This is a genomic window from Saccharospirillum sp. ABV4_185, assembly GCF_056159245.1.
Map to the genome: position 1 here is coordinate 2,571,563 of NZ_JBSWUW010000001.1, position 56,440 is coordinate 2,628,002.

55 protein-coding genes (2 of these 55 cut by a window edge) are annotated in these 56,440 nt (G+C 56.4%); 35 read left to right on the forward strand and 20 right to left on the reverse strand.

All coding sequences use genetic code 11. The features are described 5' to 3' along the window. A protein-coding gene (locus tag ACXAE6_RS12170; RefSeq protein ID WP_475148251.1) for an AzlC family ABC transporter permease crosses the window boundary here: on the forward strand, window positions 1–451 show its 3' portion. 257 nt of this gene lie to the left of the window's left edge; only the last 451 of its 708 coding nucleotides appear in the window; the start codon falls outside the window, past its left edge; the stop codon is at window positions 449–451. After that, window positions 448–768 carry an AzlD family protein gene (locus ACXAE6_RS12175; RefSeq protein WP_475148256.1) on the forward strand — a complete coding sequence of 107 codons (321 nt, stop codon included), beginning with the start codon at window positions 448–450 and terminating at the stop codon, window positions 766–768. Before ACXAE6_RS12170 ends, ACXAE6_RS12175 begins: the two co-directional genes overlap by 4 nt. 6 nt (window positions 769–774) lie before the next feature. Here the strand turns inward: ACXAE6_RS12175 and ACXAE6_RS12180 are convergent, their stop codons facing one another. Then, the gene (locus tag ACXAE6_RS12180) at window positions 775–1,191 is read right to left on the reverse strand and encodes a MarR family winged helix-turn-helix transcriptional regulator (protein WP_475148260.1); all 417 of its coding nucleotides are present in this window, start codon (window positions 1,189–1,191) and stop codon (window positions 775–777) included. An 86-nt stretch (window positions 1,192–1,277) separates the two neighbouring features. On the opposite strand from ACXAE6_RS12180, the gene ACXAE6_RS12185 reads away from it, so the two are divergent. Beyond that, the gene (locus ACXAE6_RS12185; RefSeq protein ID WP_475148263.1) at window positions 1,278–1,658 is read left to right on the forward strand and encodes a VOC family protein; all 381 of its coding nucleotides are present in this window, start codon (window positions 1,278–1,280) and stop codon (window positions 1,656–1,658) included. Here ACXAE6_RS12185 and ACXAE6_RS12190 read toward each other — a convergent pair. The 4 genes from ACXAE6_RS12190 to gatC all read right to left on the reverse strand — a co-directional run bounded on the left by ACXAE6_RS12190 (window position 1,655) and on the right by gatC (window position 7,150). Further along, window positions 1,655–3,658 carry a methyl-accepting chemotaxis protein gene (locus tag ACXAE6_RS12190; protein WP_475148266.1) on the reverse strand — a complete coding sequence of 668 codons (2,004 nt, stop codon included), beginning with the start codon at window positions 3,656–3,658 and terminating at the stop codon, window positions 1,655–1,657. The two genes, ACXAE6_RS12185 and ACXAE6_RS12190, sit on opposite strands and share 4 nt — an antisense overlap. Before the next feature lie 189 nt (window positions 3,659–3,847). Further along, complete coding sequence (gatB, locus tag ACXAE6_RS12195) at window positions 3,848–5,281, reverse strand: Asp-tRNA(Asn)/Glu-tRNA(Gln) amidotransferase subunit GatB (protein WP_475148270.1); 1,434 nt, start codon at window positions 5,279–5,281, stop codon at window positions 3,848–3,850. 125 nt (window positions 5,282–5,406) lie between these two features. After that, window positions 5,407–6,849 (reverse strand): Asp-tRNA(Asn)/Glu-tRNA(Gln) amidotransferase subunit GatA, encoded by a 1,443-nt coding sequence (gene gatA, locus ACXAE6_RS12200; protein WP_475148273.1) that lies wholly within the window; start codon window positions 6,847–6,849, stop codon window positions 5,407–5,409. A 13-nt stretch (window positions 6,850–6,862) separates the two neighbouring features. Continuing rightward, entirely contained in the window at window positions 6,863–7,150 is a 288-nt protein-coding gene (gene gatC / locus ACXAE6_RS12205) for an Asp-tRNA(Asn)/Glu-tRNA(Gln) amidotransferase subunit GatC (RefSeq protein ID WP_475148276.1), read from the reverse strand. Between the two features lie 254 nt (window positions 7,151–7,404). Here gatC and ACXAE6_RS12210 point away from each other — a divergent pair, with 254 nt between their 5' ends. The 7 genes from ACXAE6_RS12210 to ACXAE6_RS12240 are packed head-to-tail and all read left to right on the forward strand — an operon-like array spanning window position 7,405 to window position 16,752. After that, a complete protein-coding gene (locus ACXAE6_RS12210) occupies window positions 7,405–8,439 on the forward strand; it encodes a rod shape-determining protein (protein WP_108165728.1) in 1,035 nt (344 codons plus the stop codon). Between the two features lie 19 nt (window positions 8,440–8,458). Continuing rightward, entirely contained in the window at window positions 8,459–9,295 is an 837-nt protein-coding gene (mreC, locus tag ACXAE6_RS12215; protein ID WP_475151744.1) for a rod shape-determining protein MreC, read from the forward strand. Continuing rightward, window positions 9,292–9,786: a rod shape-determining protein MreD gene (mreD, locus tag ACXAE6_RS12220; RefSeq protein WP_392802680.1), complete on the forward strand. Its 495-nt coding sequence runs from the start codon at window positions 9,292–9,294 to the stop codon at window positions 9,784–9,786. The genes mreC and mreD overlap by 4 nt, the downstream gene beginning before the upstream one ends. Window positions 9,787–9,812: 26 nt before the next feature. Next, the gene (locus ACXAE6_RS12225; RefSeq protein WP_475148281.1) at window positions 9,813–10,415 is read left to right on the forward strand and encodes a Maf family protein; all 603 of its coding nucleotides are present in this window, start codon (window positions 9,813–9,815) and stop codon (window positions 10,413–10,415) included. Between the two features lie 52 nt (window positions 10,416–10,467). Further along, window positions 10,468–11,928, forward strand: coding sequence for a ribonuclease G (gene rng, locus ACXAE6_RS12230; protein WP_475148286.1), 1,461 nt, complete (start codon window positions 10,468–10,470; stop codon window positions 11,926–11,928). Between the two features lie 33 nt (window positions 11,929–11,961). Further along, a complete protein-coding gene (locus ACXAE6_RS12235; protein ID WP_475148290.1) occupies window positions 11,962–15,900 on the forward strand; it encodes a YhdP family phospholipid transporter in 3,939 nt (1,312 codons plus the stop codon). Window positions 15,901–15,942: 42 nt separating this feature from the next. After that, a complete protein-coding gene (locus tag ACXAE6_RS12240; RefSeq protein WP_475148294.1) occupies window positions 15,943–16,752 on the forward strand; it encodes a carbon-nitrogen hydrolase family protein in 810 nt (269 codons plus the stop codon). On the opposite strand, the gene ACXAE6_RS12245 is transcribed toward ACXAE6_RS12240, so the two are convergent. Together ACXAE6_RS12245 and ACXAE6_RS12250 are read right to left on the reverse strand one after the other, a co-directional pair. Continuing rightward, window positions 16,720–17,535, reverse strand: a complete 816-nt coding sequence (locus tag ACXAE6_RS12245) for an NRDE family protein (RefSeq protein WP_475148297.1) — start codon at window positions 17,533–17,535, stop codon at window positions 16,720–16,722. The genes ACXAE6_RS12240 and ACXAE6_RS12245 overlap by 33 nt on opposite strands. A 117-nt stretch (window positions 17,536–17,652) precedes the next feature. Beyond that, complete coding sequence (locus tag ACXAE6_RS12250) at window positions 17,653–18,456, reverse strand: 2-oxoadipate dioxygenase/decarboxylase family protein (RefSeq protein ID WP_475148299.1); 804 nt, start codon at window positions 18,454–18,456, stop codon at window positions 17,653–17,655. Window positions 18,457–18,608: 152 nt separating this feature from the next. Here ACXAE6_RS12250 and ACXAE6_RS12255 point away from each other — a divergent pair, with 152 nt between their 5' ends. Continuing rightward, on the forward strand, window positions 18,609–19,229 hold the full coding sequence (locus ACXAE6_RS12255) for a LysE family translocator (RefSeq protein ID WP_475148301.1): 621 nt from the start codon (window positions 18,609–18,611) through the stop codon (window positions 19,227–19,229). A gap of 13 nt (window positions 19,230–19,242) precedes the next feature. Here ACXAE6_RS12255 and rarD read toward each other — a convergent pair whose 3' ends face one another. Beyond that, window positions 19,243–20,169, reverse strand: coding sequence for an EamA family transporter RarD (gene rarD, locus ACXAE6_RS12260; RefSeq protein ID WP_475148303.1), 927 nt, complete (start codon window positions 20,167–20,169; stop codon window positions 19,243–19,245). 23 nt (window positions 20,170–20,192) lie between these two features. Next, window positions 20,193–21,584, reverse strand: a complete 1,392-nt coding sequence (locus ACXAE6_RS12265; protein ID WP_475148305.1) for an aminotransferase-like domain-containing protein — start codon at window positions 21,582–21,584, stop codon at window positions 20,193–20,195. Window positions 21,585–21,769: 185 nt separating this feature from the next. Between ACXAE6_RS12265 and ACXAE6_RS12270 the strand changes: the two genes are divergently transcribed. The 7 genes from ACXAE6_RS12270 to ACXAE6_RS12300 all read left to right on the forward strand — a co-directional run bounded on the left by ACXAE6_RS12270 (window position 21,770) and on the right by ACXAE6_RS12300 (window position 27,927). Then, on the forward strand, window positions 21,770–22,468 hold the full coding sequence (locus ACXAE6_RS12270) for an alanyl-tRNA editing protein (RefSeq protein WP_475148308.1): 699 nt from the start codon (window positions 21,770–21,772) through the stop codon (window positions 22,466–22,468). Window positions 22,469–22,524: 56 nt separating this feature from the next. Then, window positions 22,525–23,316 carry a PhzF family phenazine biosynthesis protein gene (locus ACXAE6_RS12275; protein WP_475148312.1) on the forward strand — a complete coding sequence of 264 codons (792 nt, stop codon included), beginning with the start codon at window positions 22,525–22,527 and terminating at the stop codon, window positions 23,314–23,316. Beyond that, entirely contained in the window at window positions 23,304–23,912 is a 609-nt protein-coding gene (locus tag ACXAE6_RS12280; protein ID WP_475148315.1) for a LysE family translocator, read from the forward strand. The genes ACXAE6_RS12275 and ACXAE6_RS12280 overlap by 13 nt, the downstream gene beginning before the upstream one ends. Before the next feature lie 250 nt (window positions 23,913–24,162). Next, complete coding sequence (cysP, locus tag ACXAE6_RS12285) at window positions 24,163–25,170, forward strand: thiosulfate ABC transporter substrate-binding protein CysP (protein ID WP_475148317.1); 1,008 nt, start codon at window positions 24,163–24,165, stop codon at window positions 25,168–25,170. Continuing rightward, complete coding sequence (cysT, locus tag ACXAE6_RS12290; RefSeq protein ID WP_475148320.1) at window positions 25,167–26,021, forward strand: sulfate/thiosulfate ABC transporter permease CysT; 855 nt, start codon at window positions 25,167–25,169, stop codon at window positions 26,019–26,021. Before cysP ends, cysT begins: the two co-directional genes overlap by 4 nt. After that, complete coding sequence (gene cysW / locus ACXAE6_RS12295) at window positions 26,021–26,848, forward strand: sulfate ABC transporter permease subunit CysW (protein WP_475148323.1); 828 nt, start codon at window positions 26,021–26,023, stop codon at window positions 26,846–26,848. Before cysT ends, cysW begins: the two co-directional genes overlap by 1 nt. Further along, entirely contained in the window at window positions 26,845–27,927 is a 1,083-nt protein-coding gene (locus tag ACXAE6_RS12300; RefSeq protein ID WP_475148329.1) for a sulfate/molybdate ABC transporter ATP-binding protein, read from the forward strand. The genes cysW and ACXAE6_RS12300 overlap by 4 nt, the downstream gene beginning before the upstream one ends. A gap of 43 nt (window positions 27,928–27,970) precedes the next feature. Here the strand turns inward: ACXAE6_RS12300 and ACXAE6_RS12305 are convergent, their stop codons facing one another. Beyond that, window positions 27,971–29,716, reverse strand: coding sequence for a sugar phosphorylase (locus tag ACXAE6_RS12305; RefSeq protein ID WP_475148332.1), 1,746 nt, complete (start codon window positions 29,714–29,716; stop codon window positions 27,971–27,973). 253 nt (window positions 29,717–29,969) lie between these two features. Between ACXAE6_RS12305 and galU the strand changes: the two genes are divergently transcribed. The 6 genes from galU (at window position 29,970) to ACXAE6_RS12335 (ending at window position 34,078) form a co-directional block, all read left to right on the forward strand. Further along, window positions 29,970–30,818, forward strand: coding sequence for a UTP--glucose-1-phosphate uridylyltransferase GalU (galU, locus tag ACXAE6_RS12310; RefSeq protein ID WP_475148334.1), 849 nt, complete (start codon window positions 29,970–29,972; stop codon window positions 30,816–30,818). 63 nt (window positions 30,819–30,881) lie between these two features. Continuing rightward, window positions 30,882–31,346, forward strand: coding sequence for a GNAT family N-acetyltransferase (locus ACXAE6_RS12315; protein WP_475148335.1), 465 nt, complete (start codon window positions 30,882–30,884; stop codon window positions 31,344–31,346). Window positions 31,347–31,411: 65 nt separating this feature from the next. Next, window positions 31,412–32,452, forward strand: coding sequence for a serine hydrolase domain-containing protein (locus tag ACXAE6_RS12320; RefSeq protein WP_475148337.1), 1,041 nt, complete (start codon window positions 31,412–31,414; stop codon window positions 32,450–32,452). A 37-nt stretch (window positions 32,453–32,489) separates the two neighbouring features. Beyond that, on the forward strand, window positions 32,490–32,822 hold the full coding sequence (locus ACXAE6_RS12325) for an SMR family transporter (protein WP_475148341.1): 333 nt from the start codon (window positions 32,490–32,492) through the stop codon (window positions 32,820–32,822). 59 nt (window positions 32,823–32,881) lie between these two features. Then, window positions 32,882–33,619 (forward strand): hypothetical protein, encoded by a 738-nt coding sequence (locus ACXAE6_RS12330; protein WP_475148346.1) that lies wholly within the window; start codon window positions 32,882–32,884, stop codon window positions 33,617–33,619. 30 nt (window positions 33,620–33,649) lie between these two features. Beyond that, complete coding sequence (locus ACXAE6_RS12335; protein ID WP_475148351.1) at window positions 33,650–34,078, forward strand: GNAT family N-acetyltransferase; 429 nt, start codon at window positions 33,650–33,652, stop codon at window positions 34,076–34,078. A gap of 28 nt (window positions 34,079–34,106) precedes the next feature. Here ACXAE6_RS12335 and ACXAE6_RS12340 read toward each other — a convergent pair whose 3' ends face one another. Both ACXAE6_RS12340 and ACXAE6_RS12345 read right to left on the reverse strand, forming a co-directional pair. Beyond that, window positions 34,107–34,763, reverse strand: coding sequence for a cytochrome b/b6 domain-containing protein (locus tag ACXAE6_RS12340; protein ID WP_475148355.1), 657 nt, complete (start codon window positions 34,761–34,763; stop codon window positions 34,107–34,109). A gap of 12 nt (window positions 34,764–34,775) precedes the next feature. Next, the gene (locus ACXAE6_RS12345; protein ID WP_475148360.1) at window positions 34,776–35,204 is read right to left on the reverse strand and encodes a cytochrome b562; all 429 of its coding nucleotides are present in this window, start codon (window positions 35,202–35,204) and stop codon (window positions 34,776–34,778) included. Between the two features lie 404 nt (window positions 35,205–35,608). On the opposite strand from ACXAE6_RS12345, the gene ahpC reads away from it, so the two are divergent. Both ahpC and ahpF read left to right on the forward strand, forming a co-directional pair. Next, the gene (gene ahpC, locus ACXAE6_RS12350; protein WP_475148364.1) at window positions 35,609–36,175 is read left to right on the forward strand and encodes an alkyl hydroperoxide reductase subunit C; all 567 of its coding nucleotides are present in this window, start codon (window positions 35,609–35,611) and stop codon (window positions 36,173–36,175) included. Between the two features lie 130 nt (window positions 36,176–36,305). Further along, window positions 36,306–37,901, forward strand: a complete 1,596-nt coding sequence (gene ahpF / locus ACXAE6_RS12355) for an alkyl hydroperoxide reductase subunit F (RefSeq protein WP_475148367.1) — start codon at window positions 36,306–36,308, stop codon at window positions 37,899–37,901. Window positions 37,902–37,982: 81 nt separating this feature from the next. Here the strand turns inward: ahpF and ACXAE6_RS12360 are convergent, their stop codons facing one another. Beyond that, a complete protein-coding gene (locus ACXAE6_RS12360; RefSeq protein ID WP_475148369.1) occupies window positions 37,983–39,194 on the reverse strand; it encodes an MFS transporter in 1,212 nt (403 codons plus the stop codon). Between the two features lie 85 nt (window positions 39,195–39,279). Between ACXAE6_RS12360 and ACXAE6_RS12365 the strand changes: the two genes are divergently transcribed. Then, window positions 39,280–40,191 (forward strand): LysR family transcriptional regulator, encoded by a 912-nt coding sequence (locus tag ACXAE6_RS12365; protein WP_475148373.1) that lies wholly within the window; start codon window positions 39,280–39,282, stop codon window positions 40,189–40,191. A 52-nt stretch (window positions 40,192–40,243) separates the two neighbouring features. Here the strand turns inward: ACXAE6_RS12365 and fabB are convergent, their stop codons facing one another. Continuing rightward, window positions 40,244–41,461 (reverse strand): beta-ketoacyl-ACP synthase I, encoded by a 1,218-nt coding sequence (fabB, locus tag ACXAE6_RS12370; protein WP_475148376.1) that lies wholly within the window; start codon window positions 41,459–41,461, stop codon window positions 40,244–40,246. A 3-nt stretch (window positions 41,462–41,464) separates the two neighbouring features. Next, a complete protein-coding gene (gene fabA / locus ACXAE6_RS12375) occupies window positions 41,465–41,986 on the reverse strand; it encodes a bifunctional 3-hydroxydecanoyl-ACP dehydratase/trans-2-decenoyl-ACP isomerase (RefSeq protein WP_475148379.1) in 522 nt (173 codons plus the stop codon). Between the two features lie 446 nt (window positions 41,987–42,432). Here fabA and ACXAE6_RS12380 point away from each other — a divergent pair, with 446 nt between their 5' ends. Beyond that, window positions 42,433–43,176, forward strand: coding sequence for a hypothetical protein (locus ACXAE6_RS12380; RefSeq protein WP_475148382.1), 744 nt, complete (start codon window positions 42,433–42,435; stop codon window positions 43,174–43,176). 313 nt (window positions 43,177–43,489) lie between these two features. Beyond that, window positions 43,490–44,068 carry a hypothetical protein gene (locus ACXAE6_RS12385; protein WP_475148387.1) on the forward strand — a complete coding sequence of 193 codons (579 nt, stop codon included), beginning with the start codon at window positions 43,490–43,492 and terminating at the stop codon, window positions 44,066–44,068. Window positions 44,069–44,179: 111 nt separating this feature from the next. Here ACXAE6_RS12385 and ACXAE6_RS12390 read toward each other — a convergent pair whose 3' ends face one another. The 3 genes from ACXAE6_RS12390 to ACXAE6_RS12400 form a co-directional block, all read right to left on the reverse strand. Next, on the reverse strand, window positions 44,180–45,847 hold the full coding sequence (locus ACXAE6_RS12390) for a FecR family protein (RefSeq protein ID WP_475148392.1): 1,668 nt from the start codon (window positions 45,845–45,847) through the stop codon (window positions 44,180–44,182). Between the two features lie 71 nt (window positions 45,848–45,918). Further along, the gene (locus ACXAE6_RS12395) at window positions 45,919–46,791 is read right to left on the reverse strand and encodes a FecR family protein (RefSeq protein WP_475148395.1); all 873 of its coding nucleotides are present in this window, start codon (window positions 46,789–46,791) and stop codon (window positions 45,919–45,921) included. A 13-nt stretch (window positions 46,792–46,804) separates the two neighbouring features. Then, entirely contained in the window at window positions 46,805–48,235 is a 1,431-nt protein-coding gene (locus ACXAE6_RS12400) for a tetratricopeptide repeat protein (protein WP_475148397.1), read from the reverse strand. Between the two features lie 260 nt (window positions 48,236–48,495). Here ACXAE6_RS12400 and ACXAE6_RS12405 point away from each other — a divergent pair, with 260 nt between their 5' ends. The 4 genes from ACXAE6_RS12405 (at window position 48,496) to ACXAE6_RS12420 (ending at window position 53,015) form a co-directional block, all read left to right on the forward strand. Beyond that, window positions 48,496–50,151 (forward strand): response regulator, encoded by a 1,656-nt coding sequence (locus ACXAE6_RS12405; protein WP_392802581.1) that lies wholly within the window; start codon window positions 48,496–48,498, stop codon window positions 50,149–50,151. A gap of 11 nt (window positions 50,152–50,162) precedes the next feature. Next, window positions 50,163–50,855, forward strand: a complete 693-nt coding sequence (locus ACXAE6_RS12410) for a sensor histidine kinase (protein WP_475148402.1) — start codon at window positions 50,163–50,165, stop codon at window positions 50,853–50,855. A 91-nt stretch (window positions 50,856–50,946) separates the two neighbouring features. Further along, entirely contained in the window at window positions 50,947–52,266 is a 1,320-nt protein-coding gene (gene guaD, locus ACXAE6_RS12415) for a guanine deaminase (RefSeq protein WP_475148406.1), read from the forward strand. An 89-nt stretch (window positions 52,267–52,355) separates the two neighbouring features. Then, window positions 52,356–53,015: a TetR family transcriptional regulator C-terminal domain-containing protein gene (locus ACXAE6_RS12420; protein ID WP_475148410.1), complete on the forward strand. Its 660-nt coding sequence runs from the start codon at window positions 52,356–52,358 to the stop codon at window positions 53,013–53,015. Between the two features lie 6 nt (window positions 53,016–53,021). Here ACXAE6_RS12420 and yfbR read toward each other — a convergent pair whose 3' ends face one another. Continuing rightward, entirely contained in the window at window positions 53,022–53,636 is a 615-nt protein-coding gene (yfbR, locus tag ACXAE6_RS12425) for a 5'-deoxynucleotidase (RefSeq protein ID WP_475148415.1), read from the reverse strand. Next, window positions 53,633–54,262: a helix-turn-helix transcriptional regulator gene (locus ACXAE6_RS12430; protein ID WP_475148418.1), complete on the reverse strand. Its 630-nt coding sequence runs from the start codon at window positions 54,260–54,262 to the stop codon at window positions 53,633–53,635. The genes yfbR and ACXAE6_RS12430 overlap by 4 nt, the downstream gene beginning before the upstream one ends. Before the next feature lie 154 nt (window positions 54,263–54,416). Between ACXAE6_RS12430 and ACXAE6_RS12435 the strand changes: the two genes are divergently transcribed. Further along, complete coding sequence (locus ACXAE6_RS12435) at window positions 54,417–55,469, forward strand: S66 family peptidase (protein ID WP_475148421.1); 1,053 nt, start codon at window positions 54,417–54,419, stop codon at window positions 55,467–55,469. 57 nt (window positions 55,470–55,526) lie between these two features. Next, a protein-coding gene (locus tag ACXAE6_RS12440) for a 1-acyl-sn-glycerol-3-phosphate acyltransferase (RefSeq protein ID WP_475148427.1) crosses the window boundary here: on the forward strand, window positions 55,527–56,440 show its 5' portion. Its footprint extends 244 nt past the window's final position; the window shows 914 of its 1,158 coding nt (coding positions 1–914); the start codon lies at window positions 55,527–55,529; the stop codon falls past the right edge of the window.

Consider the following 56,440-nt stretch of genomic DNA (forward strand, 5'->3'; position numbering starts at 1 on the left):
CGCCCGTCATCTGCTGATGGGTGCCAGTCTCTACCCCTGGTTGCGCAAGCTGCCGGTCGGCAAACGCTACGCCTCCATTCTGGTGCTCTCGGATGCCAACTGGGCGATGACGCTGAACGAATTTCAGGCCGGTCACAGCCGTAACCTGGGTTTGCTGCTCGGCGGCGGTATCGCACTCTGGTGTACCTGGATGACGGGTACCTTGTTAGGCATGGCCGGTGGCAGCGCCATCGCCCAGCCGGAGGTTTTCGGTCTGGATATGGTGATGGGCTGCTTTATGTTGTCGATGGCACTCGGCGGCCGCAAAAATGCCCGCATGATCACCGCCTGGCTGGTCGGTGGTGGTGCTTCTCTGGCGGCCTATTTGTGGTTGCCCGCCAATACCCATGTGGTGGTCGGAGCGCTGACTGGCGGTCTGGTTGGGGTGTTTTGGCTGGAGGAAAAACGATGATCGGTATCGACGCTTATGGCGGTTATGGTGGGCTGATACTGATTGGCCTGATGGCGCTGGTTACCTTGGTGGCCCGCTTCGGTGGTGTCTGGGTCATGTCCTTTATTCCCATCAACCGCCGCGTTGAAAGCTTTATTAACGCCATGTCCGGCTCGGTGCTGATCGCCATTTTGGTGCCGGTTGCGGTGGAAGGCGATCTGGCGGCGCGCCTGGCGCTGTTGGCAACGGCAGCGGTGATGCTGGCGACCCGGCGCACCATCTTGGCTATTGCCGCTGGCATTATTACTGCCGCCGGTTGGCGCTTTCTGATCGGTTAATCCGTGTCAACGCAAATTGCCTTCGCACTGGCGCAACGCCTGCGCCAGCTGAGTCTTTTCGGCCTCATTAAGACCACTCAACATCTTACCTTCTATGTTATTCACCCGATCGTGCGCCTGATGCAGCAGCGTGCGGCCGCTGTCGGTCAGCTGTGTCTGGATGATGCGGCCGTGATCCGGGTGCGGCTGGCGCGCAATCCAGCCCTGGCGTTCCAGGGTTTTAATCAGTTGGATCATGCTTTGCGGCGTCATAAAGCAGGCGCGCGCCAGTTCTGCGTTGGATAACTGATCCGACTGCGACAGGGCACTCAACGTTGAATACTGCGACGTGGACAGGTTCAGCGGGCGCAATTCGTCGTCCATATTGCGCCGGATGGCCTGTTGCACACCCTTGATCAGATAGGCAATTCGGTTGTCGGCCACGGCCATTTCCTGTGTCTATTGATTAATATAAGGAAGCTGATATTGTATCAGCTTCCTTATATTGTCATAAGTCGGAGGACAGAACAATGACAGCCAGTAGCGATGCCAAAGTCTTAGGCCCCGGTTTTATTTCTTTGCAGGTTAATGATCTCGACGCCGCCACGACGTTTTACACCGAGCAACTGGGGCTGGTGCCCAGCAATGACGGGCCACCTCATGCGGTGGTGTTCCAAGAAGGCGCCATCCCCTTTGCACTGCGCACCGCAGCGGTGGATCTCAGTGACAGCAAGCATCTGGGCTGGGGTCTGGCGCTTTGGTTGGAGTGCAACCAGGTCGACAGCCTGCATCAGCGGCTGGAGCAATATGGCGTTGAGATTCTGCAGTCGCCGTTTGACGGGCCTTTCGGGCGTACCTTCAGCATTCTTGATCCGTTCGGTTATCAACTGACGCTGTACGGTACCAATTAATTGAGTCGGAACTGGCCGATCAACTGACGCTGATCTCCCGCCAGGCGGGTGAGTTTTTCGCTGTTATTGGCGGCTTCGCCGGCGGTCTTGGCCAGATCGTCTGCCATGTCGGAAATGTGCACCACGTTTTGAGTGACTTCGCGGGCCACGGCGCTTTGTTCTTCTGACGCGGTGGCGATCGATTGGCTCATATCATTGATGTCGGCGAGCCGCTGCACCATGGCCGACAGCGATTCGCCGGTGCGCCGCGATTGTTCGGCTGAATCGCGCGATAGCTCGCGGTTACTGGACATAATTTGCACGGCATTTTGGGCGCGTTGACGCAGCCGATCGATCATCTCGCGGATGTCGCCGGCCGATTGCTCGGAACGGTTGGCCAGGCTGCGCACTTCTTCGGCAACGACGGCAAATCCGCGACCCTGTTCGCCAGCGCGGGCGGCTTCGATGGCGGCATTCAGCGCCAACAGATTGGTCTGTTCGGCGATTTCCTGAATCACATCGAGCACCGATTCAATTTGCTGGCTTTCCTCGCTGAGGCTGTTGACCACGGCTTCGGCTTCCTGCTGAGCGCGATCCAGATCCTGACTGTAACGGATGTTGGTTTCCATGCTCGCCATGCTGTCTTCGGCCGCCTGGGTCACCTGTTCCACTTCGCTGCGGGTACGCTCGGCATTGCTGGCGACTTCACTGACGGCGGCTTCCATTTCGGTGATGGCGGTAGCCACGGAGCCGGTTTGTAACTGCTGGCGTTCGACGCTCTGGCGGGTTTGGTCACTGGTGCCAGAGGTGGCGGTAGCCAATGAGGAGATGGTGTCCGATGAACTGCGGATTTCGCGAATCAATTCGCTCAGGCGATCGGCCAAGGCATTGACGCCGGCGCCGATGCGGCCGATTTCGTCGTTCGGCAGTCGCGCCACTCGGTTGGTCAGATCGCCTTCGGACAGACGCTCCAGTGTTTGCAGCGTGCGTTTTAACGGCGCGCGCATGGAGCGCACCACCGATGCACCCACGGCGATCGATAAACCGACGGCAATGAATAGCATCAGCAAGGTCAGTTTCTGGGCGTTGCTGGCGGTGCGTTCGGCGTCATGACGCGCTTGTTGAGTCAGTTCGCGAATACCGCCGATGATGCCATCCAGGGTGCCCAGACTGGTGGTCATATTGGCGTCCATGTCCTGAATCAGGCTGTTGCCCTGGCTGGAGAAACGCACAAAGTGTTTGTGGCTCTGGAACAGACCACCATGACCCTCGGTGGCGCCATGCAGGACTTCAATATAGGGCGCGATCACTTCGGCGTAAGCGGCGTTATCGTCCTGCAGCGAAGCCAGTTTGGCATCCAGTTGCTGCAGGATGATATCCAGTTCGGCTTCGGTGCTGTTGATGCGATCAACCCGCGAAATGGCCAGTGATTGCTGCAGCAGAGACTGCGCCGATTCCGCCTGCTGCATGATGGTTTGCAGATCCCATTGCAGCCCGGATTGACCCAGGGCTTCGGCCTGGCTCGATAACGAACCCAGATCGCCGCTGAAAAAGGCCCAGTCGTTATTGAATAGCTGGGCCTCGATCAGGGCGTCTTCGCGCGCTTTAATGAGGTTGTTTTGCAGGTCGAGGTGACGCTCGGCCTGGGTGAACAGAATGTGCGCCAGGCTTGCTTGTTCAGCCAGTTGTTGCTGCAACGACGGGTAGCGTTCGAGACGTTGATTCAACTCACTGGCCAGATTTTGATAGCGATCGTGAATGTCCAGATATTGTTGTTCCAGCCGCTCACGTTGCTCGGCTTCATCGCTGTTGGCGTGAGCTGTGACCGCACGGTTGGCTTCCTGCAGCAAGCTGCGCAGACGATTGGTATCGTCCAGCAAACCACCCAGATGAGTGGAGGCCAGTTCCATATGTTCCGAGAGTTTGGTTTCGACGCGGATGGAGTACAGGGTGATGGCGGAGAAGATCAACAGCAGGGCGGCGAACCCTGCTACAACGCGGGAAATCAGGGACAGTTTCATGTTGGGCTACATCGGCGATACAGCAAGGATCGGACTTTGAAGGCTAAGGGAAGGCGCTGGGTCTGTCTATAGGGGGCGGGAGACGCTTAAAACGGGAGACGCTTGACGGGAGACGGAAGACGCAAAAGCAAGGGGAGACGCTAAACGCCTAACCGGCGTTTCCCGTCTCCCGTTTAGCGTCCAGCGTGTTTATCCCGCCAGCTTATCTTTCAACAACTGATTAACCTGACCCGGGTTGGCCTGGCCTTTGGACGCCTTCATCACCTGGCCGACAAAGAAGCCGAACACCTTATCTTTGCCAGAGCGGTATTGTTCAACCTGTTCAGGGTTGGCGGCGATGACTTCGTCAATCATGGCTTCGATGGCACCGCTGTCGGTGACCTGTTTCAGGCCGCGTTTTTCGATGACCTCATCGGCGCTGCCTTCACCGGCGGCGATGCCTTCAAACACCTGCTTGGCCAGCTTGTTGGACACGGTGTTGTCCTGGATGCGCTGAATCAGCTGACCCAGATGCCCGGCGCTGACCGGGCTGTCGGCAACATCGATTTCATCGCGATTGAGCAGCGCGGCCAGTTCGCCCTGACACCAGTTGGCGGCCAGTTTGGCATCGCCACAGATTTTCACCACCGCCTCAAAGTAGTCGGCCATGGCGCGACTGGCCGCCAGTACCGTGGCGTCGTAGTCGGACAGGCCGTAGTCGTTTTGGAAGCGCTCGATCTTGGCGTCCGGCAGTTCCGGTAATTGATCGGCGACTGCCTGAACGTAGGCATCGTCGATTTCCACCGGCAGCAGATCCGGTTCGGGGAAATAGCGGTAGTCGTTGGCGAACTCTTTGGAGCGCATCGACCGGGTTTCATTTTTGTCCGCGTCGTACAGGCGTGTTTCCTGAACGATTTCACCGCCGTCTTCGAGTACATCGATATGCCGCTGCACTTCGACGTTGATGGCTTTTTCCACAAAGCGGAAGGAGTTGACGTTTTTGATCTCGGTGCGCGTGCCCAGCTCGGTAGTGCCTTTGGGGCGCACTGACACGTTGGCGTCGCAGCGCATCGAGCCTTCGGCCATATTGCCGTCGCTGATGCCGATGTAGGTCACGATGGAGTGAATCTTGCGCAGGTAGGCCACGGCTTCTTTGGCGTTGCGCATATCCGGCTCGGAGACGATCTCCAGCAGCGGCGTGCCGGCGCGGTTCAGGTCGATGCCGGACATGCCTTCGAAATCTTCGTGCAGCGATTTACCGGCATCTTCTTCCAGATGGGCGCGGGTCACACCGATGGTGCGGTGGCTGCCGTCGTCGAGCACAATGTCGACGTCACCCTTACCGACGATGGGATGATCCATCTGGGTGATTTGATAGCCTTTGGGCGAATCGGGGTAGAAATAGTTTTTGCGATCAAAGACTGAGCGCTTGCCGATTTCGGCATCAATGGCCAGACCAAAAGCCACTGCTTTACGCAGCGCGCCTTCGTTGAACACCGGCAAAGCGCCGGGCATGGCTAAATCGACCAGGCTGGCCTGGCTGTTGGGCTCGGCACCGAAACGGGTGGACGAGCCGGAAAAGATCTTGGACTGGGTGGAGAGCTGTACGTGGATCTCCAGTCCGATGACGATTTCCCATTCCATTCGAGGTTCCTCTGAATGTGTCTTGTTGAGCGCCTGGGGCGATGCATCGCTTTGTTTGGGCAACCCGGTCATCCCGGAATGCACCTAGCGTATATCCGGGATAACGGCGTTAGTTATGAGCCAGTTCAAGCCGGTGTTTTGGTATGCCAGTCGGTGGCTTGCTGGAAACGGTGACCGATGTTCAACAGCCGGCTTTCATCAAAGTAGTTGCCAATTAGCTGCAGTCCGACCGGCAGGCCGTCGACCTGACCACAGGGCACCGCCAAACCCGGCAAACCGGCGAGGTTGACCGAGAGGGTGTAGATATCCTCCAGGTACATCGACACCGGGTCGCCGGATTTTTCACCCAGCTTCCAGGCAGGCGAGGGCGTGGTCGGGCCGAGGATGACATCGACTTCCTCTAAGGCGCGCTGGTAGTCGTCCTTGATCAGGCGACGCAGCTGCTGAGCCTTGCGGTAATAGGCATCGTAATAACCCGCTGACAGCGCATAGGTACCGACCAGAATGCGGCGCTGTACTTCATCGCCGAAGCCTTCGCTGCGAGTGCGCTTGTACATATCTTCCAGATCGACCGGAGTGTCGCAGCGGTGACCGTAGCGAACGCCGTCGTAACGCGACAGGTTGGTCGAGGCTTCGGCCGGCGCAATGATGTAATAAGCCGGAATCGACAGTTCGGTGCGCGGCAGAGAAATTTCCTTAACCACAGCGCCCTGGCTTTCCAATTCTTTGACCGCAGCCATGACCGCCGCGCGAATGCCGTCGTTGAGGCCGTCCCCAAAATATTCTTTAGGCAGACCGATGCGCAGACCGTCGAGCGGTTTGTCCAGATTGGCGCAGTAATCATCCACTGCGACATCCATGCTGGTGGTGTCTTTGGTGTCGAAGCCGGCCATGACATTGAGCATCATGGCGGCGTCTTCGGCGGTGCGGGTCAGCGGGCCGCCGCAATCGAGCGAGGAACCGAAGGCGATCATGCCCCAGCGCGACACCCGGCCGTAAGTCGGCTTCAAACCCGTCAGGTTGCAGAAGGCGGCCGGCTGGCGAATGGAGCCGCCGGTATCGGTGCCGGTGGCCGCCGCCGCTAAACCGGCAGCAACGGCCGCGGCCGAGCCGCCGGAGGAACCACCAGGCACAGTGTCGCGATTCCAGGGGTTGCGCGTCGGACCATAGAAGGAGCTTTCGGTGGATGAACCCATAGCGAATTCATCCATATTGGTCTTGCCCAGAGAGACAGTACCGGCTGCTTTAAAACGCTCTGTCACGGTGGACTCGTAAGGCGCGATAAAATTATCGAGCATTTTCGAACCGCAGGAGGTGCGTACGCCCTGAGTACAAAAGATGTCTTTGTGGGCAATCGGTACACCGGTCAGCGTGCCAGCATTACCTTTGGCGCGCGCCTCGTCGGCGGCAGCGGCGCTGGCCAAAGCGGCCTCTTCGGTAACGGTAATATAGGCATTGATATCGCTGTCGGCGGCGATTCGATCCAGATAATGGCGCGTCAATTCGACGCTGCTGAATTCACCGGCGGCCAGGCCGTCCGACAGCTGTTTCAGAGTTTTTTGTTCCATGGTCAATTGGGGCTCACTCTATGACTTTCGGGACCAGATAGAGGCCGTCGGTGGTGCTCGGCGCTACGCTTTGATAAGCCTCGCGCTGATTGCTTTCGGTAACTTCGTCTGCACGCAACCGGGCGGTGGCGTCCAGCGGATTGGCGAGTGGTTCAATGCCGGAAGTGTCGACTTCCTGCATGCGATCCACCAGCGTCAGAATGCTGTTCAGGCTGGCCAGAGTGGCTGGCATTTGATCGTCGCTGACGTTCAGGCGGGCCAGGTGGGCCACGATTTCAACCTCGTTACGATCAAGGCTCATGGGTGTCTCCTTAGGATGACATCGGCTGGCTGGGTTGGAGTGTCGTCGAAGTGACGTCGCGCACACTTAAGGCACGCTAAATATTTGAAAGCGCGTAAGTTATCATATTTACAGCTTGCCCAACATCCCCGCCATTGATACATTGCGAGGCTGTTTAGTGGGGTTGATAGTGCTTTGAAAGGGCGCTGATTCGGGGCGCCCGAATTGGTCATTTTGACCCCCACCGCAGCCATCGGAACTGGAATTGTCAAATCATGTTTAAGAAGATTCGGGGAATGTTCTCCAGCGATCTGTCGATCGACCTGGGAACTGCCAACACCCTCATCTATGTACGCGATCGCGATATTGTCCTTAATGAACCCTCTGTTGTAGCCGTGCGCATGACCGGCAACCAGAAAACGGTTGCCGCTGTCGGTGAAGAAGCCAAGCGCATGCTGGGCCGTACACCGGGTAGCATCCAGGCGATTCGTCCTTTGAAAGACGGCGTTATTGCCGACTTCCATGTCACCGAAAAAATGTTGCAGCACTTTATTTCCAAAGTGCACGAGAATTCCTGGTTTGCACCCAGCCCGCGTGTGCTGATTTGTGTACCGTGCAAATCCACTCAGGTGGAACGCAAGGCGATTCGTGAATCGGCCTACGGCGCTGGTGCTCGTGAAGTCTTCCTGATTGAAGAGCCGATGGCGGCTGCCATAGGTGCGGGCCTGCCGGTTGAAGAAGCGCGCGGTTCTATGGTCGTGGACATCGGCGGTGGTACTACCGAGATCGCGGTTATTTCCCTGAACGGTGTGGTCTATGCCGAATCCGTTCGCGTCGGTGGTGACCGTTTCGACGAAGCCATTATCGCTTACATTCGTCGCAACTATGGCTCGCTGATTGGTGATTCCACCGCTGAGCGCATCAAGATCGAAATCGGTTGCGCCTACCCGGGTACTGAAATCCGCGAAATCGATGTACGCGGTCGTAACCTGGCTGAAGGTATTCCACGCAGCTTCACCCTCAATTCCAATGAGGTGCTCGAAGCGCTGCAGGAAAGTCTCTCTGCTATTGTTTCTGCGGTTAAAGGTGCGCTGGAGCAAACCCCGCCGGAACTGGCGTCGGATATCGCCGAACGCGGTCTGGTACTGACCGGCGGTGGTGCCATGCTGCGCGATCTGGATAAATTGCTCAGCGAAGAAACGGGCCTGCCGGTGTTGATTTCCGACGACCCGCTGACCTGTGTCGCCCGTGGCGGTGGCCGGGCACTGGAGCTAATGGATGAGCGCATCTTCGATTTCACCTCTGACTGATCGTTTTTAGGAGGCTGTCATCAGCGCGCTCTTCACTGCCGGCCCCCAGCATGGTTATCGCCTGCTGGTGGCCGTTGTTTTTGCCATCACCTTGATGACGCTCGACGCTCGTTTTACCCAGCTCGATTACGTCCGCCAAGGTCTTTCCTATCTGGTTTCTCCCGTTCAGCAACTGATTCGTTTGCCGACCGATATGGTGCGCTGGTCGAGTCAGACCTTTGCTGAGCGCGATGAGTTGCTCGACGATAACCAGTCGCTGCGCAGCCAGGTGCTGATTCTGCAACAAAAGGTGCAACAACTGGCCGTGTTGCAGGCGGAAAATCAGCGATTGCGTTCGCTGTTGGGCGCCACCGAACGGTTCGAAGCGTCCTACCTGACCGCTGAAATGATCAGCATCGACCCCGACCCCTTTACTCACCAGGTGATCATCAACCGGGGTGCCCAGGATGGCGTCTATATCGGCCAGGCGGTACTCGATGCGACCGGTCTTTTTGGTCAGGTGATTCAGGTTGATTCACTGTCATCACGAGTCTTGCTGGTAGCCGACGCCAACCATGCGGTACCCGTGCAGGTAAACCGCAATGGTATGCGTTCCATTTTGGTAGGTACCGGCGATCTAACAAGTCTGGAATTGGAATTCGTCCCGGAAACAGCGGATATCCAGGTGGGTGATCTGTTGATGACCTCTGGTCTGGCGAGTCGCTTCCCGGAAGGTTATCCGGTCGCTGAAGTGCAGGCGGTGGAGCACAATCCCGGCGAAGCCTTTGCCCAGATTCGGGCGCGTCCGCTGGCGGCGTTGGCGCGCAGTCGTAACCTCTTGCTGGTGTTTAAAGATGGCGAGGAGATCAACCGATGAGGCAACGTGCTAATCCACCTCAGTCGCTGTGGGTCATCGCTGTTTCTTTTTTTATCGCCTACTTGCTGGCCGCCGTCCCCTTGCCGCATGTGATTGCGCTGGGTCGTCCGGACTGGGTAGGGCTGTTTCTGATTTTCTGGGTGCTGGCCGTGCCGGAACGTGTCGGCGTTTTTATCGGTTTTTGCGTAGGCCTGTTGCAGGATGTGGTGATGGGAACCTATCTGGGAACCTTCGCTCTGGCCTATTCGGCACTGGCTTATGTGGTGCTGGTGTTGCACTTGCGTTTGCGCATGTATCCGCTGCTGCAGCAGGCGGTGGTCGTCTTTATGATCATCGCGCTCAGTCAAATTCTGGTGCAATGGTGCAAGAGTTTCTTTAACTCTGGATTTGATGCCAGCATGCATTTATTGCCGGCGGTGATCAGCGCCATTTTCTGGCCCTGGATTTATATTCTGTTGCGCTCGGTGCAGGTGCAATTCCGCGTGCAATAGCAGTCACGCTCTGGCGGGAATCCTGTATGAAACTTTATTTGGCGTCGCAGTCACCAAGACGCAAACAATTACTGACCGATCTGGGTGTTGAGTTTGAAGTGTTGCCCATAGCGGTCGATGAAACGACCACGGCACTGGAAAGCGCCGAAGAATACGTCGCGCGTCTGGGTGAAGCCAAGGCGCGAGCCGGTCTGGAAATATTGGCTGGCAAAGGTGAGTCGCAGGTATTGACGCTCGGCTCAGATACCACCGTCGTCGCCGACCAGGATATTCTCGGCAAGCCGCGCGATTACGATGACTTTGCCGACATGATGGAGCGTTTGTCGGGCCGCTCGCACCGGGTGTTTACCTCGGTGGCTGTGGCTTCACACGATTCGGTCGATCTGAAAGTGGTGGAGTCGCGTGTGGTCTTTGCTGAGTTGCAACCCCAGGCAATTCGTGCCTATTGGGACAGCGGTGAACCTCAGGACAAGGCCGGGGGTTATTCGGTGCAAGGGCTGGGCGCGGTCTTTATCAAACGTATTGAAGGCAGTTATTCTGCCATTGTCGGTCTGCCGCTGCGCGAGACGGCCCAATTGTTGACCAGCCGCGGTATCAGGGTTTGGTCCGGAGCGCTGGAACGGGTCTGAGCGCGGTTGTGACGGTCACGGCTCGATGCCGACGCAACCAAAGGACACAAGCATGAATTCGGAAGTTCTGGTCAATGTGACACCCATGGAAACCCGGGTTGCCGTGGTCGAAAATGGCGCCGTTCAGGAAGTGATGATTGAACGCGAACAGACCCGGGGCATAGTCGGTAATATCTATCGCGGCAAGGTGGTGCGTGTGCTGCCAGGCATGCAGGCTGCCTTTGTCGATATCAATCTGGAACGGGCGGCTTTTATTCATGCCTCCGATATCGATGCCACTCGCGGCGATGGCGACGGCCAGAAATCCATTCAGTCTTTGGTGCGTGAAGGTGAGTCCATCACCGTTCAGGTGATCAAAGATCCCATCGGCACCAAGGGTGCCCGTCTGACCACTCAATTATCGGTACCGTCGCGTTATCTGGTTTATATGCCGGACAGTCATCATATCGGCGTGTCACAACGCATCGAAGGCGAAGACGAACGCGAGCGCTTGCGGGCTGCCGTTGCCAAAGCCAAAGCAGCCGAAGAAATCGAGCAGGGCGGTTATATTTTACGCACCGCAGCGGAAGGCATTGGTGAGGCGGAAATTCAATCCGACCTGAATTATCTCAAGCGGGTTTTCCGCGTCTTGAACGAACGCATTGCCACCACACCCGGTCCGGCGATTATCTACGAAGATTTACCTTTGTATTTAAAAGTCGCACGCGATCTGGTGCGCGCCGATGTGGAAAAAATCCGCATCGATTCGCGCGAAACCTTCACCAAGGTGATCGACTTTGTGCGTAAATACACGCCCGAAGTGGAGCCGGTGTTTGAGTACTATCCAGGTGAACGGCCGATCTTCGAAATGTTTTCGGTCGAAGACGAAATTGCCCGGGCGCTGGGTCGTAAGGTGGAGCTGAAATCCGGTGGTTATCTGATCATCGATCAGACCGAAGCCATGACCACAGTGGATGTTAATACCGGCGCCTTTGTCGGTCATCGCAACCTCGAAGAAACCATTTTTAAAACCAACCTCGAAGCGGTCACGGCCATCGTGCGGCAACTGCGGCTGCGCAATCTGGGCGGCATAATCATCATCGATTTTATCGATATGGAAGACACCGAACATCAGCGTCAGGTGTTGCGCATGCTGGAGAAAAACCTGGAGCGCGATCACGCTAAGAGCAAGGTCACTGGCGTATCCGAACTGGGTCTGGTCGAGATGACCCGCAAGCGTACCCGCGAAAGCCTCGAGCATATGCTGACCGAGACCTGCAAGGTATGCGCCGGTCGCGGTCGCCAGAAAACTGCTCAGACAGTGTGCTACGAAGTGTTTCGGGAAATTCTGCGCGAAGAACGCGCCTATAATAATGATCAGTATCTGGTGTTGGCATCGCAGGATGTGGTTGATCGTTTGTTGGATGAAGAGTCGTCCAACGTCGCCGATCTGGAAGAATTTATCGGCAAGCCGATTCGTTTCCAGGTGGAGCCCATGTACACCCAGGAACAGTTTGATGTCATCTTGCAGTAAGGCGCCAAACCCGACCCTACTGAAGCACGTCCGATGATCCCGATCCGAATTGGCCAGGCACTGCTTTCTGCTTTGCTCAAGGTGTTTGCCTTTTGGGTGTTGCTGGTCGCTGCCTATCTGGCGCTGGGGCGGCAGTTTTTCCCGGAAATCGAGCATTACGATGCACAGCTGTCGGCCATGCTGTCGCAGAAGCTGGGCGTTGATGTTCGCATCGGCCGGCTGGAAGGACGCTGGCAGCGTTTTAATCCGGTGCTGATTGCTGAAGAGGTAGTGATCGGCGGGCAGATTGAGGTCGATCGTCTGCTGCTGGAGCCGGCCATCGTGCAATCGCTGGTCACTCTGTCTCCGGTCTTTGGTCGCTTTGAATTATCCGGTTTTAGCGCTCATCTGGAGCAGGGCGCTAATGGCTGGCGCATGCTGGGGCTGGGTAACGGCGGTACCGAGAGCACCGCAACCGGTAGCAGCGAGCCGAGCCGATTGTCGGTTGAACGGCTCGCCAGTCTGGTGCGGCAGCAGCGCCAGGTCAGTTTCAACGACCTGACGCTGACCATCCAACCCCAGGATTTACCGCTCACCACCCTGGTTCTCAGTGAAGGCCGTCTGACCGGCGCTGGCGAGAGCAACTGGCTGCGCGCCGATGCGCATCTGGTGCGCGACACCCTGGATGTGCCGCTGGAGCTGCAGGCAGAAAGCCTGCGCAACGATGGCGACTACGAGGTCGACCTCTATGCCCGCCACGGCGCTTTCGATTTCGCACCCTGGTTGCAAAGCCGGTTGCCCTGGCTGGCGGAACTGGATGTGGCTGGCGAGTACTGGCTGAGTTTGCGTGAGGATCGCTGGCAGGATCTGACCATGCGGCTGCACACTAACCGCATGCAGTTGCAAGGCAGCCAGGCCAGCCTGAGCCTGGATGATGCGCAAACCGAGCTGTATATGAGCCGGGCCGAGAACGGGTTTGATCTGTGGCTTAACCAGTTGGAGCAACAATGGACCTTGGCTGGGCAATCGCTCAGTCGCGCCAACGTGCCCGTCCAGGCGCGTCTGCAACAGCGCCAAGGTCAATGGCAGGCACAGTGGGATCGCCTGCCAATACAGCCACTCGCTGCCTGGATGGGCATTCACAATGGCGGCGGTTTCTGGCGTCAGGCGTTACCCTATGGAGAGTTGCGTGACGGCTGGCTAACGATCGATGGTGCGGACCCGAGCTCGATGCGGTTGGCCGCTGATGTTGCCGATGCGGGCATGCAGCCGGCTTCTGGTGCGCCAGGTTTAAGCGGCCTTGATGGCCGTTTGCGCGTTGCCAACCGGGGTGCTCAATTGAGTTACGATGACCGCCAGATCGATTTCAATCTGCCCAATATCTACGACCAACCCTTCGTTTTTTCGCGTCTCGCCGGAACCCTGGATGTCAGTTGGTGGCCGGGTCTGGGCGTGCAATTGGCGTCGCGTCATCAAGCCTGGCTGGCGGCGGATAGCGACCAGCAGCAGAACGGTTTGTCGGATTTGCCCATGGCTGCGCGCTGGAAATTGAACATTCCGCTGGGCAATGCCGAGCGCGAACTGGGTTATCAACTGGCCTTGGAAGTGCCCGAGGCGCCCTTGGGCTGGGTAAAGCGGTTGCGTCCAGACCGTCAGATACCCGCCACTGCCCGCGACTGGATTGCCGATCAGATCCTGGCCGGCGATTTCACTGATTTGACCTTTGCTCTGACCACCTCGAATCGACAGGGGCAGCTGGTGCAAACCGGCCTGAGCCTGGATGCCGACTTCAGCGGCGCTCAGGTGCGAATTGATCCCAACTGGCCGCTGCTGAGCGGCGGTGAAGGCCGTTTGACGGTGGGGCTGGATCGACTCGATGTGCAGGCGCGGTCGGCGCACCTGGCTGGTTTGACGCTCAACGATGGCCAGCTCGGTTTTCCCTACGCTGACCAGCATCTGGACCTGGATCTGGATGTGGCCGGCCCTGCCGCCGCTGCCCTGGAGCTGTTTCAGAAAGGACCCTTGTCCGATCTGGCCGGCGATAACCTGGCCGGCTGGCACGCCAGCGGTGACAGTCAGGCCCAGGTGAAACTGGCCATAGCCTTGGATGGTGCGCCGCTGCAGGGCAATGTTCAGGGCCGCTTGAGCAACGCTCAACTGACCTTGCCGGAGCAGCGACTGGACATCAAACAGCTTAATGGCGAACTGAACTACAACAGCGAGCAGGGGCTCTATTCCAATCGGCTCAACGGCATGCTGTTTGGTACGCCTTACCGCGCCAGCCTGCGCACTGTTGAGCAAGCTCAGGACAACGCCATCGAATTGAACGTCGCCGGTAACGCTCCGCTGGCCGATTGGGGACGCTGGCTGAACGACCCCTGGCTGTCCGCGCGCAGCGAACGCACCGCCGCGCGTGCCCGGTTGCGTTTTGGCCGGAACATCGACATCGATATCAACTCCGATCTGATCGGCGTACCGCTGGCGCTACCCGAGCCGCTCGGCAAGACCGCCTCCAGCGCAGCGCCACTGGCGGTTCAGCTGCATTATGGTGACACCCATTCAGGCTGGCAGGTGCGGCTGGATTACAACGAAGTATTGAGCGCCCAGTTTGAATTGGCTGCCGATAACGCCTTTGAAGGTGGCACCATCGCCATAAATCAACCATTACGGTTGCGTCCGGGTGAGCGTGGTTTGTTCATTGATGCGCGTTTGGATGAGGCTGATCCAACCCTATGGCAGCAGGCCTTGCAGGCTCAGGCTGAGAGTTTTGCGATGCCCACTGACTCCAATGGCAGCGGCTCCAGCACCACGGACACCACGGGTGCAAGCTGGGAGTGGCTGCGTGAATTGAACTTAAGCGGTCGTCGCTGGAGCTATCTGGGGCAGCAGTGGACTGACCCGGATATTCAGATACAGCGTGGCGAGGAAGCCTGGTTGATAACGGTGGCTGCTGCTGAAGTTGCCGGTCGAATTTCACAGCCTTTTAACCCCGAGAATCCGGCATTTATAGACCTGGATTTCCTCGCCTTGCCAGCGCGTGACGACGAGGTGGATCCGGCTGTTGATGCAAACGATGCCCCGCAACAACCGGAAATACCGATCGATCCAATGCAGGCAGCGCGCCCGGAAGACATTCCGCTGATGAACCTGCAGGTGGCTCAGCTGTCGGTCGGCGAGCGCGATTTAGGCAGCTGGCGTGTGGAAGTGGTGCCCGGCGACGATGAACTTCAGGTGCAAAATATTCGCGCGCAGATACCGGGGGCGGAATTGAATGGCGCCCTGGTCTGGCGTTATCTGGATAATCGTCACCACACCGAACTGAGCGGTCAGGTCGCCATCGATAATATCCAGACGCTGCTCGACAGTTGGGGTTACGCTCCTGTGCTCGCCAGCAGTGGCGGCAGCTTTGATATTGATCTGGGCTGGCAGGGCTCGCCGGCGTTCTTTGATTACAGCCGTCTGGAAGGGCGTGTGGGCCTGGAGTTGACTGACGGTGCCATCCTCGAGCTGGATGAATATGAAGGCGTCAAGCTGGTTGGCCTGCTGAATTTCACCCGCGTATTGCGGCGCCTGGCGTTGGATTTTTCCGATCTGATCAACGACGGCATCACCTACGATGTGATTCGCGGCGAGCTGTTGTTTGATCGCGGCTTTGCGCGGGTCGGCGAACAGTTGATCATCGACGGCCCGGCCACCAAGTTCAGCTTCACCGGCGATGCCGACCTGGTGCGTGATCAGATTGATGTCGATATGGTGATGACCGTACCCTTGTCGAGCACCTTCCCGCTGGTGGCCTTGCTGGCCGGGGTGACGCCTCAGGCTGCGGCCGCTATTTATGTGACCGAGCGGGTGTTCAACAATGAACTGGAGCGACTCAGTTCAGCGCGGGTGCACGTGACCGGTTCGCTGGATGAGCCAGAGCTGCGTTTTTATCGCGTCTCTGATGGCAGTCAGGTGCCGGCCGGTGCGCAGACACCGTCGGATGAACCCTAGATCGCAGCAACCGGTCCAGTCTGGCAATGTACGGAGGTCATCATGAAGTGGTATCTGGCACAACTGATCAGCACTAAGGACACTTCGGCCAACCTGGCAGCGGTTGAGCGTCATATGCGCGCTGCCGCAGACCGAGGTTGTGATGCGCTGCAATTGCCGGAAATGTTCGCCCGCTTTGGCACCTCCAAAAACGCTGATATCGCTGATTTCGAAGCCGACTTTAACGGACCGGTGGGCAAACCCTTGCGCGCCATGGCGCAACGCTATGGTCTGTGGCTTGTGGCGGGCACCGTGCCGGTGCGCGTTAATGACGAAAAGCTGCCGCGGGCGCGTCTGCATGTGCTCGACAGCGACGGCGAGGTGCGCGCTCATTACGACAAAATCCACCTCTTCGATGCCACCGTCGGCGATGCTCAGGGTCGTTATCGTGAGTCGGATTATTATCAGGCCGGCGAGCCGGCCGCGGTCACCGTCGATACGCCCTGGGGGCGCTGGGGCCTGAGCGTTTGTTACGATCTGCGTTTTCCCGAACTCTACCGTCTGTTGCGTCAGGCTGGCGCCGAAATTCTGCTAGCGCCATCGGCGTTCACCTTCAAAACCGGGCAGGCACATTGGGAATTATTATGCCGGGCGCGAGCGGTGGAAAACGGCTGCTATCTGGTTGCGGCTAACCAGGGCGGCCAACATGACGAAAAGCGCCATACCTGGGGCCATTCGCTGATGGTGGATCCCTGGGGCGAGGTCGAGCAGTTGGGCGAAGGCGATGCCGGCCTGGTGGTGACCACCGATCCAGACCGGCTGCAGACGGTGCGCACTAACCTACCGAGCTGGGAAAACCGTCGCTTCATCTGAATCAGCCCGCAGCTGCTGAGTGAACCGGCGACTGTCGGTAACTTCACCGGAATCATCCAACTGCACTTCCTCAACTGCGAAACGACCGTCGGCATGCACTCTTAGCCAGGTGCGGCAACGCGTGCCATAACGTTCACCGGTGATGGTCTGAGCGGAAAGCTGACGCTCAATGTCCGTGGGTACACCGGTTGACGGCAGCTGCGCATCAGCGACGGTTGTGCGGTCGGTCAGTACCGAGGCTTGAGCAAAGTCGGTTTCTAACACAGCAGTGTGGGTTGCCATCTGTCGGCGGGCGAGCTGGGTTTTGGGCCAGGACGTATCGAGCGCATCGTTGCTCAGCGCATGGATGCCCGGTTCCAGCCATCGACCGTCCGGATGATCGGAACTGAACCAGAACAGACGCTGAGCGTTACCGATAACCAGATTGAAACCGCCATATACCGTTATCTCTGGTCGAACCTCGGCGTGGAAGCTTTCGATGCTGCCACCAGCGGCGATATGGCGGATAAAGCGCGGTGGTAGTTCGCCGCGGCTGCGTTCAGCAGTGTGACCGATGTAGCCGGGGCGAATATTGGTCAGCAGCGCAAAATCGCCGGCTGCTCCAATGGCCAGCCAGGTACCGCCGGCTTGCTGATCACGACCGGCCAGAATGGCAGGCTGGCCAGCTGTTTGCGGCCACCAGTGCATCGGCTCGGTCGGCCGCTCGCGAAATTCATCACGATTGGCGACCAACAGCAGTGGCACTTCGGCCTCGGGGCGCCAGTTTAAAACCATCAAGCACATTTGGACTCCTTTGGGGCCGGGAGATGCTAAACGGGAGACGGGAGACGCTAAAAAGCGTTAAACCCTCTCCGCTAGCAAGCGTCTTCCGTCTCCCGTTATGCGTCTAGCCGCGCAGCGTCAGCTGCGCATATCCGTCGACTCAAAAATCTTATCCGCGCTGGCAGCAACAAAGCCCTGATAGAGCTGGCCTTCATCGTTCAGGTAGCGTTTGGCGAATTCGTAATAGCAGGTGGTGACATCATGGGTTTCGCCGCCGGCAAATTCGAATGGCTGGACGCTGGCTTTGGTGGAGCCTTGCTCCAGCAATACGTCGGCTGAACCTTTAACGCGACCGCCGCTGGCATTGATGGAAAAGCCCAGGTCTTCGACCAGCGAATTGATCGCTTCAATGCTGTCGATGTCACGCAGCGCGTTAACGTCGATGGTGAAGTGGTTGCAACGCAGGCCAATAACGCTCAACCAGGCGGCGTATTCGCTCTCGCTGGCCAGTTGCTGATAGTCGGCCCAGGTCGGCACATTCCACAGCGGGCCGCGCCAGAAAATGGAGGCGTCGTTAACGGCGCTTGGGTCGATCTGCGCAATCAAGCCGTCGATTAAACGCTGGGCTTCGGCCGACAGTTCTTCCACTCGCAGCTCACTCAGAAAGATGCGCGGCTGTTCGGGATTGGGGGGAATGTAGCCGTAGGCATCGAGTTTTTTCTCGGCGAAATGGTAAGGCTCGTAACGCTGGTAACCCAGATCGAGGATAAAGGGTTCCAGTTTTTCCAGCGCGATGGGGCCGCGGTTAAAGGTGCGAAAAGCCACGTGATCGTTCTGGATGGTTTCGCCACGCTCACGCAAGGCCTGGGCGATGGTTTCCGCCTGGGGCGTCATGCGGATGTAGTCTTGCCAGAGGTGGTCAAAAAAAGTGTCGATGTGCATAGCGGTCTCCACGCTTTTTATTTGGCGTGAAGTGTAGAGTCTGGTTTGCCGGTCCGGTTAACAAGGCTAGGCCATCAATTTGTCATAGCGCGACCTTCCCTTGACGCTGATCGCTGGTTAGGGTGCGTGCTGATTTCTTGCAGGAGTTGCACATGCCCAGTTGGTGGCCTTTTGTTCTGGTTTATACCGCCGCAGTCATCAGCCCCGGTCCGGACTTCGCGCTGGTGGTGAAATCGGCGTTAACGCGGGGTCACCGGGCCAGTACGCTCAATGCGCTGGGTATCGGTTGCGGTGTGACTTTGCATACCCTGATTGCGGTGCTGGGCATCAGCGCGCTGGTGCAGTCGTCAACCTGGCTGGCGATGACGCTGCCCTGGCTGGGCATCGGTTATCTGCTCTATCTGGGCTGGGGTGGTTTGACGGCGCAGCCCAGTGAGGAGGCTGATCTTCAACCCACAGCGACTACCGGTCAGGGCGATTTCTGGCGCGGCTTTTTGACCAATGTATTGAATCCCAAAGCGCTGCTGTTTTTCTCCGCCATCCTGGTGCAGTTGGTCAGCGGTATGAACAACTGGATGCAGTTGGCGCTGGTGTTGTATGTCTTTGTCGTTACCAGCGCCTGGTTTGCGGCGGTCGGTCTGGTGTTGGCGCGGCCGACTTTACGCCAGCGGTTTCTGCGTCGTCGTCATTGGATCGATCGCACCGCTGGCGCTGTCTTTGTGTTGCTGTCGCTGCTGTTTATGCTCGATTGGTGGCAGCGCTGGATCGGCTGATCAACTCGGCTCATTAACTGGGTTCAGTCACCAGCAGTTCCGCTTCGTGTTTACGCAAGCGGCGTGAGCGACGCATCTGACGCAAAGAGTCGATGGAAATGATCAACAGCGCCAACCAGATCAAGCCGAAGGTGATCAGCTTCGCCGGGCTCAACGGCTCACCGTAAATAAACACCGCTGATAAAAACATGCCGCTCGGGGCAATGTACTGGAAGAAACCCAGCGCCGTCAGACTGATGCGATTGGCGGCGGCGGCGAACAGCATCAGCGGCGTCATCGATACCGGGCCAGCGCCAATCAGCAGGAGATTCAGCCACAGGCTGTTGTTGAGCGGGTTGCTGGTCGGCGTTTGCACGATGAACAAATACAGCAGACCAATCGGCAGCAACAGACCGGTTTCCAGTGCCATGCCAGTCAGGCTGTCGACACCGAGCTTTTTGCGCACCAGACCATAGACCGCAAAGCTGCCCGCCAGCGCCAGCGCAATCCACGGCAACTGGCCAAACTGAATCACCTCAAAGACCACCGCCGAGACACAGAGTGCAGCTGCTAAGGTGCGCACCTTATCGAGTCGTTCGCCGAAGAAAATCATGCCCAGCAGAATGCTCATCAGCGGATTGATGTAATAACCCAGACTGGCGCTGAGCATAAAATTGGCGTTGACCGCCCAGATAAAGAGGCCCCAGTTGAAGCCGATCAGGCAGGTGGAAGCAAGCAGTGCCCACAGCGCTTTGCGATTACGCAGCACGGTGAGTAAGGCCTCGCGCCGCCGCAATAACACAATGATGACCAGCGTAATCAGAAATGACCAGATGATGCGATGGGCCAGAATTTCCACCGCCGGCACCTCACGCAGAATCTTCAGATACATGGGCGCAATGGCCCAGATGGTGTAGGCGAGCAGGGCGTAGATGGCGCCGGTTTTGGTGTTGTTATCCATAAGGTGTCCTGGTGCTGATGAGGTTAAATATGGTTGAGCGAATCACGGCCATATTCCGGGCTGTTGATGATTTGAATCAGGGTGTCGATGGCGTCGAGCAGGGTGTCGCGCTGCAACTGGCCGCCGATGCACAGCCGAATTGCTTGCGGCGCGGCAAACTGGCCGGCGGCAAAGACTTCGGCGGCCTTGATACGAATACGGTGTTCAGCGGCGCGTTCGACCAGATTGACCGCGCGCCAGGGCGACGGCAGCTCCAGCCAGACGTTAAAACCGCCACAGCGTGCTTGCAGTCCGGCGGCATCGAAACGCGCTTGAATGGCCTGGTGGCGCCATTGCAACTCGGCTTTTTGAGTGGCGATCAGACGGTCGCCGTAGCCCGAGGTCATCCACTGGCAGGCGATTTCCGTGGTCAGCGGCACCGCCATCCAACAGGTCGCCCGAAAGGCTGCGCTCAGCGCCGGTATCCAGCGTTTCGGGCCGCGCATAAAACCAACGTGCAAACCGCCGCACAAGGCTTTCGAAAGACTGGCAATGGTGATGGTCAGTTCCGGGTGGCGAGCAGAAAAAGACGGTGCTTCGGGATCACCCAGGCAACCCTGCACATCGTCTTCAATCACCATGATCTGATACTGACGACAGAGCATGGCCAGTTCATCAATGCGCTGCGCCGACATAGCGCCGCCGGTCGGATTGTGTTGCCGCGTCATCAGGTAGAGCACGCGCGGTGGCTGGCGCAAACACTGGGCTTCCAGTGCTTCCGGTGACAGGCCTTGGGTATCGAACTGCAACGGCATCAGGCGCAGGCCTTGCTGGTTGGCTGCGGCCACCAGGCCGGGGTAGGTCAGACCTTCGCAGGCGATGCCATCGCCAGCCTGAGTCAGGCCAAGCAGGGCAACAAAAAAACCATGCTGACCACCGAGCGTAACCAGCAAATCATCGGCGCTGTAATCGCCCAGGCCGGTCTGTTGCAGCCATTGCCGACCGACTTCACGCTGGTGCGGCAAACCAAATTCGGATTGATAGCGCAGCAAATGCGGCAGCACCGGTGAATTCTGCAATTCGGCCAGACTGGCCTGCAACTGCTCGGCCTGATCGAGTTCCAGCGCCTTGGAAAAGCCCAGATCGATGCCGGTATCGACGGTGGAATCGGTGACCTGAAAATCGGTGCCCGGTGTTGTGGCGCCACGCACATAGGTGCCGCTGCCAACGCGTGCCTCCACCAAGCGCCGCCGTTCGGCTTCGGCATAAGCGCGGGTGACGGTGCCGACCGTCACGCCCAGTTCTTCGGCCAGTTGCCGATGGGTCGGTAAGCGATCACCGGCTTTGAGGTCGCCATCGCGCAGCGCCTGCTCGATGCGACCGGCCAGCGCCTTGTATTTGGGACCGGTGCATTGGTCGATATTGAAAATTGTCATGGTGACAAAGAATTGCTTGCAGCCAAATGTCTGCGCATTAGACTGCAATTGTTCCTATTTTCCAAGGCTTCGATTGTTCCATTCTATGGATCGAAGTGTTGAATAATCAGCACTGTAGCGATTTTCCGAGTGTCTTCATGCTTGGTTTACATCGATCAAATTGTATCCCTACAAAAGGAGTCAATATGCGCCAGCCTTTCCAGTTGGATTCGTACCAGACCCAAATGGCGGCTCAGGTCGTGGCCTGTGAGGATCAGCGCCTGGTGTTGGACAGCACGCTGTTTTACCCGCGCGGCGGCGGTCAGCCTGGTGATACCGGTTGGATCAGGGTGGGCGGCCAGCGCCTGGAAGTAGTGGATACGCGCTACAGCGAAGATCGTTCGCAGATCGAACATCATCTGGCCGAGGCGGTGACGCTGGCGCCAGGCGAGACGGTTGAGCTGGAACTGGATTGGCAGCGACGTCATCGCCATATGCGCATGCACACCTGCCTGCATCTGTTGTGTCATCTGATCAAAGATCCGGTCACTGGCGGCAATGTCGGCGCTGATCAAAGCCGTGCCGAGTTCGATCTGACCACGCCCATCGATAAGCTGGAACTGGAAGCCCAGTTGAATGCGTTGATTGCCAAGGGCGCGGAAGTGACTACCGAGTGGCTGCCGGAATCGATTCTCGATGAACAGCCGGAGCTGGTGCGCACCATGAGTGTTCAGCCGCCACGCGGTGCTGGCGAGTTGCGCATGGTGCGCGTTGCCGGGCTCGACTATCAGCCATGCGGCGGCACCCATGTGCAGAATATCCGTGAGATCGGCCAGGTGCGCATTCCGTCGATCAAAAGCAAAGGCAAACAGAACAAACGCATTAATGTGGAGCTGGTGGACTGAAGCACCGCTGCCGTTAACACCCGGCGCCTATCCCCAACATAAAGGAGAACACAGAGATGGCTTTTCCGATCTATCAGGTTGATGCCTTCGCCGAGGCGGTTTTTCAGGGCAATCCAGCTGCGGTGATGATTCTGAATGCGCCGCTGGACGACACTGTGATGCAGCAGTTGGCGATTGAAAACAACCTGTCGGAGACCGCCTTTGTCTGGCCACAGGGCGACGATTGGAATATCCGCTGGTTTATGCCCGGCCAGGAGGTCGATTTGTGTGGTCACGCCACTTTGGCCAGTGCGCATGTGTTATGGAATGAACTCGGTTGCAGCGCGCAGGTGCTGCGCCTGCACAGTCGCAGTGGTCTGTTGGAAGTACGTCGTGCCGGCGACCAACTGGAATTGGATTTTCCGGCCTATGCGCCCAATCCCAGCCAGTTACCGGCCGAGGTTGAGCAGCGACTGGGGCTGCCAACGGTCGAGGTGATTGAAGATCGCTTTTTGCTGGCGGTGCTCGACAGCGAACAGCAGGTCGCCGAATTCGAGCGCCATTTTGCCGACATCGACGCCGTCGACAACGCGGTCATCCTGACCGCCGCCAGCCAACGTCCGGGTGTCGATTTTGTATCGCGGGTGTTTTGTGGCCCGAAAGACGGCGTGGTTGAGGATCCGGTGACTGGATCAGCGCACTGTTTGCTGGCGCCGTACTGGGGCAAAAAACTGAATAAAACGACGTTGACCGCTGAACAGCTTTCCAAGCGGAGCGGTCGTTTGGAATGCGAATTAAAAGGCGACCGCGTGCGCATTCGCGGTCGGGCTCAAACCTACTTACGAGGCTTTGTTGAATGGACGTCCTGACGCTGAGTTTTTTAGCGCCGATTCTGCTCTACACCTTCAGCGTATCGGTCACGCCTGGACCGAATAATTTAATGGTGACCGCTTCGGGTGTGAACTTTGGATACTGGCGCACCTTGCCACATATCACCGGGATTTTTGTGGGTTTTTTTGCCCTCAATATTTTAGTGGCGGCAGGCATAGGCGCCGTCTTGTTGGCCATTCCGCAACTGCACTGGGCGCTGAAAATTGCCGGCTCGGCTTACTTGCTGTGGCTGGCTTGGAACATTGCCACCGCCGGTGGCTTGGGCAAGACAGCCGACGGCGAAGCCAAGCCGATGCGCTGGTGGCAGGCGGCGCTGTTTCAGGTCATTAACCCCAAGGCCTGGGCCATGGCGATTACCGGCATTGCGGCGTTCAGTCTGTCGGGCGATGACTACTGGCCGAGTGCTTTGGCAGTGGCTTCAATGTTTGCACTGGTCACCTATCCCAGCTGCAGTCTCTGGACCTTGCTGGGCACACAACTGCGTCGCGCGCTGCAGGACGAACGCAAGCGGCGCTGGTTCAACGGCGTGCTCGGTGCTGTGACCGCCTTGAGTGTGGTGTTTATTCTTTTATAAAACTTTCTGACCTTCTGCCCGCAACGGCGACGCTCACCCTCCCGGCACCCCTTGCCACGAACGTCGCCGGGCGGAAGGTTTTTTCAGCCCTGGATAAGAGTGCCGGACGCCTTGGCGTGACGACTGACAGCGTTAGGGCGAAGTCATCCAATCATAGAACTAAATGTTCTAATTTCTTGGATTGTCATTCCATTATCGTTTATTTACTCTGGCCGCCATCTTAATAACCGCCTGTTTTTAAGGAGTACTGATGGTCCGGTTAATCGCTTCCGTTTCTGCTTTGGCTGTGAGTCTGACACTGGCTAGTGCGCCGGCTCAGGCCGAAGATTCCCGCGAAATTCTCAACACCTCTTACGACATCGCGCGCGAGCTCTTTGCCGCGGTAAACCCGAAATTTATCGACTGGTGGCAAGCCGAGCAGGGCGAAACCGTCAGCGTGAAACAATCGCACGGTGGTTCGTCCACTCAGGCGCGTTCCATTATGCAAGGCCTGCGTGCCGATGTAGTGACCTTTAACCAGGTCACCGACGTGAACGTCCTGGCCGAAGCCGGACTGGTCGCTGACGACTGGCAGGCGCAGTACCCGAACAATGCCTCTCCTTATTATTCGACTACGGCGTTTTTGGTGCGCAAAGGCAACCCGAAAAACATCGAAAGCTGGGATGACCTGGCGGCCGATGGCGTCGAGCTGGTGTTCCCGAATCCGAAAACCTCGGGCAACGGTCGTTACACCTATCTGGCCGCCTGGGGTTATGCCGATCGCACCTTTGATGGTGACGAAGCTCAGATCGAAGACTTTATGAAAAGCTTCCTCGGCAACGTCGAAGTGTTCGACACCGGCGGCCGTGGCGCGACCACGACCTTTGTTGAACGCGGCATCGGTGATGTACTGATCACCTTTGAATCGGAAGTGAACAACATCCGTAACGAATACGGCGTTGATGACTACGAAGTGGTGGTGCCGCCGGTCAGCATCCTGGCCGAATTCCCGGTCGCCGTCGTAGAAGATTATGCCGAGCGTAACGGCAACCTCGACTTGGCGCGCGGTTATCTCGATTACCTCTACACCGTCGAAGCGCAGCGTCTGTTGGCCGGCTTTAACTACCGCGTCAACGACCAGAGCGTCGCTGCTGAATTCAGCGACCGTTTCCCGGAAGCCGAATTGCTGCGTGTGGAAGACATCTTCGGTAGCTGGCCGCAAGCGATGGAAACGCACTTTGCCAGCGGCGCCAAACTGGATCAGTTGCAACGTCGATGACCACCGCTCGCTTCACCTTGTCACGCCAACGCCGGGTTCTGCCCGGCTTTGGTCTTTCACTCGGCGTCTCTCTGACCTTTGTTTCGCTGATCCTGCTGCTGCCCTTGACCAGTCTGGTCGGGCAGTTATCGCAGTTAAGCTGGTCGCAATATTGGTTCCTGATTACTGACCCGCGCATCGTCGCCAGCTACAGTGTTACCGTTGGTGCGGCGGCCGTGGCGTGCATCTTTAACGCGGCCTTTGGTTTGCTGATGGCCTGGGTGCTGGTGCGTTACGACTTTCCCGGTAAGCGTCTGGTCGATGCCTTGATGGATTTGCCCTTTGCGCTGCCGACAGCGGTCGCCGGTATTACTCTGGCGACGCTCTATTCCAGCAACGGCTGGATCGGTTCTTTATTGGAACCGACCGGCATTTCCATCGCCTACACCTGGGTCGGCATTGCCCTGGCGATGGCCTTCACCAGCATTCCCTTTGTGGTGCGTACCGTGCAGCCGGTGCTGGAAGATTTGCCGGTGGAAATCGATGAAGCCGCGGTCAGTCTGGGAGCCAAAGACGGCCATGCCTTTCGTCGCGTTATCTTGCCGCATCTGTGGCCCGCGCTGGTGACCGGAACCGGTCTGGCTTTTGTGCGTTCTCTGGGTGAATTCGGCGCAGTGATTTTTATTGCCGGCGGCAAACCTTACGAGACCGAAATCACTTCGCTGATGATTTTTGTCCGCTTGCAGGAATACGACTACGCCGGTGCGTCGGCGGTGGCATCGATCGTTTTGGCAACGTCTTTGCTGCTGTTGCTGGTGATTAATCTCTGGCAAGGCCGCTTTATTAAACGTCTGCACGGAGGTCGCGGCTGATGATTCGCATTGGTGATGCGCCTTTAGTGCGCCGAATTTTAATCGGCTCCGCCCTGGCATTAACCGGTCTGTTTCTGGTGTTGCCGCTGGTGGCGATTTTTGCCCAGGCGTTGGCGCGTGGTGTCGACATTTATTGGCAAAATCTCAGTGATCAATACACCCTGGCGGCTATTGGTTTGACCTTGATGGTCTCGGCTTTAACGGTGCCGATCAATCTGTTGTTCGGTGTCTTTCTGGCCTGGCTGGTGACGCGCTTTGAATTTCCCGGCCGGCGTTTATTGCAAACCCTGATCGATATTCCCTTTGCCGTTTCACCGGTCGTTGCTGGCCTGGTTTATCTGTTGCTCTATGGTCGCAACGGCTGGCTCGGTGGCTGGCTGGATGCCAACGATATTCAGATCATGTTTGCCTGGCCGGGCATTGTTTTGGTAACGCTTTTTGTCACCTGTCCTTTTGTCGCGCGCGAATTAATTCCGCTGATGCAGGCCCAGGGTTCACGCGAAGAGGAAGCGGCGGTCACCTTGGGCGCATCCGGCTGGACCATCTTCCGCCGCGTCACCTTGCCGAACATTCGCGGTGCTTTGTTGTACGGCGTGATTCTGACCAACGCGCGGGCAGTCGGCGAATTCGGCGCGGTCTCGGTGGTTGCCGGGGCCATTCGCGGTGAGACCAATACCTTGCCATTGCAGGTTGAACAGCTGTATCAGGATTACAACACTGTCGGTGCTTTCACCAGTGCGTCCTTGTTGGCGCTGATGGCACTGCTGACGCTGGCCGCCAAGGCCATGCTGGACAGGCGCGCGGAGCGCCGGGAGAAACACGCATGAGCATCCGAATTGAACAGGTTGCCAAACGCTTTGGCCGCACTCAGGCGTTGGAGCCGATCAACCTGGATATTGCCGAAGGCGAACTGATTGGTTTGCTGGGCCCGTCCGGTTCCGGCAAGACCACCTTGTTGCGCATTATCGCTGGCCTGGAACAGGCCGATGGTGGTCGTATTTATTTTGGCGAGCGTGAAGTCACTCAGCTGCATGTGCGTGATCGACGCATCGGTTTTGTATTCCAGCATTACGCCTTGTTCCGCCATATGACGGTGTTTGAGAACGTCGCCTTTGGTCTGCGCGCTTTGCCGCGCGGTGAACGTCCATCCAAGGCGGAAATTCACGCGCGGGTGACGCAATTATTGGAAATGGTTCGGCTCAATGATTTTGCTGAACGCTTTCCGGCGCAGTTATCCGGCGGTCAACAACAGCGCGTTGCCTTGGCGCGTGCTTTGGCGCTGAAGCCAGACGTGCTGTTGTTGGATGAACCTTTCGGTGCGCTCGATGCCAAGGTGCGTCAGGAACTGCGTCGCTGGTTGCGGCATCTGCACGAAGAGCTGAATTTTACCAGCGTGTTTGTGACCCACGATCAGGAAGAAGCCCTGGAATTGTCCGATCGTGTGGTGGTGATGAGCAATGGTCGCATTGAACAGATTGCCACTCCGGATGAACTCTATCGGCAACCGGCGAACCGTTTTGTATTTGAATTTATGGGCGATGTGAATCGTCTGGAAGGCGAGGTGCGCGACGGTGTTTTAACCTGCGGTGATGCGCATCTGGATGTCGCTGATCTGGCCGACGGTCGTCAGGAAGTGCTGTTGCGTCCGCACGAAATTTCCCTGGCGGGCGAACCCAGTGCGCAGTCCCATTTGCCGGTGACGGTAACCGCCATTGTTCCGGTTGGTGCTGAGGTGCGTCTGGAACTGCAAGCCGATTGGTTAGTGGAGCCCTGGCTGGCGACCATCAGTCACACCGATTTTGAGCGTTTAGGTGTGCAGCGTGGCAAGCGCCTTTTTGCGACGGTGACTCAGTGGCATCGTTTCGAAACTGAGGCCGCACAGCCTCAGGCCGTGGCATTAAGCTGATAAGTGAGGTTCGCCGGTTGGCTGACCGGCGAACCCTATTCGGTTAACTGTTTCTTACCGGTACCAGCCAAACCACCTGATAGGGCGCCAGCGCCAGTTCCTCATTGGCGGCGACATGCTGTTCGCTGATCAGATCGAAGTAGGTCCAGGCTTCCTGCGATGGCAGCAGTCGAGTCAGGTCCAGGGTGCGCGGCACGGCGGTGACGTTGAAAACGCCGTAGACGCGACTGTCGTCCGCATCGCGACGCAGAATAAAAAACGCCGAATCCAGATCCACCACACGCTGGCGAGCCTCGGGATGAAACGCTGGCTGCTCACCCCGCAATTTAATGCGCCGCGCCAGTTCCTGGCTGACGATATAGGACGGATGGCGCTCGTCGGTCATCACCTCATTCAGTTCATTCCATTGCCAGGTTTTGCGATTGATTGAGCGCAAGCGCCCGGTGCGTTCAACGCCGGCCAAGTCGTTGGGTGAACCGATCAAACTCTGCAAATAAAAACCGGGAATGCCCTGCAGACTCATCATCAAAGTTTGCGAACACAGAAAACGTTCCACCTGCCACTGGTCGGCACCGGTGCGGGTGCCTTTGAGCGCGTCGAAATAACTGATGTTGATCTCGTAAGGACTGTCTTTGCCGTTGGGGTTGGCCTTCATGCTGACGTAGCCGCCGAACTGGTGCATGCAGTCGAGCAGACTTTGAATTTCATAGGCCGGCAAAATGCCTTCGAGCGCGCGCAGGCCGATGCCGTCGTGGCTGGCGGTGAAATTCAGATAGGTGCAGTGCGGCGGCGGCGGTGCCAGCGTCATTGCCCAGTTGGTCAGCAGGTCGGCGTTACCGCGGTTCAGGGTATAGAGCACCAGCGGCGGCAGCGCAAATTGATAGACCATCGAGGCTTCATCGCCCTCGCCGAAATAGGACAGGTTTTCCTCGTGCGGCACATTGGTTTCGGTGACCAATATGACCCAGGGCGCAACGGCATCGACGATGTCGCGCATCAGTTTGACGATCTCATGGGTTTCCGGCAAATGAATGCAGGAGGTGCCCAATCGCTTCCATAAAAACGCCACCGCATCGAGCCGGACCAGGCGTGCACCTTTTGACAGATAGAACAAAAACACATCCATCATCGCCAACAGCACGTCGGGGTTTTCATAATTCAGGTCGATCTGGTCTTCACTGAAGGTCGCCCAGACATGACGGGTGCCCCGGTGCGTATTGATGGGCGCGGCCAGTGGCGAAGAACGCGGTCGGGTGACCATGGAAACGTCGGTAGCGGGGTCGAGATCGATAAAGTAATTGCAGCCCGGCTCCTGGTTTTGAATGTATTCGATAAACCAGAGATTCTCACGCGAGCAGTGGTTCAAAACCAGATCGAACATAATGCCGAAACGGCGCGCTAAGGCATCGATATGATCCCATTGGCCGACGGTGTCGCGCACCTGTTTAAAGTCGATGACCGAGAAGCCGTCGTCAGAGCTGTAGGGATAGAAGGGCAGCAGGTGAATGTTGCTGATCAGGCTGGGGTAGAAGGCTTCCAGAAAGCGTTCCAACTGTAACAGACCCGGTTCATCGCGATTGCGAATGGCATCGCCGTAGGTAATCAGCAGATTGTCGGTTTCATCCCAGTTTGCGCTGCGGGTGTGATGGTAAATAGCGCTCTGATAACGATTCAATAAACCCATCAATTGATCGGTCACCGCCGGGGCGCGTTCTGCACCGTAGAGCAACGTCAGGCGCTGCTCGGCTGATTCTCGAAAAGCCGCCAGACGGGCCTCGGCTTCTGTCATGTTAGTCTCCCTAACCTGATGTATGATGATGACAATTGAAGTAACGCACCATCCTGGTGCCATGCTTCATGTTGGTGCAACGATGTTAGTGTAAGGACAGTGCCAACCCCAGACCGCCATTGGCGCGCCAAAGCGGTGCAGGGCTGTACAGCTGACCCCAGCTATAGCGTTATATGGCAAACAACGCGCCACAATTGCGGGTGGTCAGTTAATTGCTTAGAACTGAAGACAAAGCAGAAATAGAGGATAGGAAATGATTCGCAAATGTATGTTCCCCGTTGGCGGCTACGGAACGCGTTTTCTGCCGGCAACCAAGGCGCTGCCCAAGGAAATGCTGCCGATCGTCAATAAACCCCTGGTGCAATATGGGGTTGAAGAGGCCATCGAAGCAGGCTTGAACGAAATCGGCTTTGTGACTGGTCGAGGCAAACGCGCCATTGCCGACCATTTTGATATTTCCTATGAGCTGGAACACCAGATCAATGGTTCCAACAAGGAAGCGTTTCTCAAATCGATTCGTCATGTGATGGATGAGGGCATCTTCTCGTTCACGCGACAAAAAGAAATGAAAGGTCTGGGTCATGCCATTCTCTGCGGCGAAACCCTGATCGGCAACGAACCTTTCGGTGTCATCCTGGCTGACGACCTCTGTTTGCCCGAGCCTGAAGAAACCTCGGAAAATGTCCTGGCGCAGATGGTCAAAGTCTTCAATCAATTCCGTTGCAGCATCGTTGCGGTGATGGAAGTACCCGAAGATGAGATCCACAAATACGGTGTGATTGACGGCGAAGAAATGAAAGACGGTCTCTACCGCGTGAAAAGCATGGTGGAAAAACCCAAGAAGGAAGATGCACCTTCCAATCTGGCGGTCATCGGTCGTTATATTCTGACGCCCGACATTTTTGAAATTCTGCGCAATACGCCGCCGGGTAAGAACGACGAAATTCAGTTGACCGATGCCTTGATGACCCAAGCCCAGGATGGGGTGGTCATGGCCTATCGCCTGAAAGGCAAACGCTTTGACTGCGGTTCGGTTGAAGGCTTTGTCGAAGCCACCAACTACTGCTACGAAAACCTCTACAAAAAAGGTCTGTTGACCTGATCAAACCTCAGCCCGGGTCGTTCTGACCCGGGCTTTGTTTGACGTACTTTTCGGAACACTTCTATGTCTGATATTGAGATTCGCGATGGCGGTCTGGAGCATCCGGCCGTTGTTGAACTCCTGGCTGCGCATCTGGCGGGCATGGCCGAACACTCACCGCCGGAAAGCGTGCATGCACTCGATTTGAGTGCACTGAAACAACCGAATATTCAGTTTTGGACGGCCTGGCGCGACGATCTGTTGCTTGGTTGTGCGGCGTTGAAAGCACTGGATGAAACGCATGGCGAATTGAAGTCCATGCGTACCGATCCGCGCTTTTTACGCCAGGGCGTGGCGCGTGCTTTGTTGCAGCACGCTCTGGGTCAGGCGCGCACTAAAGGCATGCAACGCATCAGTCTGGAAACCGGTTCGATGGACGCCTTTTTGCCGGCGCGACGGATGTACGAAGCTGTGGGTTTTAAATACACCGATCCGTTCGCCGATTACCAGCCGGATCCGCATTCGGTTTTCATGACCTTGACATTCTAGTGCCGTCGATTGGCGGCATGCTCTGCTAGTCTGTCAGCTTTGCTGTTGGTCTGGAGTATGCTGCCATGTTGCGACGTCTGGTGATCAGTTGTTTATCCTTAGGTTTGTTAACGCCGGTTCTGGCGGAGTCTCCTACCGAATCCATTTATACCGCTGCCGCTCGTTTTAATAATATTTATACGCTGCAAGTTGCTCAGTCAGGCGAACTGATTCTGGCGGAAAGTTTTAATGGTGCCCGGCTCGATCAGCCTGCCAATATTAAGTCGGCGTCCAAGTCGTTAATGTCAGCGCTGGTGGGCATCGCTATTGAACGCGGTGTGCTCGACAGTACTGATCAGCTCGTTGCGCCGTTATTGAGTGATCAATTGCCAGCCGATCCGGATCCGCGTTTGCAGCAGATTACCATCGGACATCTGCTATCGATGCAGGCGGGATTGGAGCGCACCTCTGGCCGCAACTATGGTAACTGGGTCAGCAGTAGGAACTGGGTGCAAAACGCTCTGGCGCGTCCGTTCGATGCCGAGCCGGGTGGTCGCATGCAATATTCCACCGGCAGTACGCATTTATTGTCGGCCATTCTCACTCGTGAAACCGGTCGTCCGACCGATGAACTGGCCAACGAATGGTTGGCGCCGGCCGACATTCGGGTGGTCAGTTGGTTGCGCGATCCGCAAGGCATTCCACTGGGTGGTAATCAGGTCAGTATGACGCCGTCGTCATTGCTCGCCTTTGGTGAACTCTATCGCCGCGGTGGCCGCACCGCCGATGGTACTCAGGTCGTATCGGCGCAGTGGATTGACGCCAGCTGGCAGCCTTATACCCGCTCGCGCTACACCGGCGATGGCTATGGTTACGGCTGGTTCCTGCGTGACTTTGACGGTTACGACGGCTATTACGGCTGGGGTTACGGCGGGCAGATGGTCTATGTATTGCCGCAACTGGAACTGACCATCGCCATCACCTCCAACCCCGATACGCCAGCCGGTCGCAGCGGTTATCGTGGTCAGTTGCATCGCCTGGTAGAGCGCGAAATTGTGCCGCTGGCAGAGCAACGCCTGGCCGCTATTGATTCCGGTTTGATGGTTGCCGCTCAGCAAGTTGAGTAAACTGCGCTGTCTTTTGTCGATGTTAAGAGGCCTTGTCATGAAAGCGTGGTTGATTCTGGCGGTCGCGATCACCGCCGAAGTCGTGGGCACGACTGCTCTCAAAGCCAGCGATAATTTCAGTCGGTTGTGGCCCTCAGTGATAGTGGTCATCAGCTACGCGCTGGCATTTTATTTATTGGCGCAAACCCTGAAAGTGATACCCGTTGGCATCGCTTACGCCATCTGGGCCGGTGGTGGCATTGTATTAATTACTCTGGTTTCCTGGTGGATGTTTGATCAGAAACTGGATTGGCCGGCACTATTGGGTATGGCGCTGATCCTCAGTGGTGTGCTGGTGTTGAATCTGTTTTCACGGGCTGTGCCGCACTAGGGGCGTGGTCAAAAAAGGCAAGGATAACGCAACCGTAACGCAACGAAGGGACGGCTGAGATGGCAGTAATAACCCCCAAGCGACTGGTGTTGGTATCGACGGTGTTGGCAGTTGCTGCCTGTACCGTAGCGGATTCGGAGAGTGTTCTGACCTCGGGGATGTCGGCGTACATCGATGTGATTTCACGTGGCAATGGCACCACTGAGGTCGTTGCTGCGCTGGCGGCGGGCGACAGTTTAAATTCGGCGCGTATTGAATTGCAGGGCGATGATCGCCTTCTGGCAAGTAACGGCGTGCAAATCCAGCAGCTGTCGAAACGATACAACGGTTTTTTAAGCTATGGCACTACGTTGAATGGCGACAGTGTTAACCGGCGTTACGCGGTCGACTTTGAACGCACCGTCGATTCATCGACGCATTCCTGGACCTATCTGCCGGAACCGTTCGAAATCACTCACCCCGCAAGTGATGTACTCATTGAGGATGATGGCGTCGATCTTGAGTGGGAGGTCACTCACGGAGGTCAGTTGCGTCTAAAGGTGAGCTTGGAATGCAGCAACTATGCGAATCAGAAATCGTTTCGCAGCTCTGTTACAAACATCACCGATGATGGACACCACTACCTGGATCTAGACGGGCTAATGTCTGCTTTTAACCAGCCTTACTTTTACGATGTCTGTGATGTGACCGCCACCTTGCAAAGTCGCCAGAGCGGCCAATTAGATACACGCTTTGGTAAGGGTGGGTCGATTGAGGGCATTCAAAGTCGCAGCCGTCATTTCAAATTCGAACCTTAATCTTGTTTCACCGCTGAACAGAGGCAACCCATGCGTGTGGTATTGGCACAAAGCGATAACGACTTGCAGCAACTGGCGCCGGTGATGTGCCAATTGCGTCCGCACTTTGATACCGAATCTTTAGTGCGCCAGGCACGTCAGCAAATGGACGAAGAGGGCTATCATCTGGCGATGGTGGTGGATGAAAACGAAGCGGTGTTGTGTGTCGCTGGCTTTGTGATTCAGCGTAAACTGGCTTGGGGTAAACATCTGTACGTCGATGATTTGGTGACCGACGAACAGCAGCGTTCTAGCGGTGCTGGTGGTTTGATGATTGAGTGGTTAGCGGATTACGCCCGCGAACAGGGCTGTGAACAATTGCATCTCGACAGCGGCGTACAACGCTTCGCCGCCCATCGGTTTTATTTCCGCCATGGCTTTGTGATCAACAGCCATCATTTTGCGATAACAGAACTCTAGAACGCAGCGCGTTCCAGAGTTCCTGTTGTCAGATTGGCCAGGTCAATAACCAACCCAACCACAGCAAGGCAGCGATTAAACTGAACAGCAACCAGTAACGGTTGATGTCGCTGCGATCGCTGGCGCCATCCATAGCGGGTTTACGGCCATGAATCATGGCTTCTATCAGCGGTTCTTTGAAACGCAGTCGGTGGTATAAAACCGCCAGAATGTGAGTCGCCACCAGCATCAGAATTAACGCCGGCAGGCGAGGGTGGAACCAGGCTGCCAGGTCGACCGTCCAGTAAGGCGCAGCCAGATTGAACGGGCCATACCAGAACACATCATCGGTGTAGAACAAGCCACTGACGACCTGAAGGGTTAGCACCAACAGCAGTAAAACCACCATGGCCGCGCCGGCCGGGTTGTGACCTAATTCAGCGTCGGCGCGACCGCGCGCCAATTCACCCAAATGCCGACCTATGGCTTTGGGTGACAGATTCCAACTCGACCAGCGCGCATAGGTTGTACCCACCAACGCCCAGATCAGTCGAAACACCAGCAAGGCCGACAGCGCGTAACCAGCGTAAAAATGCACTTGCATATTGCCGACATTGACGCTGACAAACAGCACGATCAGGCAAATCACCAGACCCCAGTGCACCAGCCGAACCGGCAAATCCCAGACTTTGGTTTGCATCGTCATTGCGAAGGTCCGTTAGTCGCAGCTGCGATCTTTGAACTGGCGGTGACCGTCTTTGCGCATATCGCCAATGGCCTGCAAGTGGCTGGCAGCGGCGCCGGTGTCACCCGCACCCAAAGCAGCTGAGACTTGATCGAGACGGGCAACCACATCGTTCATGGCGTTCTGGAAGGCTTCGATGTCAGCGCTGTCGCCACCATCGGCCAGCGAGTAGGGGGTTTCATCAGCGGCATCTGCTGCGGCAGTGCGCAAGGTCGCCAACCGTGATTGGGCTTCTTCAATATTGTTGCTGCGAATGGCGCTGACCAGCGGACGCATGTTGTCGGCCATGGTTTCCATGTTGGCGTAGAGCGCAGTTTCGTCACAGCTTTCTGCGTAGGCCGTTGCAGCCAGGCCAAAACTGATAGCGGTTGCGGCCAGGAAACGTTTGAGATTGAAAGTCATGGTGGGTTCCTTATCACGGTTTGGAAGGGTTAAAACCCGGCCATGATACTAAACCCATTCCGGCGTCAGGATGGAGCCAAAGTGGAGGGAGTGTAAAGTTCGTGTTTAGGCCCGTTTTGCGGTCAGAGTTTTGTTTCAGCACGGTGCGTTAAAGAGCGCAGGCACCGCCATGGAACGCTCTATGTTCGAGGTTGGCGCGTTTTGGATCGGTGTTCATAGGTAGGAGTAATAGATTTAATAGGTTAATCATAAATAAAACTTCGATTGCTACCGGCTATCGATGCCATTGCTACACATTCGTTTAATCTAACGCCTCCGCTCCCTACTATGAGTCATGTCGAAGGCGGACAGCGTTCCGCCCTAGCTTATTCACTCATGACCCTAAAAGATTAAAGGAGCATCTTATGTCTCGCTATATCGATTCTGAACTGAAGCCGTTTAAAGCCACTGCTTTCCACAACGGCGAATTTGTTGATGTCAGCAGTGACGACATCAAAGGCAAGTGGGCAGTGTTCTTCTTTTATCCGGCCGACTTCACCTTTGTTTGCCCGACCGAGTTGGGCGACCTGGCGGATAACTATGCAGAGTTCAAAAAAATGGGTGTGGAAATCTACTCGGTTTCTACTGACACCCACTTCACGCACAAAGCCTGGCACGAAACGTCCGACACCATTGGCAAAATTGAATACCCGATGCTGGGCGACCCGACCGGCACCATCACCCGCAACTTCGGTGTGATGATTGAAGAAGATGGCCTGGCCGATCGCGGTACCTTCGTGATTGATCCGGAAGGTCGTATCAAGATTGTTGAAATCACCGACGGTGGTATTGGCCGTGATGCCAGCGAACTGCTGCGCAAAATCAAAGCCGCTCAATACATCGCCGCTCACCCGGGTGAAGTGTGCCCGGCCAAGTGGAAAGAAGGTGAAGAAACTCTGTCTCCGTCACTGGACTTAGTCGGCAAAATCTAAGTCGGCAAAATCTAAGAACGGTTTAAACGACAAAAACAGGCCCTCCTGCGGGAGGGCTTTTTATAAATTCCGCAGTCTGGCTGGGTCAATCAAGCGGGACTGCTTTGGACACACGATTAAGGACAAACCGATGTTGGATGCCAATCTGAAACAGCAACTGGACACCTATTTGCAAAATATTGTCACGCCCATCGAGGTCAGTGTGTCCAGTGATGATTCCGCCAAAGGTCGTGAACTGAGCGAGCTGGCGAATGAAATTATCGAACTGAGTGACAAAATTAGTCTGGGCTCTTTTCAGGGCCAGCGTACTCCGAGCATGGCCATAGCGCCGGTCGGTGAAACGCCGCGCGTGAGCTTCGCCGGTGTGCCCATGGGCCACGAATTTACCTCTCTGGTATTGGCCTTGCTGCAAGCCGGTGGTCACCCCTCGAAAGCCGATCAGAGCCTGCAGGACCAGATCAAAGCGATCCCTGGTCCGTTGCATTTTGAAACCTATATTTCGTTGTCGTGCCAGAACTGCCCGGATGTGGTTCAGGCGTTAAACCTGATGGCGAAACTGAACCCGAACATCAGCCACGAAATGATCGATGGCGGTGTGTTCCAGGACGAAGTGGAAGCCAAAGAAATCATGGCGGTGCCGTCGGTTTATCTGAACGGTGAGCACTTTGGTCAGGGTCGGATGTCGCTCGAAGACATCGTCGCCAAGGTCGACACCGGCGCGGCCGAACAGCAAGTTGAAGCGCTGAACCAACGCGACACCTACGACGTGCTCGTCGTCGGCGGTGGCCCGGCTGGTGCGGCTGCGGCTATTTATGCCGCACGCAAAGGTATTCGGACTGGCCTGGTAGCCGAGCGTTTTGGTGGCCAGGTAATGGATACCGTCGGCATCGAAAACTTTATTTCTGTGCCTTACACCGAAGGCCCGAAACTGACGGCCAGTCTGGAACAGCACGTTAAAGAGTACGGTGTCGATTTGATCGTCGGTCAGCGCGCTGCCGAACTGACTCGCGATGGCGTGGTCAAGCTGGGTCTGGAAAGTGGCGCGGCCCTGAGTTCGCGTTCGGTGATCCTGGCGCCAGGTGCGCGCTGGCGTAAAATCGGTGTGCCCGGCGAAGCCGAATACACCAACAAGGGTGTGGCTTATTGCCCGCACTGCGATGGCCCGTTTTATAAAGGCAAACGCGTGGCGGTGATCGGTGGCGGTAACTCCGGTATCGAAGCGGCCATCGACCTGGCCGGTATTGTCGAGCATGTCACCGTCTTGGAATTCGCCGACACCTTGCGCGCCGATGACGTGCTGCAACGCAAAGCCAAATCGCTGCCCAATGTTGATATTCTGACTAACGCTCAGACCACCGAGATTGCCGGCAACGGCAAGGCAGTGACCGGTTTGAACTACACTGATCGAGCAACCGGCGAAGCCAAGTCGATTGAACTGGCCGGTGTCTTTGTGCAGATCGGTCTGGTGCCTAACACCGAATGGTTGCAGGACAGCGATATCGAACTGAACCGCATGGGTGAGATGGTGATCGACAGTCGCGGTGCGACGTCCATTCCGGGCGTTTACGCCGCCGGTGATGCGACCACCGTGCCCTACAAACAGATCGTCATTTCCATGGGCGCGGGTGCCACCGCTGCGCTGGGTGCTTTTGATTATCTGATTCGTGAATCGGCACCGGCCAGTGACGCTGAAGCGGCCAAAAGCGACGTCGAAGCCGTCGCTTAAATAGAGCGGGTAAGCAATAAGATGAAACCGGGTTCAGTGATGGTGCTGGACCCTTTTTTGTTGGACTAAACAGGCCTGTTTTTATTGTGTTGGTCGCATCTTGGAACTCATTAATCTGGGCAGCAGTATCGCCGTTAATGCACCTAAGCCAGCCAGACTCCACCATAGCCCGCGGATGCCTAACCAGGGCAGCAGCCAGGAAAATCCAAAAGCCACGGCCAGACCGCCGGCCTGAACGGCCAGACTGATCAGACTGAACAAGGTTGCCCGTAAATGGCGGGGGGCCGTGCGCGCCACCAGCGTTTCCAGCGGCACATTCAACATCGACAGACTGAACATAAATCCCAGATAGGCCGAAGCAAAACCGACAAGGCTGGATTGCCAGGCCAGCGCAGCAAATACCAGCGCCACCCAGCCGAGCAGCGCGACAAGCCAAAAAGAGCTGGCGCCACCGAAACGACGCACCAGTCGAGTCAGCACCCAGGGGCCGACTACCGCCGCCAAGAAATAGCCACTCGATAGCCAGCCAAAGACGGCGTAGCTGACCGTCGGGAACAGAGTGCGCAAACGAGCCTGCCAATAGGTTTCCAGAGCGAACAACAACAGGCCGATGATCCAGGCTACTAAAATCAGGGCACGCAGTGTCTGGTTTGATCTCAGTTGAGCCAGCGCCTGACGAAGGGGTTGCACACCGCCGCCATGATCAGAACCTAAGTCGCCTTCGTGAAACAGCCAGGGTAGCAGGCAGAGATGTAAGGCAGTCAGGCCGGCTTGCAGCAGAAGATTCCATTGAGTGGCTGGCTGCTCAAACCAGAAGGGTCCAAGCCAGGTGGGAAGGTAACCGCCGAGAATGGCGCCGGCGGCCAACCCTGTGGCTGTGCAACTGTGAAAGCGACCGATATAAACATCGAGTCGCTGACCCAGGTGCGCACGCTCCAGCGCTTCAACCTGCCAGGCTTCTATGCTGCCGGAATCCAAAGCGCGACCCATCCCGGCTAACGCCAGCGCGGCAAACAGCCAGCCAAAGTCTGTGCTGACTAAACACAGCAGGGCCGCCAACAGGGTCAAGAGGCGTGACAGCGCATAGATACGCACTGGGCCATAACGATCGGCCAGAGCACCCAAGGGCAATTCCAGCAGCGTTGTGGCACTGGCATAGGCGCCAAACAGCAGGCCGATCTGAGTCAGATCCATGCCTTTGTTTTGCAGGAAAAGCGTTTGCACTGCGACGAAAACGCCCAGCGACATTCCCGCCAGGAGGTAATGCAAACTGAGGCGATTAACTAAGGCCATAAGCGCTCCGCATTAAACTGCGGCAGACCTTAGAATTGAGCTACTGTAAAATAAATACAGGTAGTCGTTAGGTTAGATAAACCAAATGTTTAAAATAGACTGGTTGCGTTCTTTTGTCGCCGTGGCTGACCAGGGCAGTTTTACGCTGGCCGCGCGCCAACTGGAACTCAGCACCATGGCGCTGAGCAAGCACCTGAGTCAGTTGGAAGCCGAACTGGATGAACCCTTGCTCAAGCGCAGTACCCGTTCTCTTCAGTTAACCGAATTTGGTCAGGCTTTCCTGGCACGCGCTGAACATCTGCTGCGCGAGCAGGATGCGTTGGCCGAGTGGGTGCAATCGCGCCACAGCGAACCCAGCGGCGTATTGCGGGTCATGGGTGTGGAGATGGCGTTGCGCACCACCGTCTTACCCTGGGTCGCTGAATTCAGGCAACGCTATCCGCGCATTGAACTGGAGATCGATATTGCCAATGAATTGATCGATCCAAACCGGCAACACTTCGATGTGGTTTGGGGGACGGGGCGTTATCTGGGTGACCGTTACCCGGGTTTGATTCGTCGGCGCCTTCTGAACGCCGACTATGGGGTGTTCGCGAGCCCGGATTATCTGGCGCGTTTTGGCACGCCTCAGCACCCGCGTGAATTGAACCAGCATCAATTGATTGGCCAACTGCACGATGAACCCAACAACTTTCTGGTGATCCGCGACGCCGGCGCTGGTACAGAGTTGTTACCGGTTTGCTATATGACGGCACCGGTAAAAGCCAGCCTCGGTCATTTGCAATTGTGTATGAGCGGTTTGGGTCTTATTAATGCCAGCGCCAACCTGCCGGAAGTGCAGGCTGCCGTTGCCGAGGGGCGCCTGGTGCCGGTGTTGCGCGATTACTGGTTCGAGGCGATGGACTTGTATTTCTACACCCATCAGGTCCGGCAACGCCAAGCCAAGGTGGATGCCTTTATCGATTTCTTTTGGCCCAAAGCCGAGCTGTTGGGCTAAAACGACGGCCAATAAAAAAGGGCCCGAAGGCCCTTTCTCAGTTGGCTGTCGATCAGCCTTCGTAACGCTGCATCACCAGGGTGGCGTTGGTGCCACCGAAGCCGAAGCTGTTCGACATGATGCGGTTCAGCTTCACGCCTTCGCGCAGTTTGGTGACCACATTGGCGTCGCCGGCTTCCGGGTCGAGGTTGTCGACGTTGGCGCTGGCGGCAATGAAATCACCTTCCATCATCAGCAGGCTGTAGATGGCTTCCTGTACGCCAGCGGCGCCCAGGCTGTGGCCGGACAGCGACTTGGTCGATGCCACCGGCGGCATTTCTTCACCGAACACAGTGCGTACTGCATTCAACTCGGTGACGTCACCGGCCGGTGTGGAAGTACCGTGAGCGTTGATGTAATCGATGCTGCCTTCGACGTTCTGCAGCGCCATTTGCATGCAACGTACCGCGCCTTCACCGCTCGGAGCCACCATGTTGTAGCCATCGCTGGTGGCGCCGTAACCGACGATTTCAGCGTAGATTTTGGCGCCACGCGCCTTGGCGTGTTCCAGTTCTTCCAACACCAACATGCCACCGCCGCCGGCGATGACAAAGCCATCACGGTCAGCATCGTAAGCGCGGCTGGCGCGCTCGGGGGTTTCGTTGTACTGAGTCGACAGCGCGCCCATGGCGTCGAACAGTGAACTCATGGTCCAGTGCTCGGCTTCGGCACCGCCGGCGAACATCACGTCCTGTTTGCCCAGCTGGATCAGCTCCATGGCGTTGCCGATGCAATGCGCGCTGGTAGAGCAAGCTGAGGAAATGGAGTAGTTAACGCCCTTAATCTGGAACGGCGTTGCCAGGCAGGCAGACACGGTAGAACCCATGGTCTGGGTCACGCGGTAAGGGCCAACTCGCTTGAGGCCTTTTTCACGCAGAATGTCCGCAGCTTCGGTCTGGCTACCGGAATCGGCGCCACCGGAACCGGCGATGATGCCAGTGCGGATGTTCGATACCTGATCTTCGGTCAGGCCAGCATCAGCAATGGCTTGCTGCATGGACACATAAGCGAAGCCCGCGGCATCGCCCATAAAGCGGATCGATTTGCGGTCGATGTGCTCAGCCAGATCGATTTCCGGGGTGCCCGAAACGTGGCTGCGCATGCCCATATCCGCATAGGTCTGGTTAAAACGGATGCCGGAACGACCGGCGCGCAGGTTGGCGGCTACGGTGGCGGCATCATTGCCCAGGCATGAAACGATGCCCAGGCCGGTCACTACAACGCGTTTCATCGATTAGCCTCCCATCTGTTCAGGTTTGAACAGACCGACTTTTAAGTCTTTGGCAAAGTAGATGGGTTTGCCATCACACTCGACCACGCCATCGGCAATGCCCATGACCAGGCGCGATTCCATGACGCGCTTGATGGTCAGTTTGTAGGTCACCAGTTTGGCGTCCGGCTCGATCTGGCCTTTGAACATCAGTTCGCCAACACCCAGCGCACGGCCACGACCTTCGTTGCCGCGCCAGCCGAGGAAGAAGCCGACCAACTGCCACATGGCATCGAGGCCGAGACAGCCAGGCATAACCGGATCACCCGGGAAGTGGCACTGGAAGAACCAGAGGTCCGGATTGATATCCAGTTCAGCAATGATTTCGCCTTTGCCGTTGTCGCCACCGGTGTCAGTGATCAAACGGATGCGATCCATCATCAGCATGTTATCGACGGGCAGTTGGGCATTGCCCGGGCCGAACATGCGCCCATAGCCGCACTCGATAAGGTCCGCTTTGTCGAATGAATTGGGGCGATCTGTCATAAAAGTCGGGTTCTCTGTCGTCAAGTAAGAGGGATAGTGGCACGCACGATAGCTGAAAGGGTGGGGCGATTCCATGCCGTGGTGGAAAAAGTGAGTCAAGATTATAGGGGGTTAAGGCAAAGAGCGATCAGGGATGGCTGCACATCGTGCTTTAACAATGCCGTTTGATTAACCGTGTTAACAAAACGGAAAAATGAGTGAAAACTGGGCTAATTCGCCGAACCAATGAAAGCCTCGAACTTCAGTAAATATCCCCATTCACGCAAGAAACCCCGCTTAAGGCCGCGGATCAACATAGCGCTGGCCTAGAAAGCGTTAATTACTTCACAGAATCTTCCGAAATCACCAAATCGTCAAAAAATTGACTGGTTTATTTGTGTAATCCGCCATAAAAGTTGACGCCCGTACCAGCTGTTCAATATCAACTAAGAAGGGAGCGTTAAACAATGAAAAAGGAATTATTGGCTGTATTCACCACGGCTGTTTTGTTGGCGGGTTGTGACTCTGACGACAACGATGGCCCTAGCGGCCTGACGTTTGATGTCGGTGGGCATTGGGAAATGTCGGTAGAGGGTGATAATGGCTATGAGTCCTTTGCCAACATCGTGGTAGGTCCCGACGGTCGTTTTATGGGAACGCAAGGCGACCCTGATATGACTATGATTGGGATGCAAGAGGGGTCTATCGAGTTGGATGGTTCGGGTGTCAGTGCCTTTGGAGCGTTTTGCTCGCCTGCAGGAAGTCCGGCCACTTTTGATTGTGGCACTATGGATATTACTTTCGCTATTACAGACGACGACACCATGGAAGGTGAGTTGGAGTATACAACAAGTAGTGGCGAAGAAGTAACGACTGATGTGAAGTGGGTGCGCTTAACCGAGCTGGATAAAGCGATTGCCGATGCAGATATGATAGGCACCTGGACATCTATCAATTTGCAGGCTTCTACATTGACTATCGATTCTACAGGCGCGTTCTCCTTGGCGTATTCTGGTAGTACTAGTGCTACCGGAACCACATCCAAAATAGCGGACAATATCTACGGTATTGACGCTACAGTCTTCCTGGGTAGTGAGAGTACTTCAGCTAGCGGTCTTGCCTTTGTTGACGAATCAGGTCATTTGAACGTCGGAGTTAGCGCTCACATCAACAATATGAGTATCCTGGGCGATATATATCAGAAAGATTAATAATCCTATAAAGAAATCGCTAGCCCAGGCTGAATATCAGCCTGGGCTTTTTTGTAGTGATATCCCTTCCGAACTGTCATCGATCACCATCGCCAGCCAGAGCGCTGCGGGTCTGGCCACCTCATGGAATTTCCCACTAAGCCGCGATAAACCAAAAATAAGCGCATCTTAGTCGGCTTAGTTGGCTCGCTGTCATATCATGTCTGTTGTTGGATGAATCTTTGTTGGTGTGGATATGGTTGTGCGTTGTCATATTGGGTTGGGGCTTTTGTCGCTGGTTGTTGTGACCACGACTGCTCAGGCGGAGACGGGCTTGTACAGTCGCTTCTACCTGCGCTATCAGATTTTCAATGAGGCTGATAACGAGCGGGTTTACGAGCAGCTCGAATTCCAGGGCTCGAACTGGAGCGGTGGCAGTGGCGAGGTGGTCTATGACGATCTGCACAGTCTCTTTCTGGTGGGCGGTGCGGATTTGACCTTCAAGTTTGACTCCTGGAAGTGGTTTGCCGGCTGGGAACGATCGGGCTTCGATATCGACTACCACCTGGAAGGTGATTCTTATGAAGCTGAGGCTTACTTCGATGTCAGCAACCTCTATGTGGGCATCGGTCTCGAGCGTCGGCCCTTTGAAGGCCCGCTCTGGTTCAGCGTCGCCGCTCAATACAACCTGCCTGCGGTAGAGGAAACCTTCAAAGAATTCAGGGCGGATGAATCGGAATATTGGTCGGTGACGATTTCATTTAACCTGGCCGGTGCGAGTGCTCCGGGAAGCTGGTCAACCTATTTGGCCTCGACACAGGGCAAGCGTTTGGGGGGTGGAAGTTTTCCACGCGCCGATGGCGTGGAAGCCGGTGTTGAGGTGCCTTGGTATTTTAGTGGGGATAGTGACTGAGTTTTGGTCGATTAATTGGTTTATAAAATAGAAATTCCGACTGGTTAGTCGGAATTTCTGGGTTAGAAGAAGTTCGCTGTTTAGCCCGTATTCAAGTTAGTTAGGCTCTTGCTAATTGTTAGCATTGTCCATAACAAAGACCCCATAGACTTCATCATCATTTTGATCACCAACAGTTTCTGCACTAAAGCCGCCGACGAACTGCAGGTCACCAGCTGGACCAGTGAAGACACCATTAACATTTCCTTCGATGTCATGGGAGTTCGAATTGGTATCAATATACCCACTTTCAAAAGTATCGAACTCACCCTGGCCATACTCAAATTGAACGCTGTCAACTATATCGGCATGTAGAGTGGTGCCGTTTATATTGCCCTCGAACGAAATGGACCAGTACGTGGGGTCTGGTGAGTCTCCTCTGCCAATACTGATATTTCCAAATGCTGAGAGTGAACTAAATTCAACTTGAAGCAGACCGTTAGCTGAACCAATAGACATTCCATTCGCTGCAATATTAGAAGGCCCATTTAGAATAAAAGTAGTAGAGCCTGACAACTTCGCCGTTGTGGGCTCTGCTGCAATATAGAAAAAGGGTTGCTCGACAGTCCCAGAATTAAACCCTGTGTCGTTACCTGCTGCTGCTTCTGACGTAGCTTCAAGATTCCACTCTTCCCAGCCAAATAGTCCAGTGAATGGTGTATTAGATTCATCTGGTCGCAAAACGAAGTTGGGAACATCAGTCGGACTATTGCTTAAATCCTGGCTTTCAAATGCAATAAACAACGGAGTGGTGGCACCCTGTGATTGAGAACCCCCTGTAGTGTAATCGCTGTAATAGACCAGTAATGGACCGAGTTCTGAAATGGGTTGCCCATTCGTTCCAGTCTCTGATGGTGCCATAACCAAAATGCCAAACTCTGTTCTGGATGGGTCATTGAATGCTGCACGTTCAACATCAGTCAACACCACACTCTTTTCCTGCAACTCAATAAACGCATCTTCCAGGTCCGTGAGGTTAAAATCATCGGCGCTGAAATCATTATCGTCGGTGGTGGTTACCGGTATGGCTGCGATGTCTTCCGGTTCGTCTGGATTGGTTTCATCCGGAGAGGTTTCTTCATCGCCTTCCCCTTCGTTTTCATCATCCGATTCCGGCGTATTCGGTACATTTAAATTCTCAGGCGGGTTCAGTAAACCCTGCGGCAAATTGCCGGCCTGTACCTGAGCGAAAACAAACTCGCTGTCCAGGCCGAGGTTGAGTGAACCCTGGTCGTTGGTCAGGACGATGCCACCTTCGTAGACACCAACGGTCAGGGTGTCGGATTGGAACACCGCTTCGTAATGCGTACCGCGAATACCGATGCTGGCGTTAGGTGTGCGTACCTGATAAGCATCGCGTTCGGATTTGCCAAAGCTGCCACTGATGGTGCGGAAACCACCGCCGAGCAGGTCCATCAGTACGCGTTCGTTTTGGCTATCGGTGGCGCCGTGATATTCGCTGATGCGCAGTTGCGAGTCGGCACGCAGGGCGAGAATGGCGTTGTCTTCAAAGCGCAGTTGCAAGCGACCGTCGGCGCCGGTGACCAGCGTATCGCCTTCGAAGATGTCGGAACGGCGCTGCAAGGGGCGGCGTTGCTCTTGTGCATCAATGGCGAAGACTTCGCCGGCGGCGATTACCACTTTGCCGGCCGCGGCCCAACTGGTTAGCGGTGCTAATAAAACCAGCAGTAGAGAGAAAATCCGTATTGCGTTTTTGAGTTCCTGTCTGAGTGTTTTCATAGTGCGTCCTGCTAAATCCGTCATGGGATCAACTGCGATGCAGCGGTTGCGTTCGTCCGTGTTTAAAACAGTCAGCCGGTGTTGTTACCAGTGATGAAAACAACACCGGCGCTGTTATGGCGGCTGAATGCCAGGCGGTTATTCGGATATTGAGCTTTATCCTTTTTCTCAATGCCTTCTTCGATGGCGCTGAAATCAAAATCCCCGTCGCTGATGGCGTCGGCATCTGGAACCGGCAGGGTGGTGTTGTTCGGGTCGTTGCTGGGCGCCTGGCTGTTGCCGTTAGTGAGGTCGGAAAGATCGTCGTCGCTAATGCCTGAATCGGTTTGGTTCGCCGTTGTGCCCGCTCGCGGTGTGCTGGGAGCCAGCAGGTTGGTCGGTGGGTCCAGCAGGCCGAGTGGCAGTTGGCCGGATTCGAGCTGGGCATAGAGGAAATCGTTGTCCAGACCGAGGTCGATGGTGCCCAGTGCATTGGTCGCAGTGAGGCTGCCCTCGTAGACGCCGACGGTCATGGTCGGGGTGGCAAAAACCACTTCGTAGTGCGCACTGTGAATGCGGACGCTGGCGGTGGGCGTGCGCACCCGGTAGCTGGCCTGATCCGCTGTGCTGAAATGGCCGCCGATGGTTCGAAAGCCTCCGGTTAGCAGTTCCATGACCACTTGTTCGCCCTGATAGTCACTGATGCGCAGTTGGGAGTTGGCGCGCAGGGCAAGAATGGCGTTGTCTTCGAGGCGCAATTGCAGATTGCTGTTGGCGCCGGTGATCAGGGTGTCGCCTTCGAATACGTTGTCACGGCGTTGCAGCAGACGGCGCTGGTTCTGCGCATTAACGGCAAAGACATCGCCGGCGGCGATAACGACTTTACCAGCCGCCGCCCACAGTGGCGTGGGCAGCAACAGTGCCAACAGCAAAAGGCAGAGAGGGAGGCCGGTTAAGCGTTTCATTTGACTGCAACTCCTAGAACGTCAGCGTAACGGACTGGTTGATGACCAGTCGGTCGCGCTCGTAGGCATTGATGTTCGATATTAACCATTCTGCGCGTCCGCCGGTTCGGGTTTGTAACCAGGGTTTGGCCTGCCAGCTTAAACCCAGGTCGGCGGTGATCAGTTGGTCTTTGCGCACCTTGGTCTGGTTGCTGCTGCTGTTTTCCAGAAACAGCAAGTCGTCGTCCTGATAGGTGCGCAGATCATGACGGAAAGCGAAGTCGGTGCTCAGCTTGTGGGGCCATTGCCAGCCCAGGCTGTAGCGATTGCTGATGCCGTTCCACTCCAGGTGTTCATCGCTGTTGCCGCCACGCCGAAAGCGGACGAACTGGCTGTCGAAACGATGCCGGCGATTGTTCTCTGCGGCGGTAAACAGCACGCCGATGGCGTCGGTACTGCTGTCGGCCGCTGCATCGCTCTGCGCAAAAGCCATATTAAGCTGAGCGGCCAGGCCACCTTCCAGAACGCCCCACAGTGGCGTTGTTGCCTGGCCACTTAACGCCGCTGAAAACTGATATGCCTCGCCACCGACCAGATTCTGGCTGAGGTTAGTGGACACCTGAGCACGTGATTTGCGCGGCAGGGCGCGTTGCAAGCGGTACTGAGCGGTGACGCGGGTCTGGTTGAACTCTTCTTCATCACCCGGGTAACGAGTGGTCTGGCCGAGCAGACCGAACACATGTCCGGTTTTCAGGCTGGTCGGTTGCACCAGGCGGGCACCGAAACGGAACTGGCTGTAGACGCTGTCGATGGCCAGCGACTCTTCGCTCAGGTCGGTCAGGCCCAGCAGATTGGGGTCGAGCTGACCATCCAGATTGCCACCGCCGTTGATGTTGGTGTCGTAACCGGCTTCGAGGCCGGCAAACATCGTGAATTGACGATCACGGGCGCGTTCAATGGCGGTTATGCGGTCGAGAAAGGCCTGAATGTTGGCCTGAACCTGGGGCGGCGGATTGGTGGCCAGTACCCGTTCGAACTCGGTGCGGCTGCGTACCAGATTGTTGTTGGCGTAGTAGGCCCGGGCCAGGTCAAGGCGGGCGCGGTGTTGTTCCGGCTGCATGATGAGTACGCGTTCCAGCGCGAAGATGGCTTCGCGGGTGTCACCATCGTGCAGCAGCAATTGGGCGTAGTAGAAATCGAAGCGCGGCGTACCTTCAAAGCGATCCAGCAGCTCTGGTGCCATGATGCGGGCCGGCTGCCACTGGCCGGCACGAATCATGCTGATAAATTCTTCGAGCACCGGGCCGTTAACATCCTGGTCCAACGGCACAACCGGACCGTTGGTGTTGGAGGATTCGGCAGTGGCGAGCAGCGGCAGGGACAGCGCGAAAGCGAGTGCTGAAGCAGAAATGATGCCGGTCCGGCGGCGGAAATGAGCAGAGAGATCCATTGATACTTCGTCCATGGCAAATGATCCCGTCCTCAATTGCAGCCCCAAATGGACGATAACTGCAATAATCGGGCTGGGAACTACTTAAGTTGAGCGTTGGTTGCTATGCTTAGGAGCAGTTTGCCTATCAGTTCACAAAGTAGACCTTTTCGGTCTGGCCAACCACGCGGTCAGTCCACTATTTGACTGGAAATTGTCCACTTTGTGATCAGTTTAACAGTGCGACCTTGTAATTGGTATTCCAGGCGTGCTGGTGCAGTAATAAAGGAGCCCTAATGGGTTTGGACCTATCTGATTCGCTCAATAAGCACGTCTTGTTGGTTGACGACTTTGCCAACGTGCGCAAGTCGATCAAAAGCATGATTACCTCCATTGGGCTTCGCAATGTTTTTGAAGCGGCACATGGTAACGAGGCGACCCGCATTGTGCGGGAGCAAAAGCTCGATATCGTCATGTGTGACTACAACCTGGAAAAGGGCAAAAACGGCTCTCAGTTGCTCGAAGAGTGGCGTAAGCGTGGCTGGCTGTCGCACGAAACCATCTTTGTGATGATCACCGCGGAAACTTCCCGTGACCGGGTGATGGGCACCCTGGAATTCCAGCCGGACGACTATCTGGCCAAGCCTTTTGCCATGGATACGCTGAAGCAGCGCCTGGTGCGCTGGATGGACCGCCAGGAAGAGCTGCGGCCGGTCAATGCCGCTTTGGATAAAGGCGACTGGGCGCAAGTGGCCAAGATGTGCCGCGATCTGATCAAGAACAAGAGCCGCTATCGTTCCTGGGCACAGCGCAAATATCACCAGGCGCTGTTGAAGCTGGACCGACTGGAAGACGCCACCAAGTTTCTGGGCATCGTACTCAAAGAACGAGAATACCCTTGGGCGCGCTTGGAAGTGCACCGCATTCAGGTTGCCCGCAAAGAACTGCAGAAGGCCGAGAAAGGTCTGCGTACTCTGATCAACAAAGAACCCAACCTGATCGACGCCTACGATCTGCTGGCTCAGGTGCAGAACATGTTGAAGCAGCCGGAGCATGTGCAGCACACCCTGGAGCAGGCATTGGAGCGCTCGCCACTGAGCATTCCGCGGCAGCGCAGTCTGGCCAAGGTAGCAACCGGCAATGGCGATCTGGCGACGGCAACCCGCGCCTACAAAGAGGTGGTCAATCTGTGCGAAGGCACCATGCACGATGCGCCGGACGTTTATAAAGACGCCCTGCGCGCCACCCGGACCCGCATGGCGCTGGAAACCAATGAAGCCCAGCGCCGCCGGTTACGTCTGGATGCGATGACCTATCTAAAGAAGTTGATGAAAAACTTCCCCGACGATACCGATGCCGATCTGGTATCACGCGCGTACCGTTCTTTCCTCAACGATCCGCAGGATACGCGTGCCCGCGCCGATGGCTTTATTAAGGAGCTGGCGCAAAAGGCTTCTCGCAAGATGGAAGAGTTGTCGCAGGACAGCGCCGTGGACATCGCCGAGATCATCTACGAAAAAGGCGAGAACGAACTGGCGGACGAATTGATCGACAAGCTGCGCGATTATCATCGCTCGTCCAAGGCTTTCCTGGAACGCTTGAACCAGGTGCAGACCGAACCGACGACGACCGTGGAGACGCGCGAGAAAGCGCATCAGATGAACATTCAGGGCATCGAGCATTACAAGAAGAAGCGTTACACCGAAGCGGTGGGACAGTTCGAGGAAGCACTGGAATTGTCGCCGCGTCACCCGGGTATCATTCTCAATCTGGTGCAGTCGAGTCTGTTGGAAGTGGGCACCGGTTCGCCGACCAAACAGCGGCTCGATCAATGCGTGGAGCTGGTCAAACGACTCAGCTATCTGCCACGGGACCACTATCAATATGATCGTTACCTGACCATCCGCTCCAAACTCAACGACCTGACCGATGGCGCAGTCATCGCTCAATGACGAGGCAGTCGATGAATAAGCTGGAACTCGACATGAACACCATCATGGCGTCGACCGTTCATGATGTGAAAAACGCCCTGAGCCTGATCGACGATCAGATTCGCGATGTGATGACCGAAGTGGCACAAGCCAGTCCTGAAGGTGCGGCCTACTTGAATCGCATCCGTCTGGAAACCGGCCGCATCAATAATGACCTGGTGCATATGCTGGGTCTGTATCGCATGCATCAAAACACCTTCCATCCAAGCTTCGATGATGTGCCGGTGGAAGAGGTGGTGCAGGACGCCAGTTCACGCTACACCGAAAGTCTGGCGGCGCTGGGCATCGAGCTGAATATCCAGATGGATGATCGGGATTGCGTTTGGTATATGGACCCGGCGCTGATCGAAAGCGTGCTGGCGAATATTCTCACCAACAGCATTCGCTATACCAAGGATCGTGTAGATCTCTTCGTGTCTGAACGTGACGGTGGGTTGTCTATCCGTGTTATCGATAACGGCGAAGGTTATCCGGAAAAAATGCTCAATTTTATGGGCACCGAAGACGAACAGGGCGATGTGAACTTCCAGACCGGCAGCACCGGCCTGGGCTTGTTTTTCTGTAACCAGATTGCTGGCTTGCATCGTAACGGCAATCGTCATGGCACCATCAAGCTGTCGAACGACCCCAAGGGCGGCGCCAGCTTTGAACTCTGGTTGCCCTGAACGACTCGCAGCCGTCGAGGCCAGGGAAGAGAGTTGACCGCATGGTCAGCTTTGCTATCCTTGGCCCGTATCAACTACCCCTCAGGCCGTCATGACCGAGACCGCCCTTCCTGCTGGCGCTACTTTGCTGCTGGCTCAAACACTGGATTTTCCCACCCCGACTGAATGTCGCCATCAGCCACAGGCTGCACTGGTAATGGCCGGCGGCCGCATTTATTGGCATGGCGACCGTGCCGATCTGCCCTGGCCACACGACGCCTTCGATGCCAGCTATGACTACGGCGATGCCTGGCTGCTGCCGGGTTTTATCGACAGCCATGTTCACGCCGCCCAGATGCCGGTGATGGCCAGCTGGGGTGAACAACTGCTCGATTGGCTGGAGCGTTACACCTTCCCGGCCGAGCGTCGTTTTGAAGATCCGGCGGTGGCGCGCCAGGCCAGCGGCGTCTTTCTCGACAACCTGCTGGCGCACGGCACCACCACCGCCATGGTGTTCGGCACGGTGCACGAAGATGCTACCGATGCGCTGTTCGAGGCGGCTCAACAGCGCGGCATGGCGATGATTGCCGGCAAGGTATTGATGGATCGCCACTGCCCGGATTTTCTGCGCGATACCGCCCAAAGTGGTTTTGATGCCAGCGCTCGCCTGATTGAGCGCTGGCACGGCCGTGACCGGCTGCGCTATGCGGTGACACCGCGCTTTGCACCGACCTCGACCGAAGCTCAGCTGGAAGGCGCTGGCGCGCTGATGAAGTTAGCCGAGGGTCTGTACAGCCAGACTCACGTCTCGGAAAACCCGGACGAAGTCGCCTGGGTGCAATCGCTGTTTCCCGATGCCAAAGACTATGTCGACGTCTATGAACGCTACGGCCTGCTTAACGATCATGCGGTGCTGGCGCACGGCCTGCATCTGACCGATCGCGAATGGCGAACGCTGGCCAGCACCGGTACCCGCCTGGCGGTGTGCCCGACCTCGAACACCTTCCTCGGCAGCGGTTTGTTTGATTTTCAGCGCGCTGAAACTGAAGGCGTTGTGTTGAGTTTGGCGACTGATGTCGGTGGTGGTACTTCCTTGTCGCAACTGGTTTCGGCGGCCGAGGCCTACAAGGTGGCGCAGTTGCGCGGCAAAAAATTATCCGCCGGTTGGCTGCTGCATCAGATGACTCAGGGCAATGCGCAGGCGCTGCATCTGGGCGATCAGATCGGTACTTTGGATGTGGGTAAGCAGGCTGATCTGGTGGTGTTGAATCCGTCAGCCAGCCAGAATCTATCGATGCGTCTGGAGGGTGTCGAGGCGCTGGATGAACAGTTATTTGCGTTGGTGATTCTTGGCGACGAGCGTTTGACCGAGGCAACCTGGGTTGCCGGTGTGCGTCGTTATTGCAATGGCCAGACAACATCCATAAGCTAAAAACAACGCGGAATCAGTAAGTTAAGGAGCTTCTGCGTGCTTTGCCGGAAGTTTCCTTAACCCACCCCTTTGCAGTGTAGGAATCCACCATGGTCGATCAGGCCCAGAAACGGCTGAAGCAAGAATTTCAGACCAAGGAAAAAGCCGGGCGCATTCGTCAGCAAAATGAAGCCGTCATCCTGAAAGCGGCGGAAATGGAATTTTCTCAGCATGGTTTTCGTGGTGCTTCGTTAAACGCCATCGCCGAACGGGCAGGCTTGCCCAAGTCGAATATCCTCTATTATTTCCAGAACAAGGCCGGGCTTTATGGCGCGGTCTTGTCGGACATTCTGGGCATGTGGAACCAGGCGTTTAACGACGCCACCGTCGATGACGACCCGGCCGAGGCCATCGGTGCCTACATTCGTGCCAAAATTCGTTATTCACGCAGCCATCCACTGGCCTCGAAAATCTTTGCCATCGAAGTGATTCAGGGTGCGCCGCATCTGAAAAAATATCTGGCCGATGATCTGCACATCTGGGCGCGCGGTCGTGCCAAAGTTATCCAGGCCTGGATCGATGCCGGCAAGATGGACGCTGTCGATCCCTTGCATCTGATGTTTTTAATCTGGGGGGCCACCCAGCATTACGCCGACTTTGCGACCCAGGTGCAGTGGGCGCTGGACAGTGACGAACTGGATGAAGACGACTACAACACCGCCGTAGAAACGGTGACGCACGTGGTGCTGAAAGGCATCGGCCTGGGCTGATTTAGCTCAGCGTTGTGCGTTGTTTTTCTCGTGCTGAATCAGTAATTCATCCAGCGTCAGTTGGTAGGATTCGACGAAGTGGGTCATAAAATAATCCGCTTCCGGATGTTCCAGCTTGCGGATCTTACGTTCGATATCGAGCGCTGCCCGGGAGAATTCCTGATTATTGGCGTTGAGTTCAGACTGACACTTCAAATAGGCGCTGATCAGATCGGCCGCCTTGACCAGTTCGGCGACTTCCGGATCCATTTCTTTATGGCGCAAATAGGGCGTATAAGCCTTGTGCATCCAGGCCGGTAATTGCTCCAGCATTTCCTGCTCGGCTTCGTCTTCAATGGCTTTGTAAGCGCCGGTAATGGTGCTTGAGTGGTACTTGATCGGCGACGGCAGATCGCCGGTGATGATTTCGCCAACGTCATGATAGAGCGCGGCAGTGGCGACGCTTTCCGGGGAACACTCGCCGTTGAACTGCTCATTGCGAATCACTGCCAGAGCATGAGCGATGGTCGCCACCTGCCAGGAATGTTCCATAACATTTTCTTCGATGACATTGCGCTTTAGGCCCCAGCGTTTGATCCAGCGCAGCCGACTGAGATAAGCGAAGAACCGATAGGTGGTCATTGTTTCTCCCGGCGGCGAATGGCGTAACGGCAGCGCTGGCCATCATTGAGCAGATGTTCGGCGCGTTCAACCTGAAAATCCGGCCCTAAGCTGTCACGAAACACCGACAATTCCGAACGACAAAAATTCTGACAATGCTCGGCCGCCGAGCAGATCGGACAGTGGTGTTCAATCAATTCCCAACCGCCATCGGTGGCGATGACTTCGGCCATATAACCTTCACGTGAGCGTTCACTGGCCAGGGCATCCAGCTTGGCATCGGCATTGCCGGCAACCTTATTCAGCGCAGTGCGATAACGCTCGCGTTGACTGTTTTCGCGTTCGGCGATCAAACGCTCCAGACCTTCCTCACCAAACAGCTGACGTACCTGACTGATCAGTTCCACGGTTAAACGGTCGTGACGATCACCAAAGCGATCGTGTCCGCTGCGCGTCAGTCGCCATAGCCGACGCGGCCGACCACGGCCACTGGGGGTATCCTGCCAGTGCACCAGACCATCGCGTTGCAAGCGTTCCAGATGGCCGCGTGCGCCCATGCTGGTCAGGCCGGTGGCATCGCCGACATCGGCCGCCGTCAGGGCATCGCTGCGTTTAAGCAGCTGCAAGATATCATCGCGGGCACTCATGGAATGGGCAGTCTCAGGTTACAGGCTGGTTAACGCCTTAGGTGGTCGTCAGCGCGGACTTTTCAAGTCTGGCGCTTGGCGCCGGTGCTGACAAGGTCTGGTAATCACTGGGATGGAGTGTTGAGATAATCACTGATCGAATTCAGAGGTGACGATGTTGCAGTTAAGTATTCCTCGCGCCTTGCGCGCTGGTGATCGTCTGGCGGCGGTCAGTTCGTCCTGGGGTGGCCCGAGCGTTTTTCCGCAGCAATATGAATTGGGCAAGCGTCAGTTGGAAGCCGAATTCGGCGTCGAATTGGTGGCCATGCCCAATGCCTTGCGTGATGCCGGCTGGCTGGCGCAAAACCCGGCGGCGCGCGCGGATGATTTGATGCAGGCCTTTGCTGATCCGAATATCGCCGGCGTGATTTCCACCATCGGCGGGGATGATTCCATTCGACTGCTGCCGCATCTCGATGTCGATATCTTGCGACAAAACCCAAAACCCTTTCTCGGTTATTCCGACAGCACCATTACCCATCTAGCCTGTTTGCAAGCCGGCCTGCGGTCTTACTACGGCCCGTCAATTATGGCCGGCTTTGGTGAACGCGGTGGCCTGCTGCCTTTTATGGTCGAGAGCGTCCGCGCCACCTTGTTCGAACCGCAAGCGTCCTGGATCTTGCCGCAAAACGATGGCGCCTGGTTGACGGAGGTGGTCGATTGGGGGATTCCGGTTGAGGGCAGTCCAGTGCGCCCGCGCGAGCAGCCAACGTCATGGCACTGGCTGCAAGGCAGCGGCGAGGTGCGCGGTCATCTGCTCGGTGGTTGCATGGATTCGCTCAACGAATTGCCGGGCACACCGCTGTGGCCAACACCGGAGCAGTGGCAGGATGCGGTGCTCTTTATGGAAACCTCAGAGGAAGCGCCACCGCCGGATCGGCTGCTGCGTTTTATCCGCTCGCTCGATGCCATGGGCGTATTGCGCCGCTTGAATGGCATTCTGCTGGGCCGTCCCGGCGGTTGCCGGCCGGAGCGCTTTGCCGGTTACGACGCTGCCTTGTTGCAAGGCGTGCGTGCTGAGGCCGGGCTCAATATTCCGCTGGTGACGCAGCTCGACTTCGGCCATACCGATCCGATGTGGGTGTTGCCGATGGGCGCGCAGATCGCCATCGATTGCGATGCGCAGCAGTTGCGTCTGTGTGAGCCGGCGACCCTGCCAAGTGACTGATTTTGCTTGAAAGATAGGGTAGAGTAGCCGGCACTGAATCACTGCGAAATGGCTGCTATGACCACCGAATTTGACGACATTCGCCCTTATCACGACGACGAAGTACCGGCCATGCTCAAGGCCACTTTGAATGACGTCGAATTGCACAGCGCCATCGCTTCCTGGGTGGCGCCGGGATTAAACCGCAAGGCGCCCTGGCTGATCCGTCCCTTGGTCAAGCTGGTGCTGAAGTGGCATTTTCGCGGTGTGCGCCGGGTCGATGATTTCCAGCCCAAGCTGCGCGGCTTCGTTAAACGCATTCTCGATAAGTCGGTTGCCGATTTGCAGGTGCGCGGTCTCGATAAACTCGATCCGAACAAGGCCTATCTGTTTGTCTCCAATCACCGCGACATCGTTATGGACCCGGCCATGGTCAACTGGGCGCTGTACCACGCCGGCTTTCAGACGGTGCGTATCGCCATTGGCGATAACCTGCTGAGCAAGCCCTTTGCGTCTCATCTGATGCGGCTGAACAAGAGTTTTATCGTGCGGCGTGCCATCAAGGGTGTGAAAGCCAAGTGGCAGGCGGCGCAGACGCTGTCGCGTTATATCCATCACTGCATCACCGTCGACAACGCCAACGTCTGGATTGCCCAGCGCGAAGGCCGCGCCAAAGACGGTTACGACCGCACCAATCCGGCGGTGATCAATATGTTCAGTCTGAGCAAGCCGGTCGATCGCGACTTCGGTGATTACATTCGCGAGTTGAACATCGTGCCGGTGTGCATCAGCTACGAACTCGATCCACTCGATCTTGCCAAGGCGCGTGAGCTGCACGCTCAGTTGGAAAAGGGCGGTTATCGCAAACGCGCCCACGAAGACATTCAGTCGATTGCCCGGGGAATGACCGGTTGGAAAGGCCGGGTGCAGCTGACCTTTGGCGACGTGCTCGATGGCGATTACCAATCCGACGAGGCGGTGGCTGAAGCGAT

Coding starts and splice junctions, on each gene's coding strand:
- ACXAE6_RS12320 (WP_475148337.1), top strand. CDS start 31,412: ATGTTGCGACGTCTGGTGATCAGTTGTTTATCCTTAGGTTTGTTAACG.
- ACXAE6_RS12270 (WP_475148308.1), top strand. CDS start 21,770: ATGCGCCAGCCTTTCCAGTTGGATTCGTACCAGACCCAAATGGCGGCT.
- galU (WP_475148334.1), top strand. CDS start 29,970: ATGATTCGCAAATGTATGTTCCCCGTTGGCGGCTACGGAACGCGTTTT.
- ACXAE6_RS12380 (WP_475148382.1), top strand. CDS start 42,433: ATGAAAAAGGAATTATTGGCTGTATTCACCACGGCTGTTTTGTTGGCG.
- ACXAE6_RS12340 (WP_475148355.1), bottom strand. CDS start 34,763: ATGACGATGCAAACCAAAGTCTGGGATTTGCCGGTTCGGCTGGTGCAC.
- fabB (WP_475148376.1), bottom strand. CDS start 41,461: ATGAAACGCGTTGTAGTGACCGGCCTGGGCATCGTTTCATGCCTGGGC.
- ACXAE6_RS12235 (WP_475148290.1), top strand. CDS start 11,962: ATGATCCCGATCCGAATTGGCCAGGCACTGCTTTCTGCTTTGCTCAAG.
- ACXAE6_RS12345 (WP_475148360.1), bottom strand. CDS start 35,204: ATGACTTTCAATCTCAAACGTTTCCTGGCCGCAACCGCTATCAGTTTT.
- fabA (WP_475148379.1), bottom strand. CDS start 41,986: ATGACAGATCGCCCCAATTCATTCGACAAAGCGGACCTTATCGAGTGC.
- ACXAE6_RS12330 (WP_475148346.1), top strand. CDS start 32,882: ATGGCAGTAATAACCCCCAAGCGACTGGTGTTGGTATCGACGGTGTTG.
- yfbR (WP_475148415.1), bottom strand. CDS start 53,636: ATGACCACCTATCGGTTCTTCGCTTATCTCAGTCGGCTGCGCTGGATC.
- ACXAE6_RS12275 (WP_475148312.1), top strand. CDS start 22,525: ATGGCTTTTCCGATCTATCAGGTTGATGCCTTCGCCGAGGCGGTTTTT.
- ACXAE6_RS12335 (WP_475148351.1), top strand. CDS start 33,650: ATGCGTGTGGTATTGGCACAAAGCGATAACGACTTGCAGCAACTGGCG.
- ACXAE6_RS12410 (WP_475148402.1), top strand. CDS start 50,163: ATGAATAAGCTGGAACTCGACATGAACACCATCATGGCGTCGACCGTT.
- ACXAE6_RS12395 (WP_475148395.1), bottom strand. CDS start 46,791: ATGAAACGCTTAACCGGCCTCCCTCTCTGCCTTTTGCTGTTGGCACTG.
- ACXAE6_RS12390 (WP_475148392.1), bottom strand. CDS start 45,847: ATGAAAACACTCAGACAGGAACTCAAAAACGCAATACGGATTTTCTCT.
- ACXAE6_RS12190 (WP_475148266.1), bottom strand. CDS start 3,658: ATGAAACTGTCCCTGATTTCCCGCGTTGTAGCAGGGTTCGCCGCCCTG.
- ACXAE6_RS12315 (WP_475148335.1), top strand. CDS start 30,882: ATGTCTGATATTGAGATTCGCGATGGCGGTCTGGAGCATCCGGCCGTT.
- ACXAE6_RS12265 (WP_475148305.1), bottom strand. CDS start 21,584: ATGACAATTTTCAATATCGACCAATGCACCGGTCCCAAATACAAGGCG.
- gatC (WP_475148276.1), bottom strand. CDS start 7,150: ATGAGCCTTGATCGTAACGAGGTTGAAATCGTGGCCCACCTGGCCCGC.
- rarD (WP_475148303.1), bottom strand. CDS start 20,169: ATGGATAACAACACCAAAACCGGCGCCATCTACGCCCTGCTCGCCTAC.
- ACXAE6_RS12250 (WP_475148299.1), bottom strand. CDS start 18,456: ATGCACATCGACACTTTTTTTGACCACCTCTGGCAAGACTACATCCGC.
- gatA (WP_475148273.1), bottom strand. CDS start 6,849: ATGGAACAAAAAACTCTGAAACAGCTGTCGGACGGCCTGGCCGCCGGT.
- ACXAE6_RS12245 (WP_475148297.1), bottom strand. CDS start 17,535: ATGTGCTTGATGGTTTTAAACTGGCGCCCCGAGGCCGAAGTGCCACTG.
- ACXAE6_RS12360 (WP_475148369.1), bottom strand. CDS start 39,194: ATGGCCTTAGTTAATCGCCTCAGTTTGCATTACCTCCTGGCGGGAATG.
- ACXAE6_RS12325 (WP_475148341.1), top strand. CDS start 32,490: ATGAAAGCGTGGTTGATTCTGGCGGTCGCGATCACCGCCGAAGTCGTG.
- ahpF (WP_475148367.1), top strand. CDS start 36,306: ATGTTGGATGCCAATCTGAAACAGCAACTGGACACCTATTTGCAAAAT.
- rng (WP_475148286.1), top strand. CDS start 10,468: ATGAATTCGGAAGTTCTGGTCAATGTGACACCCATGGAAACCCGGGTT.
- cysP (WP_475148317.1), top strand. CDS start 24,163: ATGGTCCGGTTAATCGCTTCCGTTTCTGCTTTGGCTGTGAGTCTGACA.
- cysT (WP_475148320.1), top strand. CDS start 25,167: ATGACCACCGCTCGCTTCACCTTGTCACGCCAACGCCGGGTTCTGCCC.
- ACXAE6_RS12210 (WP_108165728.1), top strand. CDS start 7,405: ATGTTTAAGAAGATTCGGGGAATGTTCTCCAGCGATCTGTCGATCGAC.
- ACXAE6_RS12420 (WP_475148410.1), top strand. CDS start 52,356: ATGGTCGATCAGGCCCAGAAACGGCTGAAGCAAGAATTTCAGACCAAG.
- mreD (WP_392802680.1), top strand. CDS start 9,292: ATGAGGCAACGTGCTAATCCACCTCAGTCGCTGTGGGTCATCGCTGTT.
- ACXAE6_RS12300 (WP_475148329.1), top strand. CDS start 26,845: ATGAGCATCCGAATTGAACAGGTTGCCAAACGCTTTGGCCGCACTCAG.
- ACXAE6_RS12400 (WP_475148397.1), bottom strand. CDS start 48,235: ATGGACGAAGTATCAATGGATCTCTCTGCTCATTTCCGCCGCCGGACC.
- ACXAE6_RS12305 (WP_475148332.1), bottom strand. CDS start 29,716: ATGACAGAAGCCGAGGCCCGTCTGGCGGCTTTTCGAGAATCAGCCGAG.
- ACXAE6_RS12185 (WP_475148263.1), top strand. CDS start 1,278: ATGACAGCCAGTAGCGATGCCAAAGTCTTAGGCCCCGGTTTTATTTCT.
- ACXAE6_RS12225 (WP_475148281.1), top strand. CDS start 9,813: ATGAAACTTTATTTGGCGTCGCAGTCACCAAGACGCAAACAATTACTG.
- ahpC (WP_475148364.1), top strand. CDS start 35,609: ATGTCTCGCTATATCGATTCTGAACTGAAGCCGTTTAAAGCCACTGCT.
- ACXAE6_RS12430 (WP_475148418.1), bottom strand. CDS start 54,262: ATGAGTGCCCGCGATGATATCTTGCAGCTGCTTAAACGCAGCGATGCC.
- ACXAE6_RS12255 (WP_475148301.1), top strand. CDS start 18,609: ATGCCCAGTTGGTGGCCTTTTGTTCTGGTTTATACCGCCGCAGTCATC.
- guaD (WP_475148406.1), top strand. CDS start 50,947: ATGACCGAGACCGCCCTTCCTGCTGGCGCTACTTTGCTGCTGGCTCAA.
- ACXAE6_RS12365 (WP_475148373.1), top strand. CDS start 39,280: ATGTTTAAAATAGACTGGTTGCGTTCTTTTGTCGCCGTGGCTGACCAG.
- ACXAE6_RS12435 (WP_475148421.1), top strand. CDS start 54,417: ATGTTGCAGTTAAGTATTCCTCGCGCCTTGCGCGCTGGTGATCGTCTG.
- ACXAE6_RS12280 (WP_475148315.1), top strand. CDS start 23,304: ATGGACGTCCTGACGCTGAGTTTTTTAGCGCCGATTCTGCTCTACACC.
- ACXAE6_RS12240 (WP_475148294.1), top strand. CDS start 15,943: ATGAAGTGGTATCTGGCACAACTGATCAGCACTAAGGACACTTCGGCC.
- ACXAE6_RS12405 (WP_392802581.1), top strand. CDS start 48,496: ATGGGTTTGGACCTATCTGATTCGCTCAATAAGCACGTCTTGTTGGTT.
- ACXAE6_RS12175 (WP_475148256.1), top strand. CDS start 448: ATGATCGGTATCGACGCTTATGGCGGTTATGGTGGGCTGATACTGATT.
- gatB (WP_475148270.1), bottom strand. CDS start 5,281: ATGGAATGGGAAATCGTCATCGGACTGGAGATCCACGTACAGCTCTCC.
- cysW (WP_475148323.1), top strand. CDS start 26,021: ATGATTCGCATTGGTGATGCGCCTTTAGTGCGCCGAATTTTAATCGGC.